This is a genomic window from Streptomyces sp. HP-A2021, assembly GCF_022807935.1.
Taxonomy (GTDB): Bacteria; Actinomycetota; Actinomycetes; order Streptomycetales; family Streptomycetaceae; genus Streptomyces; species Streptomyces afghaniensis.
Map to the genome: position 1 here is coordinate 6826667 of NZ_CP094344.1, position 56288 is coordinate 6882954.

The 56288-nt window shown below is 70.9% G+C and carries 53 protein-coding genes, 1 tRNA gene and 1 pseudogene (2 of these 55 running past the window's edge); 24 read left to right on the forward strand and 31 right to left on the reverse strand.

All coding sequences use genetic code 11. The features are described 5' to 3' along the window. A protein-coding gene (locus MQE23_RS30840) for a hypothetical protein (protein WP_020270034.1) crosses the window boundary here: on the reverse strand, window positions 1-1076 show its 5' portion. Its footprint begins 157 nt before the window's first position; 1076 of the gene's 1233 nt are visible here — the first part of the coding sequence; the start codon lies at window positions 1074-1076; its stop codon lies off the left edge, out of view. 94 nt (window positions 1077-1170) lie between these two features. After that, a complete protein-coding gene (locus MQE23_RS30845) occupies window positions 1171-2109 on the reverse strand; it encodes a LysR family transcriptional regulator (protein WP_243380847.1) in 939 nt (312 codons plus the stop codon). A 50-nt stretch (window positions 2110-2159) separates the two neighbouring features. Here MQE23_RS30845 and MQE23_RS30850 point away from each other — a divergent pair, with 50 nt between their 5' ends. After that, complete coding sequence (locus tag MQE23_RS30850; RefSeq protein ID WP_243380848.1) at window positions 2160-2546, forward strand: RidA family protein; 387 nt, start codon at window positions 2160-2162, stop codon at window positions 2544-2546. 1 nt (window position 2547) lies between these two features. Here the strand turns inward: MQE23_RS30850 and MQE23_RS30855 are convergent, their stop codons facing one another. Beyond that, the gene (locus MQE23_RS30855) at window positions 2548-3132 is read right to left on the reverse strand and encodes a TetR/AcrR family transcriptional regulator (protein ID WP_020270037.1); all 585 of its coding nucleotides are present in this window, start codon (window positions 3130-3132) and stop codon (window positions 2548-2550) included. Between the two features lie 64 nt (window positions 3133-3196). On the opposite strand from MQE23_RS30855, the gene MQE23_RS30860 reads away from it, so the two are divergent. Further along, window positions 3197-5677, forward strand: coding sequence for a glycoside hydrolase family 3 C-terminal domain-containing protein (locus MQE23_RS30860; RefSeq protein ID WP_243380849.1), 2481 nt, complete (start codon window positions 3197-3199; stop codon window positions 5675-5677). A gap of 86 nt (window positions 5678-5763) precedes the next feature. Here MQE23_RS30860 and MQE23_RS30865 read toward each other — a convergent pair whose 3' ends face one another. Both MQE23_RS30865 and MQE23_RS30870 read right to left on the reverse strand, forming a co-directional pair. Continuing rightward, window positions 5764-6735, reverse strand: coding sequence for an aldose epimerase family protein (locus MQE23_RS30865; RefSeq protein WP_243380850.1), 972 nt, complete (start codon window positions 6733-6735; stop codon window positions 5764-5766). 27 nt (window positions 6736-6762) lie between these two features. Then, a complete protein-coding gene (locus tag MQE23_RS30870; RefSeq protein WP_037666978.1) occupies window positions 6763-7650 on the reverse strand; it encodes an SGNH/GDSL hydrolase family protein in 888 nt (295 codons plus the stop codon). A 259-nt stretch (window positions 7651-7909) separates the two neighbouring features. Here MQE23_RS30870 and MQE23_RS30875 point away from each other — a divergent pair, with 259 nt between their 5' ends. Next, the gene (locus MQE23_RS30875) at window positions 7910-8404 is read left to right on the forward strand and encodes a DUF3145 domain-containing protein (protein WP_020270041.1); all 495 of its coding nucleotides are present in this window, start codon (window positions 7910-7912) and stop codon (window positions 8402-8404) included. Window positions 8405-8515: 111 nt separating this feature from the next. Here MQE23_RS30875 and fabF read toward each other — a convergent pair whose 3' ends face one another. The 5 genes from fabF to fasR all read right to left on the reverse strand — a co-directional run bounded on the left by fabF (window position 8516) and on the right by fasR (window position 13451). Beyond that, on the reverse strand, window positions 8516-9787 hold the full coding sequence (fabF, locus tag MQE23_RS30880; protein WP_037666980.1) for a beta-ketoacyl-ACP synthase II: 1272 nt from the start codon (window positions 9785-9787) through the stop codon (window positions 8516-8518). Between the two features lie 86 nt (window positions 9788-9873). Continuing rightward, complete coding sequence (locus MQE23_RS30885) at window positions 9874-10122, reverse strand: acyl carrier protein (RefSeq protein ID WP_003989952.1); 249 nt, start codon at window positions 10120-10122, stop codon at window positions 9874-9876. 81 nt (window positions 10123-10203) lie between these two features. Further along, window positions 10204-11205 (reverse strand): ketoacyl-ACP synthase III, encoded by a 1002-nt coding sequence (locus tag MQE23_RS30890; RefSeq protein ID WP_020270043.1) that lies wholly within the window; start codon window positions 11203-11205, stop codon window positions 10204-10206. Between the two features lie 15 nt (window positions 11206-11220). Beyond that, on the reverse strand, window positions 11221-12156 hold the full coding sequence (locus MQE23_RS30895; RefSeq protein ID WP_020270044.1) for an ACP S-malonyltransferase: 936 nt from the start codon (window positions 12154-12156) through the stop codon (window positions 11221-11223). 89 nt (window positions 12157-12245) lie between these two features. Next, complete coding sequence (gene fasR / locus MQE23_RS30900; RefSeq protein WP_243380851.1) at window positions 12246-13451, reverse strand: fatty acid biosynthesis transcriptional regulator FasR; 1206 nt, start codon at window positions 13449-13451, stop codon at window positions 12246-12248. A 61-nt stretch (window positions 13452-13512) separates the two neighbouring features. Between fasR and MQE23_RS30905 the strand changes: the two genes are divergently transcribed. Next, window positions 13513-14163, forward strand: a complete 651-nt coding sequence (locus tag MQE23_RS30905) for a pirin family protein (RefSeq protein WP_037668304.1) — start codon at window positions 13513-13515, stop codon at window positions 14161-14163. Window positions 14164-14166: 3 nt separating this feature from the next. On the opposite strand, the gene MQE23_RS30910 is transcribed toward MQE23_RS30905, so the two are convergent. Next, entirely contained in the window at window positions 14167-14982 is an 816-nt protein-coding gene (locus MQE23_RS30910) for a serine hydrolase domain-containing protein (protein WP_020271717.1), read from the reverse strand. 18 nt (window positions 14983-15000) lie between these two features. Beyond that, window positions 15001-15468 carry a GNAT family N-acetyltransferase gene (locus tag MQE23_RS30915; protein ID WP_020271716.1) on the reverse strand — a complete coding sequence of 156 codons (468 nt, stop codon included), beginning with the start codon at window positions 15466-15468 and terminating at the stop codon, window positions 15001-15003. Between the two features lie 98 nt (window positions 15469-15566). Between MQE23_RS30915 and MQE23_RS30920 the strand changes: the two genes are divergently transcribed. Continuing rightward, the gene (locus MQE23_RS30920) at window positions 15567-16031 is read left to right on the forward strand and encodes a MerR family transcriptional regulator (protein WP_020271715.1); all 465 of its coding nucleotides are present in this window, start codon (window positions 15567-15569) and stop codon (window positions 16029-16031) included. After that, window positions 16028-17041 carry an aldo/keto reductase gene (locus MQE23_RS30925; RefSeq protein ID WP_020271714.1) on the forward strand — a complete coding sequence of 338 codons (1014 nt, stop codon included), beginning with the start codon at window positions 16028-16030 and terminating at the stop codon, window positions 17039-17041. The genes MQE23_RS30920 and MQE23_RS30925 overlap by 4 nt, the downstream gene beginning before the upstream one ends. Window positions 17042-17119: 78 nt before the next feature. On the opposite strand, the gene MQE23_RS30930 is transcribed toward MQE23_RS30925, so the two are convergent. From MQE23_RS30930 to MQE23_RS30940, 3 genes are all read right to left on the reverse strand, one after another. Continuing rightward, window positions 17120-17983 (reverse strand): DUF4429 domain-containing protein, encoded by an 864-nt coding sequence (locus tag MQE23_RS30930; protein WP_020271713.1) that lies wholly within the window; start codon window positions 17981-17983, stop codon window positions 17120-17122. A gap of 66 nt (window positions 17984-18049) precedes the next feature. Next, entirely contained in the window at window positions 18050-19258 is a 1209-nt protein-coding gene (locus MQE23_RS30935) for an alpha/beta hydrolase (RefSeq protein WP_020271712.1), read from the reverse strand. A gap of 73 nt (window positions 19259-19331) precedes the next feature. After that, window positions 19332-19964 (reverse strand): TetR family transcriptional regulator, encoded by a 633-nt coding sequence (locus tag MQE23_RS30940; protein ID WP_243380852.1) that lies wholly within the window; start codon window positions 19962-19964, stop codon window positions 19332-19334. A 114-nt stretch (window positions 19965-20078) separates the two neighbouring features. On the opposite strand from MQE23_RS30940, the gene MQE23_RS30945 reads away from it, so the two are divergent. Next, a complete protein-coding gene (locus MQE23_RS30945) occupies window positions 20079-21698 on the forward strand; it encodes an MFS transporter (RefSeq protein ID WP_020271710.1) in 1620 nt (539 codons plus the stop codon). A gap of 235 nt (window positions 21699-21933) precedes the next feature. Continuing rightward, window positions 21934-22245 (forward strand): hypothetical protein, encoded by a 312-nt coding sequence (locus MQE23_RS30950; RefSeq protein ID WP_020271709.1) that lies wholly within the window; start codon window positions 21934-21936, stop codon window positions 22243-22245. A 64-nt stretch (window positions 22246-22309) separates the two neighbouring features. On the opposite strand, the gene MQE23_RS30955 is transcribed toward MQE23_RS30950, so the two are convergent. Continuing rightward, a complete protein-coding gene (locus tag MQE23_RS30955; RefSeq protein ID WP_020271708.1) occupies window positions 22310-23044 on the reverse strand; it encodes a potassium channel family protein in 735 nt (244 codons plus the stop codon). Between the two features lie 83 nt (window positions 23045-23127). Next, window positions 23128-25875, reverse strand: coding sequence for a pyruvate dehydrogenase (acetyl-transferring), homodimeric type (gene aceE / locus MQE23_RS30960; protein ID WP_020271707.1), 2748 nt, complete (start codon window positions 25873-25875; stop codon window positions 23128-23130). A gap of 447 nt (window positions 25876-26322) precedes the next feature. Between aceE and MQE23_RS30965 the strand changes: the two genes are divergently transcribed. The 6 genes from MQE23_RS30965 to MQE23_RS30990 all read left to right on the forward strand — a co-directional run bounded on the left by MQE23_RS30965 (window position 26323) and on the right by MQE23_RS30990 (window position 30909). Continuing rightward, window positions 26323-26760, forward strand: a complete 438-nt coding sequence (locus tag MQE23_RS30965) for a DUF3052 domain-containing protein (RefSeq protein WP_010048512.1) — start codon at window positions 26323-26325, stop codon at window positions 26758-26760. 132 nt (window positions 26761-26892) lie between these two features. Beyond that, on the forward strand, window positions 26893-27351 hold the full coding sequence (locus tag MQE23_RS30970) for a peroxiredoxin (protein WP_010048511.1): 459 nt from the start codon (window positions 26893-26895) through the stop codon (window positions 27349-27351). Window positions 27352-27498: 147 nt separating this feature from the next. After that, window positions 27499-28074, forward strand: a complete 576-nt coding sequence (locus MQE23_RS30975; protein ID WP_020271706.1) for a TerD family protein — start codon at window positions 27499-27501, stop codon at window positions 28072-28074. A gap of 121 nt (window positions 28075-28195) precedes the next feature. Further along, window positions 28196-28771 carry a TerD family protein gene (locus tag MQE23_RS30980; protein WP_020271705.1) on the forward strand — a complete coding sequence of 192 codons (576 nt, stop codon included), beginning with the start codon at window positions 28196-28198 and terminating at the stop codon, window positions 28769-28771. A gap of 125 nt (window positions 28772-28896) precedes the next feature. Beyond that, window positions 28897-30042 carry a DUF475 domain-containing protein gene (locus MQE23_RS30985; protein ID WP_020271704.1) on the forward strand — a complete coding sequence of 382 codons (1146 nt, stop codon included), beginning with the start codon at window positions 28897-28899 and terminating at the stop codon, window positions 30040-30042. Between the two features lie 129 nt (window positions 30043-30171). Next, window positions 30172-30909 carry a Tellurium resistance gene (locus MQE23_RS30990; protein WP_243380853.1) on the forward strand — a complete coding sequence of 246 codons (738 nt, stop codon included), beginning with the start codon at window positions 30172-30174 and terminating at the stop codon, window positions 30907-30909. Window positions 30910-30937: 28 nt separating this feature from the next. Here MQE23_RS30990 and MQE23_RS30995 read toward each other — a convergent pair whose 3' ends face one another. Further along, window positions 30938-31879 carry a TerD family protein gene (locus MQE23_RS30995; RefSeq protein WP_243380854.1) on the reverse strand — a complete coding sequence of 314 codons (942 nt, stop codon included), beginning with the start codon at window positions 31877-31879 and terminating at the stop codon, window positions 30938-30940. Between the two features lie 230 nt (window positions 31880-32109). On the opposite strand from MQE23_RS30995, the gene MQE23_RS31000 reads away from it, so the two are divergent. The 3 genes from MQE23_RS31000 to MQE23_RS31010 all read left to right on the forward strand — a co-directional run bounded on the left by MQE23_RS31000 (window position 32110) and on the right by MQE23_RS31010 (window position 36826). Next, window positions 32110-33282, forward strand: coding sequence for an HpcH/HpaI aldolase/citrate lyase family protein (locus tag MQE23_RS31000; RefSeq protein ID WP_020271053.1), 1173 nt, complete (start codon window positions 32110-32112; stop codon window positions 33280-33282). 71 nt (window positions 33283-33353) lie between these two features. Beyond that, window positions 33354-36002 carry a phosphoribosyltransferase gene (locus MQE23_RS31005; protein ID WP_243380855.1) on the forward strand — a complete coding sequence of 883 codons (2649 nt, stop codon included), beginning with the start codon at window positions 33354-33356 and terminating at the stop codon, window positions 36000-36002. Next, the gene (locus tag MQE23_RS31010; RefSeq protein WP_243380856.1) at window positions 36002-36826 is read left to right on the forward strand and encodes an HAD family hydrolase; all 825 of its coding nucleotides are present in this window, start codon (window positions 36002-36004) and stop codon (window positions 36824-36826) included. Before MQE23_RS31005 ends, MQE23_RS31010 begins: the two co-directional genes overlap by 1 nt. Here MQE23_RS31010 and MQE23_RS31015 read toward each other — a convergent pair. Further along, window positions 36823-37566, reverse strand: coding sequence for a DedA family protein (locus MQE23_RS31015; protein WP_243380857.1), 744 nt, complete (start codon window positions 37564-37566; stop codon window positions 36823-36825). The two genes, MQE23_RS31010 and MQE23_RS31015, sit on opposite strands and share 4 nt — an antisense overlap. Before the next feature lie 132 nt (window positions 37567-37698). Between MQE23_RS31015 and MQE23_RS31020 the strand changes: the two genes are divergently transcribed. After that, complete coding sequence (locus MQE23_RS31020; protein ID WP_243380858.1) at window positions 37699-38838, forward strand: sensor histidine kinase; 1140 nt, start codon at window positions 37699-37701, stop codon at window positions 38836-38838. Further along, window positions 38829-39473 carry a response regulator transcription factor gene (locus MQE23_RS31025; RefSeq protein WP_037667875.1) on the forward strand — a complete coding sequence of 215 codons (645 nt, stop codon included), beginning with the start codon at window positions 38829-38831 and terminating at the stop codon, window positions 39471-39473. Before MQE23_RS31020 ends, MQE23_RS31025 begins: the two co-directional genes overlap by 10 nt. Before the next feature lie 11 nt (window positions 39474-39484). On the opposite strand, the gene MQE23_RS31030 is transcribed toward MQE23_RS31025, so the two are convergent. Then, a complete protein-coding gene (locus MQE23_RS31030) occupies window positions 39485-39712 on the reverse strand; it encodes a zinc ribbon domain-containing protein (protein WP_082319785.1) in 228 nt (75 codons plus the stop codon). A gap of 248 nt (window positions 39713-39960) precedes the next feature. On the opposite strand from MQE23_RS31030, the gene MQE23_RS31035 reads away from it, so the two are divergent. From MQE23_RS31035 to MQE23_RS31045, 3 genes are read left to right on the forward strand one after another with little or no spacing between them, the layout of a single operon-like run. Next, the gene (locus MQE23_RS31035) at window positions 39961-42117 is read left to right on the forward strand and encodes a transglycosylase domain-containing protein (RefSeq protein ID WP_243382824.1); all 2157 of its coding nucleotides are present in this window, start codon (window positions 39961-39963) and stop codon (window positions 42115-42117) included. A gap of 53 nt (window positions 42118-42170) precedes the next feature. Then, window positions 42171-43439 (forward strand): hypothetical protein, encoded by a 1269-nt coding sequence (locus MQE23_RS31040; protein WP_243380859.1) that lies wholly within the window; start codon window positions 42171-42173, stop codon window positions 43437-43439. 53 nt (window positions 43440-43492) lie between these two features. Beyond that, complete coding sequence (locus tag MQE23_RS31045) at window positions 43493-44647, forward strand: amidase domain-containing protein (RefSeq protein WP_020271064.1); 1155 nt, start codon at window positions 43493-43495, stop codon at window positions 44645-44647. A 19-nt stretch (window positions 44648-44666) separates the two neighbouring features. Here the strand turns inward: MQE23_RS31045 and MQE23_RS31050 are convergent, their stop codons facing one another. Both MQE23_RS31050 and MQE23_RS31055 read right to left on the reverse strand, forming a co-directional pair. Further along, window positions 44667-46067 carry a hypothetical protein gene (locus tag MQE23_RS31050; protein ID WP_243380860.1) on the reverse strand — a complete coding sequence of 467 codons (1401 nt, stop codon included), beginning with the start codon at window positions 46065-46067 and terminating at the stop codon, window positions 44667-44669. Between the two features lie 74 nt (window positions 46068-46141). Further along, window positions 46142-46939: a DUF4097 family beta strand repeat-containing protein gene (locus MQE23_RS31055; RefSeq protein WP_243380861.1), complete on the reverse strand. Its 798-nt coding sequence runs from the start codon at window positions 46937-46939 to the stop codon at window positions 46142-46144. 199 nt (window positions 46940-47138) lie between these two features. On the opposite strand from MQE23_RS31055, the gene MQE23_RS31060 reads away from it, so the two are divergent. Next, window positions 47139-47210 (forward strand) — tRNA-Val (locus MQE23_RS31060). A 127-nt stretch (window positions 47211-47337) separates the two neighbouring features. Here the strand turns inward: MQE23_RS31060 and MQE23_RS31065 are convergent. The 5 genes and pseudogenes from MQE23_RS31065 to MQE23_RS31085 form a co-directional block, all read right to left on the reverse strand. Further along, window positions 47338-47499, reverse strand: coding sequence for a hypothetical protein (locus MQE23_RS31065; protein WP_243383006.1), 162 nt, complete (start codon window positions 47497-47499; stop codon window positions 47338-47340). Window positions 47500-47575: 76 nt separating this feature from the next. Then, a complete protein-coding gene (locus tag MQE23_RS31070) occupies window positions 47576-47929 on the reverse strand; it encodes a hypothetical protein (RefSeq protein WP_020271068.1) in 354 nt (117 codons plus the stop codon). Between the two features lie 93 nt (window positions 47930-48022). Further along, window positions 48023-48541 (reverse strand): hypothetical protein, encoded by a 519-nt coding sequence (locus MQE23_RS31075; RefSeq protein ID WP_037667879.1) that lies wholly within the window; start codon window positions 48539-48541, stop codon window positions 48023-48025. Between the two features lie 266 nt (window positions 48542-48807). Continuing rightward, a pseudogene (locus tag MQE23_RS31080) lies at window positions 48808-50523 on the reverse strand (EAL domain-containing protein); the annotation flags it as partial. A gap of 166 nt (window positions 50524-50689) precedes the next feature. Continuing rightward, window positions 50690-51610, reverse strand: coding sequence for a 2-dehydropantoate 2-reductase (locus MQE23_RS31085; RefSeq protein ID WP_243380862.1), 921 nt, complete (start codon window positions 51608-51610; stop codon window positions 50690-50692). A gap of 102 nt (window positions 51611-51712) precedes the next feature. Here MQE23_RS31085 and MQE23_RS31090 point away from each other — a divergent pair, with 102 nt between their 5' ends. Next, window positions 51713-51955, forward strand: a complete 243-nt coding sequence (locus tag MQE23_RS31090; RefSeq protein WP_020271072.1) for a DUF2277 domain-containing protein — start codon at window positions 51713-51715, stop codon at window positions 51953-51955. A 39-nt stretch (window positions 51956-51994) separates the two neighbouring features. Here the strand turns inward: MQE23_RS31090 and MQE23_RS31095 are convergent, their stop codons facing one another. The 4 genes from MQE23_RS31095 to MQE23_RS31110 all read right to left on the reverse strand — a co-directional run. Continuing rightward, complete coding sequence (locus MQE23_RS31095; protein WP_020271073.1) at window positions 51995-52600, reverse strand: VTT domain-containing protein; 606 nt, start codon at window positions 52598-52600, stop codon at window positions 51995-51997. Between the two features lie 211 nt (window positions 52601-52811). Next, complete coding sequence (locus tag MQE23_RS31100; protein ID WP_020271074.1) at window positions 52812-53264, reverse strand: DoxX family protein; 453 nt, start codon at window positions 53262-53264, stop codon at window positions 52812-52814. An 80-nt stretch (window positions 53265-53344) separates the two neighbouring features. After that, window positions 53345-55258 carry an FAD/NAD(P)-binding protein gene (locus tag MQE23_RS31105; protein WP_243380863.1) on the reverse strand — a complete coding sequence of 638 codons (1914 nt, stop codon included), beginning with the start codon at window positions 55256-55258 and terminating at the stop codon, window positions 53345-53347. 182 nt (window positions 55259-55440) lie between these two features. Next, window positions 55441-56288 carry the 3' portion of an alkaline phosphatase D family protein gene (locus MQE23_RS31110; protein ID WP_243380864.1) on the reverse strand. Its footprint extends 790 nt past the window's final position, so 848 of the gene's 1638 nt are visible here — the last part of the coding sequence; the start codon falls outside the window, past its right edge; its stop codon occupies window positions 55441-55443.

Below are 56288 nucleotides of genomic sequence, written 5' to 3' on the forward strand. Positions count from 1 at the left end.
AGCCCCAGCCGGTCCCGCAGCAGCGTCGCCCGGTAGGCGATCTCGTTGGAGAGGTAGTCACCGCCGCCGCCCGCGCGAGCGGTCGAGCCGGGCGTCGGTCCGTCCGGGCGGACGACGGGCTCCGTGCCGCCCGCCGGGATCTCGGTGACGCCGGTGTTGTCGTACACGGGGAAACGGCCGGTGTCGGCGGTGACGATCGCCCGGTAGGGCAGCGTGGTCGTCGTCCACTGCGGCTGCGAGGCCGGGTCGGTGACGGGGACGGTCTCCGTACGGCCGATGTTGTCGTTGTCCGCGAAGCCGCCCCGCCAGGCCCCGTTGGTCCGCTCCACGTCGAACCGCCCGACCCGCCCCTGGCTCACGGTCGTGAACAGGTCGACCTCGGGCAGGTGCGGCCGCAGCGTGCGTTCCACCGTCCCCTCCGTGAAGTCCTGCCAGCGCACCGGGAACACGGCCGTCTCGATCCGGGCGGGGCCGTCCGCCGTCTCGATCACGGTGCCGTCGAGGGCGAGCGCGGTGGCGCCGGACGGGTTGGAGATACGGATGTCCCGGTCCAGGGTGAACGGGTCGAAGCCCGTGACCAGGATCCGCTTCAGGCCTTTGCCGTGCGGGTAGCCGATGGCCGTCCGGCCGCGTGAGGTGCGCTCCAGTTCGCCCAGCAGCGCGGTCCGCTGCCCGTCCGTCAGGCCGAACTCCGGCTCCCAGGTGCGTACTTCACGCGTCAGGGCGAGCCGTGCCCAGTACAGCGGCCGGTCGTCGTCCCGGCTGAGGTCTCCGTCGGCGGGACCGCGCCCCTGCGCCCGGTCGACGGCCCGCCGCCACAACTGAGTTCCCTCACGTACGACCGCCCGGCGGGCCTGCGCGTAGGAACGGGCCTCGTCGAGCGCCCGGGCGAACCTCGGGGCGACGGTGTCGAATCCGGAACGCCGCAGGATCTCCTGCGGGACGGCTCTGTCGAGCCGCCGCTCCTCGACGGTGGGGGAGGGGGCCGCCTCGGTGGCGCTCGCGGCCGTCGGGGTGCTGAAGCCGGTCAGCAGGGCCAGGCCGAGGACGCCGAGGCGAACGCGTATGGAATTCAAGGGGGTTCAGGCCTTCCGTCACGGTGGGGGTGGTGCGTGGTGCCGGACGGCGGCAGTATCGCGTGACCGCTGGTGGCCACGCCATGGGCGGGGCTCAGGCGGGGACCTTCGCCGCCGCCTCCCGCAGTGCGTCGATGAAGGCCACGGCCGCAGGGGTCGGGGACCGCTCTCGCACGGTCGCCGCGTACACCGCCCGGGCCGGGGCGCCCTCGTCGAGCACCCGCAGCAGCCTGACGTCCGGGCGGACGGCCTCGGCGGCGAGCGCCGGCACGAGCGTCACACCGAGCCCGGCGGCGACATAGCCCTGCTTGGCGGTCCACTCGCCGACGACGTGGGCCACACGTGGGCGAAAGCCCTGGCGCAGGGCCGCGTCCAGCAGCGTGCCTTCGGGCCGCGCGCTGCCGCAGATCCAGTCGGCGTCGGCGAACCGGCCGAGCGGCACCGGGCCTACGTGACCGGCGAGCGGATGCCCGGCGGGGACGGCGACGTACAGCGGCTCGTCGAGGAGGTGGTGCAGTGCGTACGCCTCCAGCGGGGCGCGACCGGTCGTCGACACGATCGCCAGGTCCAGGTGACCGGCCGTCAGCCGGTCCAGGAGAGCGGGGGTGAAGCCCTCCTCGCGGGTGACGCGGGCCCGGGGGTGGCGGGCGCGGAAGAGGGCCAGGGCGTGCGGCACCAGGGCCGCGTCGGCGGTGGCGAAGGCGCCGAACCGGAGCCGTCCGCCGGCCGCCTCGCGCAGGGCGTCGAGGTCGCGCCGGGCTTCGTGCAGCGCGGCGGCGACGGTCTCGGCGTGCGGCACCAGGAGCCGCCCCGCCTCCGTCAGCCGCACCCCGCGGGGCAGCCGGTCGAAGAGCGGGCCGCCGCCCAAGGCGGCCTCCAGCGAGGCGACTTGGCGGGACACCGCCGACTGAGTCCAGCCGAGCGTCCGGGCGGCCCCGGTGAACGAGCCGTGCCGGGCGACCTCCAGGAAGGCCCGCAGCCAGACGGTGGAGAGGTCGGGTATCTCGCCATGCGTGTACGGCATGTCTGCCATGCTAGACATTCGCTTGTCGCATCACCGGCACCCCGCCTAGCGTCGACGGCATGCAGATCACGCTGGACAACCCCGCCTCCGCACCCCAGCCCCTCAGCCCGTACTACTCCCAGGTCGCCCGCGTCGAACACGCCGACGGCAGCGCCCTGTTGTTCGTCTCCGGCCAGATCGCCGAGGGCGACACCCTCACCGAGCAGACCCGGGGCGTCTTCGAGACCCTCGCCGCACTGCTGGAGGCACACGGCGCCACCCTGGCCGACGTGGTCAGCATCCGCACGTACCTGACCGACATCGCGAAGCTGGAGGAGTACGGCACCGTGCGACGGCGGTTCCTCACCGGCACCCCGCCGACCAGCATGACCTTCGAGGTCTCCCGGCTCTTCCGCCCGGAGGCCCTCGTCGAGGTCGAGGTCGTGGCCGCCGTCCCCGTCCGCTAGGTCAGTCTGGTCGGTTTTCGCCCAGCAGCGTCAGGAAGTCCCGGAACGCGGACGGCATGTCCACGGACTCCGGGTCCAGCAGCCACTGGTACTGAAGGCCGTCCAGTACCGCCACGAGGAGGGGCGCGGCACGCTCGGGGGTGAGGCCGCTCGGCAGGCGGTCGCCGTACTCGGCGCGCAGCACCTCGGCCATGCCCTCGCGCACCCCGGTGTAGCGCTCCGTGAAGTACGTGCGCGCCGGATGGTCCTCCGTGACGCTCTCGCCGAGCAGCGCCGAGAAGGTCTGGATGATGGCGGGACGCATCGCGTTGTACTCGACGAGCGAGGCCAGCAGGTCCAGCCGCAGCCGGCCGGCGGGCATCGCGTCCCAGCGGTCCCGCTCCTGGAGCACCGCGACCAGCAGCCCCTCCTTGGTCGGGAAGTGGTGCAGCAGCCCCTGCTGGGTGAGCCCGACCCGTTCGGCGACCGCGGCCAGGCTGGCTCCCCGGTAGCCGCGCTCGGCGATCACCTCCAGCGCGGCCCGCACGATCTCCGCGCGCCGTTCCTCGCTCCTGGTCCTGGCCCTCATGGCGTCACCGTACGACATGCCGAACCGCTCATTATTACGAGAACATAACGAAACCTACCGCGTCACAGGTGGTCCGGGCACGATGGTGACGTCCAGCGGCTTTCGACGTGGAGGTGCCGACGTGGCGGAGACAGCAGAGGTACGGCGCGAGGCGGCGGTCGAGGCCGCCCTCGGCAAGCTCGACCTGGACGCCAAGGCACGGCTGCTGGCCGGCCAGGACATGTGGAGCCTGCCCGCCCTGCCGGAGGCCGGACTGGCCTCCCTGGTCATGTCCGACGGCCCGATCGGCGTCCGCGGGGTGCACTGGAGCGCCGACGACCCGTCCGTCGCCCTGCCCTCACCGACCGCCCTCGCCGCCACCTGGGACCCGGGGCTCGCCCACCGGGCCGGCGTGCTGCTGGCCCAGGAGGCCCGCCGCAAGGGAGTCCACGTCCTGCTCGCCCCCACGGTCAACCTGCACCGCTCCCCGCTCGGCGGCCGCCACTTCGAGGCCTACAGCGAGGACCCGTACCTCACGGGGCGGATCGGCGCCGCGTACGTCCGCGGCGTCCAGTCCGGCGGCGTCGGCACCACCGTCAAGCACTTCGTCGCCAACGACGCCGAGACCGACCGCCTCACGGTGAACAACCTCGTCGGCGAACGCGCCCTGCGCGAGCTGTACCTGGCCCCCTTCGAGGCGATCGTCGAGAACGCCCACCCCTGGGGCATCATGACCGCCTACAACACGGTCAACGGCACGACGATGACCGAGCACCACCACCTGGTCAACGAGGTCCTGCGCGGCGAGTGGGGCTTCGACGGGATCAACGTCTCCGACTGGACCGCCGCCCGCTCCACCACCGGCGCCCTCGCCGGCGGCCTCGACATCGCCATGCCCGGCCCGCAGACCGTCTACGGTGAGGCCCTCGCCCAGGCCGTACGGGACGGCCGGGCCGACGAGGCCCAGGTCGACGAGGCCGTCCGCCGCGTACTGCGCCTCGCCGCCCGCGTCGGCATCCTGGAGGGCGCCGAACCGGCCGTCACCGACCTGCCCGAGCCCGTCCACGGCGAGTCGCTCGCCCGCGAGATCGCCCGCCGCTCCTTCGTCCTCGTCCGCAACGAGAACGGCGCCCTGCCGCTGAAGCCCGGCCGGATCGCGCTGATCGGCGCCGCCGCCCGCGACGCCCGTGTCCTCGGCGGCGGCTCCGCCACCGTCTTCCCCGCCCGGACCGTCTCCCCGCTCGACGGCCTCACCGCCGCCCTCCCCGACGGCAGCCTCACCTACGCCCTCGGCGCCGACCCGAACACCGAACTCCCCGTCGCCGACCAGGGCTTCGACCTGCGGGCCGTCTGCCGCGACGGCGAGGGCACCGTCATCGGCACCCGCTCGGCCGCCGGCGGCCACATCCAGTGGATGGGCGACGACCTCCCGGACGGCGTCACCCACGACACCCTGGCGACCGTCGAGCTGACGGGCACCTTCACCCCGCGCGAGACCGGCACGCACACCTTCGGCATCAAAGGCCTCGGCCCCTTCAGGCTGGCCGTCGCGGGCACCACGTACTTCGACGACGTCCAGCGCCCCGCCGAGGACGGCGACCCCTTCGCGGCGTTCTTCGGATCCCCGGTGCCCCACGCCCGGGTCGACCTGACCACGGGCGAACCGGTCGAGGTCTCCCTGACCTACACCGTCCCGCCGCCCAGCGACCACCCCATGCGGACCATCGGCTTCACCCTCGCCCACCAGGATCCGCAGCGCGATCCCGACGAGCTGATCGCCGAGGCCGCAGCGGCCGCGCGGGCCGCCGACACGGCCGTCGTCGTGGTCGCCACCACCGACCGCGTCGAGTCGGAGGGCTTCGATCGCACGGACCTGCGCCTGCCCGGACGCCAGGACGACCTGGTCCGCGCCGTCGCCGCCGCCAACCCGGACACCGTCGTGGTCGTCAACGCCGGCTCCCCGGTGGAGATGCCGTGGCGCGACGACGTCGCCGCCGTGCTCCTCACCTGGTTTCCCGGCCAGGAGGGCGGCGCGGCCCTCGCGGACGTGCTCACCGGCGCCCACGAGCCCGGCGGACGGCTGCCCACCACCTGGGGCTCCCTCACCGACGCCCCGGTCACCCGGGTCGTGCCGACGGACGGCGAACTCCCCTACGACGAGGACGTCTTCATCGGCTACCGCGCCTGGGAGAAGCAGGGCCGCACCCCCGCCTACCCCTTCGGCCACGGCCTCGGCTACACCGACTGGACCTACGAGTCGGTCGAGGTCGAAGGGGCCGCCGACCGGGCCACCGCGAAGGTCCGCCTGCGCAACACCGGCGACCGCCCCGGCCACGAGGTCGTCCAGCTCTACCTCGCCCCGAGCGAGCCCGACCCCGCCCGCCCGGCCCGTTGGCTGGCCGGTTTCGCGGGCGTGGACGCCGGACCCGGCGAGAGCGTCGAGGCGACCGTCGAACTGCCGCGCCGGGCCTTCGAGATCTGGGACGAGACGACCATGTCGTGGTCGTTTGTGAAGGGTTCGTACGAGATCCAGGTCGGGCGCTCGATCACGGACCGCAGGATCACCGCGACGATTAACGTCTGATCCGGGACAAGTTCCCCACCGAGCAGCCCCGGTCCGGGACCTGACCCCTGGACCGGGGCTCGTGGTCTCTCAGGCCCCGACACCCTCTAGCGGATGCCGAACCCGTACACCGTCTCCGAGCGGTACACCCCGCCCTGCCGCAGCACCGTGTCCGGGAACTCCGGCCGGTTCGGGGAGTCGGGGAAGTGCTGGGTCTCCAGCGCGATGCCGTCGCCGGGCGCGAAGGGCTCGCCCAGATGGTCGGCGGTGTACAGCTGGAGTCCGGGCTCGGTGGTCGCCACCGTCAGCACCCGCCCGGACGCCGGGTCGTGCAGCTCCGCGACCTGTTCCGGAACGTCCGTCACACCCTTGTCGAGCACGAAGTTGTGGTCGTAGCCGGCGCCGACCTTACGGGCCTCGCGGAAGTCGAAGCGCGTGCCGGTCACGTCGTCCAGGCCGCCGGTCGGGATCAGATCCGCGTCCACCGGCGTGTACCGGGAGGCGGCCAGCCGCAGCTCGTGACCGCCCGCGTCGCCGGAACCGGCCAGGTTGAAGTAGCTGTGGTTCGTCAGGTTCACCACGGTCGGCGCGTCCGTCACCGCCTCGTAGGCGATCCGCAGCGCACCGCTCTCCTGGAGCGTGTACGTCGCCGAGACCTCCAGGCGCCCCGGGAAGCCCTCCTCCCCGTGCGGACTGACCCGCGCGAGCCGCACACCGTGCTCGACGGGCGTCCCCTCCCACACCCGCTTGTCGAAACCGCGTACTCCACCGTGCAGCGCGTTCGGCCCGTTGTTCGGTTCGAGTGCGTACGTCCGCCCGTCCAGCGGGAACCGGGCACCGGCGATCCGGTTGGCGTACCGCCCGACCAGGGCCCCGAGGTACGGCTCCGGATGCGTGAGATAACCGTCGAGGCCGGGGAACCCCAGCACCACGTTCCCGGCCCGGCCGACCCGGTCCGGCACCTCGACGGACTGCACGATTCCGCCGTACGACAGGATCCGCACCCGGACGCCCGATCGCTCCAGGGTCCAGCGGTGCACCGGCGTGCCGTCGGAAAGTGTGCCGAAGAGTTCGTTCATGTGCGGAACTCTAAGTCAGGCCCTGGGTCAGGGCCGCTGCGCCGTGACGGTCCGGTAGGCGATCTCCGCCAACCGGGCCTGTCCGTTCACGCTCGGGTGGAAGTAGTCCCAGCGGCTCAACTGGGCGGTGCCGAAGCGGTAGTCGTACACCGCGCCGCCGTCGTAGCGGCACCGCTCGTCCTTGGCGCAGACCTCCTTCAGGACCTTGTTGTAGTCCTCCACCCGCTTCTGCACCGTGTTCCGCCGCAGGTTCGCCGTCGCGTCCACGGCGTCCGCGTCACCCAGCATCGACGGGCAGATGCCCAGCTGCCAGACCTGCTTGCCCAGCGGGCTGGTGCGCCCCTGCGACCACAGCCGCTTCAGGTTCGGCACGCTCGCCACGAACACCTGGGCCTTGGGCAGCGCCTTGCGCAGGGAGCGCAGGGAGTCCTCGAAGTCGGCGCGGAACTCCGTCACCGGAGTCATCGCCGAGGGGGTGGCCCGGCAGGCGTCGTTGGCCCCCACCATCACCGTCACCAGCTGGGGCTTGCGCCGCACCGCCTGGGCGACCTGCCCGGGCAGGTCCGCCATCCGCGCCCCGGTCACGGCGTAGTTCCAGCTCCGCTCCGCGGCCCCGGCCCGCCCCAGCAGCCGCACGGCCAGGGAGTCGACCTCGGGGCTCGCCCCGGTCGCCCAGGACGCCTCCGGGCAGTCCGACAGCACGTCACAGGCGTCGAAACCCCGTGTGATGGAGTCGCCCACGGCCGCGACGGAACTCGGGCTGCGGTCCCAGAGGGGCGTGGGCCTGGGGGACGGCTTGGCGGTGGCGGACGGGGCCGGGGAGTCGCCCCCGACGGCGTCACACCCGGCGGCACCCAGGGCCGCCGCCACGGCCACGGCAAGAACGACGCGCGGGCGGTGGCTTCGCTTCCGCATCCCTGGTCCATCCCCTCGCCGCACCGTGCCTGTCTCCCCAACCAATAACAACGCACGAGGGTTCCCGACCGATCAGATGCAACGGCTCACACCCGTACAAGCGTCCCCCTGGGTGAATGGCGGGCGTTTCCCGGCACCGGGACCGACCGTACGTCACACTCCTTGCGTCACCGCACGGTAGCCTCGCCATCAACGTGACCCTCCCGGTCACAGCCGTTCCGCCCGTTTCCAAGATGTCCCGCTCTGCCCGGAGGTTCCGGTGACGACACGTGGAGTTCTGTACGTGCACTCGGCGCCGCGCGCGCTGTGCCCGCACGTCGAGTGGGCCGTCGCCGGGGTGCTCGGTACGCGCGTCAGCCTGGACTGGATCCGTCAGCCCGCCGCCCCGGGCACCTGGCGCTCGGAGTTCTCCTGGCAGGGCCAGGCCGGCACGGCGTCCAAGCTCGCCTCCGCACTCCGCGGCTGGCACCTCCTCCGCTTCGAGGTCACCGCGGAACCCTGCCCCACCGCCGAGGGCGAACGCTACAGCTGCACTCCCGACCTGGGCATCTTCCACGCGGTCACCGGCATCCACGGCGACATCCTCATCCCCGAGGACCGCCTGCGCGCGGCCCTGCAGCGTTCCCAGCAGGGTGAGACCAACCTGGAAGCAGAGCTCAACAAACTCCTGGGCAAGCCCTGGGACGACGAGCTGGAACCCTTCCGCTACGCGGGCGAGGGCGCCCCGGTCCGCTGGCTCCACCAGGTGGTGTAGGGCCTCCAGGGGCGCACTGCGCGACCAGCCCCTACCCGGCACACAACACGACACAAAACGGCGAGTGGCCCGAACTCACGAAGAGTCCGGGCCACTCGCCGTAAGGCAGGATCAAACCGTCCGGAACGCCAGCACCACGTTGTGCCCACCGAACCCGAACGAGTCGTTCAACGCGGCGATACGCCCGTCCACCGGCAGCTTCCGGGCCTCACCCCGCACCACGTCCGCGTTCGCCTCGGCCTCGGGGTCGAGGTTCTCCACGTTGATCGTCGGCGGAGCCACCCGGTGGTACAGCGCGAGCACGGTCGCCACCGTCTCGACACCGCCCGCACCACCCAGCAGATGCCCGGTCATCGACTTCGTCGCGGACACCGCGATGTGGTCGGTGTCGTCACCGAACACCTTCCGCAGCGCCTTCAACTCGGCGATGTCACCGGCCGGCGTCGACGTCGCGTGCGCGTTGACGTGCACGATCTCCGCCGGGTCCAGGTCGGTCCGCTCCAGCAGGTTCTGCAGGGCCTGCGAGATGCCCCGTCCCTCCGGCTCCGGCTGCACGATGTCGTGGCTGTCGGCGGAGATGCCCTGCCCGACCGCCTCGGCGTACACCCGGGCCCCGCGCTTGGCGGCGTGCTCGGCGGACTCCAGGACGACGACACCGGCGCCCTCGCCGAGGACGAAGCCGTCGCGGGCCACGTCGTAGGGACGCGACGCACCCTGCGGGTCGTCGTTGTTCTTGGACATCGCCATCATGTTGCCGAACGCGGCGATGGGCAGCGGGTGGATCGCCGCCTCCGTGCCACCCGCGACGACGATGTCGGCACGGCCGGTGCGGATCATCTCGATGGCGTAGCCGATGGCCTCGGCGCCCGAGGCGCAGGCGGAGACCGGCGTGTGCACGCCCGCCCGAGCACCCACGGCCAACCCCACGTTGGCCGACGGGCTGTTGGGCATCAGCATGGGAACGGTGTGCGGGGAGACGCGGCGGACGCCCTTCTCCTTGAGCACGTCGTACTGGTCGAGCAGCGTCGTCACGCCGCCGATGCCGGAGGCGATGACCGCGCCGAGCCGGTCCGGGTCGACGGCCGGGTCCTCGCCGGCCTTCGCCTCGAAACCGGCGTCGGCCCAGGCCTCCTTGGCCGCCACCAGCGCGAACTGCGCCGAGCGGTCGAGGCGGCGGGCCTGCGGCCGCGGGATGACCTCGGTCGGTTCCACGGCGACGGGCGCCGCGATACGGACCGCCTGCTCGGCGGCCCACTCCTGCTCCAGGGGCTTGACGCCGGAACGTCCGGCGACCAGGCCCTCCCAGGTAGAGGCTACGTCGCCACCCAGCGGTGTGGTTGCGCCGATACCGGTGACGACCACGGTGCGATTGGTCGGGCTCACGGGAATTCTTTCTCCAACGGATACGAGGATTAAGCGGCGCCACCGCCGGGTGGCGGGGCAGTCAGCCCAAGGGCCTGATCGACCGATCAGCCCTGGTGCTTGAGGATGTAGTCGGTCGCGTCGCCGACGGTCTTGAGGTTCTTGACGTCCTCGTCCGGGATCTTGACGTCGAAGCGCTCTTCGGCGGCGACGACGACCTCGACCATGGACAGCGAGTCGACGTCCAGGTCGTCGGTGAAGGACTTGTCCAGCTGGACGTCCTCAACCGGGATGCCGGCGATCTCGTTCACGATCTCGGCGAGACCGGCGACGATCTCTTCCTGAGTGGCGGCCATGTCGGCGCTCCTTCGTAGATGTTCCAGAGGGTGTGGCAGGTGTTTCTCCCGTGCCGGACCGCATGATCCGGCACGGAGTGCCTAGGGGAGGGTAACGACAGTCGCGGCGTAGACGAGACCCGCCCCGAAGCCGATGACGAGCGCGGTGTCGCCGCTCTTCGCCTCGCCGGTCGCCAGGAGCCGCTCCATCGCGAGCGGGATCGAGGCGGCCGAGGTGTTGCCGGTGGTGCGGATGTCACGGGCGACCGTGACGTGCTCCGGCAGTTTCAGCGTCTTCACCATCGAGTCGATGATCCGCACGTTGGCCTGGTGCGGGATGAAGACGTCCAGGTCGTCCGCGGTGATCCCGGCCGCGTCCAGCGCCTGCTGGGCGACCTTCGCCATCTCGAACACGGCCCAGCGGAACACCGCCTGGCCTTCCTGGGTGATCGCGGGGAACTTCTCGACCGTCCCGTCGCGGTAGTCCGTCCACGGCACGGTCTGCTTGATGGTCTCGGACTTGTCGCCCTCCGAGCCCCACACGGTCGGGCCGATCGCGGGCTCCTGGGCCGGGCCGACCACGACCGCGCCGGCGCCGTCGCCGAACAGGAAGGCCGTCGCGCGGTCCTCCAGGTCGGTCAGGTCGCTCAGCCGCTCCACGCCGATCACCAGGACGTACTCCGCCGAGCCCTCGACGATCATGCCCTTGGCGAGCGTGAGGCCGTAGCCGAAGCCCGCGCAGCCCGCCGAGATGTCGAAGGCGGCGGCCTTGTCGGTGCCCAGCTTGTCGGCGATCTCGGTGGCGACGGCCGGGGTCTGCTTGAAGTGTGAGACCGTCGAGACGATCACGCCGCCGATCTGCTCGACGGAGATGCCCGCGTCCGCGATGGCCTTGCCGGAGGCCTCCAGCGACATCGCGGCGACGGTCTCCTCGTCGGAGGCCCAGTGCCGCGTCTCGATGCCGGAGCGCGAGCGGATCCACTCGTCGGACGACTCGATCGTCTCCAGGATCACCTCGTTCGGCACGACCCGGGTCGGGCGGTAGCCGCCCACGCCGAGGATGCGCGCGTACGGGGCGCCCTTGCTGGGCTTGATCTTCGCCATGCTCTCGGGCTCCTTCTAAGCACTCTGCTCGGCGATGAGCTCGCGAGCCGCGTCGAGGTCGGCGGGGGACTTCAGAGCCAGCGTCTTCACCCCGGGCAGGGCACGCTTGGCGAGGCCGGTGAGGGTCCCGCCGGGGCACACCTCGATCAGGGCCGTCACACCGAGCTCCTTGAAGGTCTCCATGCACAGGTCCCAGCGGACCGGGTTGGCGACCTGGCCGACCAGACGCTCCAGCACCTCGGTGCCGGCGGCGACGGCCTGCCCGTCCTTGTTCGAGACGTAGGTGATCTTCGGGTCACCGGTGCCCCGAGCCTCGGCGGCGGCCTTCGCCAGCGATTCGACCGCGGGGGCCATGTGGTGCGTGTGGAACGCGCCGGCCACCTTCAGCGCGACGACCTTGCGCACGCCCTCGGGCTTGTCCGCCTCCAGCGCGGCGAGCTGCTCCTTGGTGCCGGCCGCGACGATCTGGCCCGCGCCGTTGATGTTCGCCGGGGTCAGGCCGAGCTTCTCCAGGTGCGCGACCGTCACGTCGGGGTCGCCGCCGAGAAGCGCCGCCATGCCGGTCTCGGTGACGGCGGCGGCCTCGGCCATGGCGAGCCCGCGGGTGCGGACCAGGCGGAGCGCCTCCTCGTGGGGGAGCACCCCGGCGAGCGAGGCCGCGGTGAACTCACCGACGCTGTGCCCGGCGACGGCGCCGACCTTCCGTGGGAGGTCGGCCGGGTCGTCGAACAGCATCGAAGCGGACGCCATTCCGGCCGCGACCAGCAGCGGCTGCGCCACCGCGGTGTCGCGGATCTCCTCCGCGCCTGCCTCGGTGCCGTAACGGATCAGGTCGAGACCCGCGGCGTCCGACCAGGCCTCGAGGGCACCGCGGACACCGGGGAAGTCGAGCCATTCAGTCAGGAAGCCGGGCGTCTGGGCGCCCTGGCCGGGAGCGACGAGTACGAGCACTCTCACACTCTCTCTTGGGGACGGGCACGGCCGCCCGTGGGGACAGGGACGAAGAACACGAGGGGGTTTTGTCGAGCCCCGACAAAACCTTAGGGCTGGAGATCTCCATCGACCAGACGCCCCAGGATCAGCGCGATCCGCAGTGTGAACGCAGAGCGTACATCGGAGGGTGACCAGCCGGTGACGTCAGTCACACGTCGAAGCCGGTAGCGGACGGTGTTGGGATGCACGAACAGCATCCGGGCGGCGCCTTCGAGGCTGCTCGCCTGTTCGAGATAGACGCTGAGGGTCTCCAGGAGCGCGGCCCCGGCCTCCTCCAGCGGTCTGTAGATCTCCTCCACCAGTTGCTCGCGGGCCGAGGGGTCACCGGCCATGGCCCGCTCCGGGAGCAGGTCGTCCGCCAGCACCGGGCGCGGGGCGTCCTGCCAGGCCGAACACGCCTTGAGGCCCGCCGCCGCGGCCTGCGCGGACCGGGTCGCGGCCTGCAGATCCGGCACCACCGGGCCCGCCACGACCGGCCCGGCGGCGAACGGGCCGATGAGCGACTTGGCGACGGCGAGCGGGTTGTCGCTGCCGCCCGCGATGACGACCAGCCGGTCGCCGAGCACCCCGGTGAGCACCTGGAGCTTGGCGTGCCGCGCCGCGCGCCGTATGGCCTCGACGGTCAGCTCGCTGTCCCCGTCGGGCGCGGTGCCGAGCACGACACACACGTGCTCGGGCGAGTTCCACCCGAGGGCGGCGGCCCGCGACACGGCGCCCTCGTCGGCCTCGCCGCTGAGCACGGCGTTCACGACCAGGGACTCCAGGCGGGCGTCCCAGGCCCCGCGTGCCTCGGCGGCCTGCGCGTACACCTGGGCGGTGGCGAAGGCGATCTCCCGGGCGTACACGAGCAGGGCCTCGCGCAGCACCCCCTCGTCTCCCGGGGCCGCGACCTCGTCGATCGCGGACTCCATGACCTCGATGGTGGTGCGCACCATCTCCACGGTCTGGCGCAGCGTGATCGCCCGGGTCAGTTCGCGCGGCGCGGTTCCGAACACGTCGGTGGAGATGGCCTGCGGGGCCTCCGGATGCCGGAACCACTCGGTGAAGGCGGCGATACCCGCCTGCGCGACCAGACCGATCCAGGAACGGTTCTCCGGGGGCATGGCCCGGTACCAGGGCAGCGTCTCGTCCATCCGCGCGATGGCCTGCGCGGCGAGCGATCCGGACGACTTCTCCAGCCGCTTCAGCGTCGCGGCATGCGGATGGACTTCGTGGGCTGCGGCCTGGTTCTTGCTGGTTTCGGGTTCGGGCACGGGACAAGACTGCCTTATCCGGACGGGAAGGTGCGTCGCCGGGTCTACGGTGGACTCCGTGATGGACATTCGGCGCGCCGAAGAGCGCTACCAGGGCGGTGACCCGGCGGCCGGAATCGAGAGCCGGCACGCCTTTTCCTTCGGGCCTCACTACGACCCGGACAACCTCCGTTTCGGCGCGGTGATCGCCTGCAACGAGGAGCACCTGGCGCCCGGCGCCGGCTTCGACGAGCATCCGCACAGCCACACCGAGATCGTGACGTGGGTGGTCGAGGGAGAGCTGACCCACCGGGACTCCACCGGGCACGAGTCGGTGGTGCGCCACGGAGACGTCCAGCGGCTGAGCTCGGCGGGCGGCGTGCGGCACGTGGAGCGCAACGACGGCCCCGGCCCCCTCACCTTCGTCCAGATGTGGCTGGCCCCGCTCCGGCCCGGCGGCGACCCGTACTACGAGGTCGTCCACGGCATCGCCGACTCGACGCCCTACGCCGTCCCGGAGGCCGGCGCGATGCTGCACGTACGGCGCCTGGGGGCGGGGGAGCGGACGGCGGTACCGGACGCGGCGTTCGCGTACGTGCACGTCGTGCACGGGGAGGTACGCCTGGACGGCGAGACGCTGGGCGCCGGCGACGCGGCCCGGATCACCGACGCGAAGGCCCTGGAAGCCGAGGGCGTGACGGAGGCGGAGCTGCTCGTCTGGGAGATGAACTAGGGCCTAGAGCTCGGCCAGCACCGCGTCCGTGAACGGCGGCCACGCCTCGATCGCCCACGGCCCGAACGCCCGGTCCGTCAGCGCGACGCACGCGGCCCGGGCGTCGGGGTCGATCCACAGGAACGTCCCGGACTGCCCGAAGTGCCCGAACGTGCGCGGCGAGGACGAGGAGCCCGTCCAGTGCGGCGACTTGGAGTCGCGGATCTCGAAGCCGAGCCCCCAGTCGTTGGGGTTCTGGTGGCCGTACCCCGGCAGGACGCCCTTCGTGCCCGGGTAGTGCACGGTCATCGCCTCGGCGACCGTACGGGGGTCCAGCAGGCGCGGGGCCTGCACCTCGGCTGCGAACCGCAGCAGGTCCTCGACCGTGGACACGCCGTCCTTGGCCGGAGAGCCGTCCAGGGTCGTCGACGTCATGCCCAGCGGTTCCAGCACGGCCTGCCGCAGGTACTCCCCGAACGGGATGTCGGTCGCCTTCGCGATGTGGTCGCCGAGCTGCTCGAAACCGGCGTTGGAGTACAGCCGCCGCTCCCCGGGCGGGGCCGTGACCTTGTGCTCGTCGAAGGCGAGGCCCGAGGTGTGGGCGAGCAGGTGCCGGACCGTCGACCCGGCCGGACCGGCGGGCTCGTCGAGCTCGACGGCCCCCTCCTCGTAGGCGACGAGCACCGCGTAGGCGGCGAGCGGCTTGGTCACCGACGCGAGCGGGAACCGCTGTCCGGCCGGTCCATGGGTGCCCAGGACGGTGCCGTCCGCCCGTACGACACCCGCCGCGGCGGTGGGAACCGGCCAGTTCTCGATCAGCGCGAGGCTCTTCAGCGACATGCGTTCGAGCCTATGCGCTCAGAGCGTCAGCTCCAGCAAGGGGTCGGGCTTGGGCCGGAAACCGAGGGAGACGTACAGCGGCTCGGCCTCGGGCGAGGCGGTGAGCTGCACACGCCGGGCGCCGCGCTCCCGGAACCATCCCAGCAGCGTCGTCATGCACGCGCGCGCATACCCACGGCGCCGCGCGGACGGGTCGGTGGCGACACTGAAGACGAAGCCCACCATGCCCCGCGGGTCGCCCGACTTCCCGATGCGGTAGTCGATCGTCCCGGCCACCAGCGACGCCAACGCCCCCGGCCGCTCCGGGTGGTCCACGACGAACGCCGTGAAGTCCCCGTCCGGCTCGCCCAGTTTGGCCCTCAAAGTGGGGAGCGACTCCCCGTGCCACACGGCGGAGGGGTCCCCGAACAACGAGTCGATCATGATCTGGCGCAGGCGGAGGACTTCCTCGGCGTCCTCGGGCAGGGCGCGGCGTACGGCACTCATGACGCCCTACGCTAACCAGCCGGATCAAGAGCCGTCCTGCCGATTTCTTACCGTCCGCGCTTGCTTGGAGTGCACTCCAAGGTTCTAGCGTTGGGGTCATGACGGTGATGGAGACCACGGGTACCAGGACCGACACCTGCGCCGGCCCGCCCCAGCAGAACCGGCGTCCGGACGGCGAGGACCGCTACACGATCAGCGAGGTCGTCGCCCTGACCGGCCTGACGGCGCACACCCTGCGCTGGTACGAGCGCATCGGCCTGATGCCGCACATCGACCGGTCCCACACCGGCCAGCGACGCTACACCAACCGCGACCTCGACTGGCTCGACCTCGTCGGCAAGCTCCGCCTGACGGGCATGCCGGTCGCCGACATGGTCAGGTACGCGGAACTCGTGCGTGAGGGCGATCACACCTACGGCGAGCGCTTCGAGCTGCTGAAGACGACCCGCGAGGACGTGCTGGCCAGGATCGACGAACTCCGGGGCACGCTCGCCGTGCTCGACCGGAAGATCAGTTTCTACGCGGACGCCGGGCGGGCCCTGGCGTCGGAGAGGTCCCGATGACGGACGGCAGGATCACGACGGCGAAGCTCGGCGACAACGGCCCGGAGGTGGGCGTCCAGGGCCTCGGCTGCATGGGCATGAGCTTCGGCTACGGCCCCTCGGACGCGGACGCGTCCCGGGCCACCCTGGAACGCGCCCTCGAACTTGGCGTCACCCTCTACGACACGGCCGACGCCTACGGCGCCGGCGAGAACGAGCGGTTCCTGGCGCCGTTCCTCAGGGCGCACCGCGACGAGGTCGTCATCGCGACCAAGTTCGCCCTGTCGATCCCCCCGGACGACCCGACGCGCCGCATCGTCCGCAACGACCCGCCCTACATCCGCCAGGCCGTCGAGGAGAGCCTGAAGCGCCTCGACGTCGACGTCATCGACCTCTACTACATGCACCGGCGCGATGTGAACGTGCCGATCGAGGAGAGCGTCGGCACCATGGCCGACCTGGTCCGCGAGGGCAAGGTCAAGCACCTGGGCCTGAGCGAGGTGACGGCGGACGAACTGCGCGCCGCCCACGCGGTGCACCCGATCGCGGCCGTGCAGTCGGAGTGGTCGCTGTTCAGCCGTGACATCGAGCCGAAGGTCGTCCCCGCGGCCCGCGACCTGGGCGTGGCCCTGGTCCCCTACTCCCCGCTCGGCCGCGGCTTCCTCACGGGTTCCTTCGCCAAGGCCGAGGACCTGACCTCCGGCGACTTCCGCCGCCAGCAGCCCCGTTTCACGGGGGACAACGCGGCGGCCAACGCCTCCCTGCTGGATCTGATCCGCTCGGTGGCCGACTCCCACGGCGCGTCGCTCGGCCAGATCGCCCTGGCCTGGGTCCAGCAGCAGGCGACGATCCACGACCTCCCGGTGATCCCGATCCCCGGCACCCGCAAGCCGTCCAGGGTGGAGGAGAACACGGCAGCGACCAGCATCGTCCTGACGGACGAACAACTGGACCTGCTGAACGGGATAGCGGCCCAGGTGGCAGGCAACCGCTATGCGGACATGGCGTTCACTTCAGCAGGCCGTGAGTAAAGGCTTTCAGGGGCGCGGGGAACTGCGCGACCGGCCACGAAGCACCCGCACCCGCCGGCGCGCAGCACCCCGCAGACGCTAAAGCTCCGCCAACAATTCCGCCTTTTTGACCGAAAACTCCTCATCGGTCACCAACCCGGCCTGATGCAACTCCCCAAGGTGCCGAATCCGCTCGGCGATGTCCGCGGGATCACGCCGCGGCCCGCCCGCGGACACAGCCGCCACCGGACTCGACGTCCGCACCGCCGCCAACACCGCCGCGGCGAACGGCAGCGACTCGTGCACAGGCCCGTACCCCAGCCCGAACACCACCGCGGCCGGATCCTGGTCGGCCTGCGCAGCAGCCCCGGCCCCCGACTCGTCGCGCCGCAGCAACCGCAGATGCCCTTCGAAGACCTCGGGCGACCGCCACTCCACCCCGTTCAGCTCCCCGACGGAGAAACTCTGGTCCCCGGCCTTCCACTTCGCCGACGACGCCCCGGTCCAGAACCACCGGAAGTTCACCGTCCGCCCGTCGAACGAGGCCTTCCCGTCGTACGCCTTGAACGACAACGGCCCCTTCGGCGGCTCCACGAGGAACCGCTCCGCCGGCCCGGACTCCGTCAGCAGCGACCGCAGCTCGTCGGCGTAGTACTCCGCGAGGACCTCCCGGTCGGCGGGCAGCACCAGCCGGTAGGGATCGCCGCTGTCCTTGAGCTGTCCGGCGGCCGCCTCCATCAGCGGATCCGCACCGGGCCGCGGCTCGACGCGCAGCACCACCGTGCCCCGCTTCCCGCGGGTCAGTGTCACCCCGGCGATCGCGTCCAGGGGCACACGCCGTTCCCCGAGTGCCTGGAAGAGCTTGGGTGTTCGAATCCCCCGTTCGTAACGGATGAGCATGGAGTCGGACTCGAACTCCCAGGCGGCATGAAATCCGGCCAGTACGTCACCCATGCGGCTCATCGTATGCGGCACGCGCTCCTCCGTCCCCCTCCCGAGCAGACCGCAGTTTCTTCGCCTCTACGCGCGTCAGGCCGCGGCCGTGCCGGACAAACCGGTCCGGCAGACGCCTTCTTCGTGCGCGCAGTGCACCGAGCGGTATGCGCCAACGCCGATCTCTGCGAAATTCATCAGACTTGCCGTGCCCGGCTCGAAGTAGCCGGCGTGACCCTTCGCACCCTGCGCGGACAGCACCCGCGCACCGAACCCGCTGGACACCGGGTCGGCCCCGTGGCCCAGCCCGCCGACCTCCAGGTACGGCACGTCCTGGATCCAGTCGTCGGCGTCCCGCATCGCCCACACCCGGGCGGTGGTGTGCAGCTGGGTGGCCTTCTCGACGCGCATGCCGGGGCTGCCGGCCACCGCGATGTCGGACACCCGGTCCGGCAGCGAGTGCGCGGCGACCCCGCACACCACGGAGCCGTAGCTGTGGCAGAACAGCGAGACCGGCGCACTGTTCGGCAGCGCCCGCACCAGCGCGTTCAGCCGTACCGCCCCCTCCTCGGCGCGCAACCCCGTGGCCGAGTCGATGCCGAGTCCGCTGGGTGCCGTGTAGTCGGCCCAGGCGATCACGGCCGTACGGGTCGCGGGGCTCGCTGTCCGCTCGGCCGCGTACAGGGACTCGGCCATGCCGACGGGCGCCGAGTACTTGCGCTGGGTGCGCTGGAAGGTGAGCAGGTTGGTGTCCACACCGGGTACGACGACCGAGACCCGGTCCGCCTCGCGCAGGTCGCCGAAGACCTCCGCCACCCGCCCCGAGCCCTCGGGGTCGAAGGCGAGGATGTGGCGGCCCTTCTCCATGAGGTCGTCGAAGCGGTGCATCCGGCGGGCGGCCTCGTGCTTCCCGGCCGGGGTGAGACGGCTGTCGTGCATGCGTTCCTGCTCGACCTTGCGTGCCTGGCCGAGCGCGACGCGATTGGCGCGGTAGCGCAGATCGACCGGGGCGCCGTTCATGTTGCCGACCGCGAGCGGGTACTCGCGGACCAGGCTCGCGCGGTCCCGCTCGGTGAGCGAGGCGAAGAAACGGGCCAGCTTCGTCGGCTGGGACTGCGGGTCCGGCAGCCGGTGACCGCCGATCCGGCCGTGCTCCCAGGCGGAGAGCGAGGCCTGGAGCGGCGTGTCGCCCCGCTGGTTGCGCAGGGCCGTCCAGCCGGTGGTCGCCAGCATCACGAACACGACGGCCAGAGCGAGCAGTGCGCGCCAGACGTTCAGTTGCGGGGTGGTGTCGAAGGAAGTCACTGAAAGGACACACTAGGAGAACGAAGGGGTCTCGCGTTAACCAAGTGACCGGGATCACGTTTCGGTGAATGGGCTAAGGGGACTGCTCCGTACGCCAGTTCCCGGCCAGGGCGGGACCCACCTGATCCAGGTAGGTGGCGGTGAGTTGGCGCATTCCTTCGAGCGTGAGGTCGTCCCCCGCGGACCACAGCCGCTCGGTGACACGAATCACTCCGCCGAAAAGGGCCACGACGATTCTGGGCCGCGGATCGGCGTCCACGTCGAGCCCCTCGCGTTCGGCGATGATGCGCGCGAGCTCCTCCTCCACTTCCGCCGCCCGCCGCAGATGGGCGGCGAGCAGTGCGGGCGTCGACTCGATCACCCGGTAGACGCGCATGTGGAGCTCGACCGGCACGATCTCCTCGATCGTCTCGTTGATCCTGTCCCAGCTCTCCAGCACGGCCCGGCGCAGCGCCTCCAGCGGGGCCTCGCCCGGCGGCCGGGCCCGTACGGCCTCGACGACCTGCGTCTCCGCGAGCCGCGGCACGTAGAACGCCGTCTCCTCCTTGCCGGCGAAGTAGCGGAAGAAGGTGCGCTGCGAGACGTCGACGGCGGCGGCGATGTCGTCGACGGTCGTCTCCTCGTACCCGCGCGTGGCGAACAGTTCCAGGGCGGCCCGCAGTAGCGCGTCCCGGGTGCGCCGTTTCTTGCGTTCGCGCAGGTTCAAGAGGTGCCTTTCTCTGAAGGGTTTGCCCAGTTCAGGCTATACGGGAGTGTCGTGTCAGTTACCGACTTGTGAATTGGTTTGTCAATTGTCAGTGACTGTCATTAGCCTCGAAGCATGACTAGTCAGACCACCATCGACACGACGGGGTCCGGGGGCGGGGCACCGGCGACGCCGTCGGACGCGACGCCGGGCAAGGGGCTGCGAGGGCACCCCTGGCTCACCCTCATCACCGTCGCAGTGGGGGTCATGATGGTGGCCCTCGACGGCACCATCGTGGCCATAGCCAACCCCGCGATACAGAAGGACCTCGGCGCCACCTTCGCCCAGGTCCAGTGGATCACCAACGGATACTTCCTCGCCCTCGCGGTCTCCCTGATCACCGCGGGCAAGCTCGGCGACCGCTTCGGTCACCGGCAGACCTTCCTCATCGGCGTCGTCGGCTTCGCCGCCGCCTCGGGGGCCATCGGTCTGTCCGACAGCATCGCGCTGGTCGTCACCTTCCGCGTCCTGCAGGGCCTCTTCGGCGCGCTGCTGATGCCGGCCGCGCTCGGCCTGCTGCGGGCCACCTTCCCGGCCGAGAAGCTCAACATGGCGATCGGCATCTGGGGCATGGTCATCGGCGCGTCCACCGCCGGCGGCCCGATCCTCGGCGGCGTGCTCGTCGAGCACGTCAACTGGCAGTCGGTGTTCTTCATCAACGTGCCGGTCGGTGTCCTCGCCGTCGTCCTCGGCGTCTGGATCCTGCTCGACCACCGCGCCGAGAACGCCCCGCGCTCCTTCGACCTCCTGGGCATCGCCCTGCTGTCCGCCGCGATGTTCTGCCTGGTCTGGGCCTTGATCAAGGCTCCGGAGTGGGGCTGGGGCGACGGCAGGACGTGGGCGTTCATCATCGCGTCGGTCGTGGGCTTCGCGTTGTTCGCCTTCTGGGAGACGAAGGTCAGGGAGCCGCTGATCCCGCTGGCGCTGTTCCGTTCCGTCCCGCTGTCCGCGGGCGTCGTGCTGATGATCCTGATGGCCATCGCCTTCATGGGCGGGCTGTTCTTCGTGACGTTCTACCTCCAGAACGTGCACGGCATGAGCCCGATCGACGCCGGACTGCACCTGCTCCCGCTCACCGGCATGATGATCGTCGGCTCGCCGCTCGCCGGCGCGATGATCACCAAGGCCGGCCCGCGGATCCCGCTCGCGGGCGGTATGGCGCTCACCGCGATCGCCATGTACGGGATGTCGACGCTGGAGACGGACACCGGCAGCGGCATCATGTCGGTCTGGTTCGCCCTGCTCGGCCTCGGCCTCGCGCCGGTCATGGTCGGCGCGACCGAAGTCATCGTCGGCAACGCCCCGATGGAGCTGTCGGGCGTGGCGGGCGGTCTCCAGCAGGCCGCCATGCAGATCGGCGGCAGCCTCGGCACGGCCGTGCTGGGCGCCGTGATGGCCTCCAAGGTCGACAGCGACCTCGCGGGCAACTGGACGAAGGCCGGGCTTCCTCCGCTGACGCCGGAGCAGGAGCACCAGGCGTCCGAGGCGGTCCAGGTCGGTGTCCCGCCGGTGGCGCCGGGCACGCCGGACGCGATCGCCGCGAAGATCACGGGCGTCGCGCACGACACGTTCATCTCCGGCATGAGCGCGGCGTCCCTCGTGGCCGCCGGCGTCGCCGTGGTGGCGGTGCTGGTGGCGTTCCTCACCAAGCGCGGTGAGAACGCGGGCGCCGGTGCGGGCGCGGCGCACATCTGACGGTCTTTTTCCGGGCGTTCGCCTATCAGGGTGAACAAGACCGCCGACCACTCCCCTCCGGCGGGCATCGCAGGTCACAGTGGGTCAAGTCCTCCGCAGGGCATGGAGGACGGACGCTGCGGCGCGCTGCCGGAGGGGGGCAGCGCGCAAGCAGCGGGATTGAGGCCCGCTGTGGGGGTACTCGCCATGTCGTACCCGAACGGAACCCCAACCGACTGAGGGTTTACGGGAGTTGATGATGGCGAGCTTCGGACACGGTACGCGCAGGCACCCCCGCTCACGTGGCCGGACGTGGTCACGGACCGGGCCGGATCGCGCGACGCTCGGAATCATCGGAGTCATCTGCGCGGTCGCCGGATTCTTCGTGCTGGGGATCATCCTCGGCCCTGTGGCGATCGTCTGCGGCTGGCTCGCCATGGGCCGCACGTGGGCGGGCTCCCGCCCGGCCACGGCCGTGGTCGCCCTCGTACTGGGCGCCATCGACACGCTCCTGGCCGTCATCTGGCTGTCCGGAGCGACAACCCCGGGCAACGGCATGCTGTTCTGACCCGGGGAAGTGAGGGAAGGACCCCTGGCCACCAGGCCGGGGGCCCACCTTTGTGCGCCGAGACTTACTCGACGGACGTCCCCTTCAACGCCGCCACCTCCCCCCGCAGCCGCCGCACCTCCTCCGTCAACTCCCGTATCGCCTCCGTCTGCCGCCGCTCCTCCACATCGTCCTTCTCGAACCGCGCGATGAACCACGCCGCGATGTTCGCCGTCACCACACCCAGCAGGGCGATCCCGGACAGCATCAGCCCGACCGCCAGCATCCGCCCCAGCCCGGTCGTCGGCGCGTGATCCCCGTACCCCACGGTCGTCATCGTCGTGAACGACCACCACACCGCGTCACCCAGCGTCCTGATGTTCCCGTCCGGCGAGTCCCGCTCCACCGACAGCACCGCCAGCGACCCGAACATCAGCAGCCCGACCACCGCACCGGCGACATACGTCGTGAGCCTTATCTGCGAGGCCATCCGCGCCCGCTGCCCCACCAGCAGCAGCGTCGACACCAGCCGCAGCAACCGCATCGGCTGAAGCATCGGCAGCAACACCGCGCCCAGGTCGAGCCAGTGCGTCCGTACGAACACCAGCCGCTGCTCGGCGAGCGCGAGCCGTATGACGTAGTCGAGCGCGAACGCGCCCCACACCACCCACTCGACGGCCGTGCACACGTCCACCACGTCCCGGCTCGCGTCGGGCCGGACGATCGGCACGGCATAGGCGACGGCGAAGGCCAGGGCCAGGCCGAAGAGGGGCCGCTGCGTGTGCTGTTCCCAACGGAGTCGGGCCGACTTCTGCTGCATGGCCGAATCGTAGAAAAGGTGAAGGGGTGGTGTGCCCACGGTGTACCCGTGAGGCTCACCACCCCTTGACAGCGCCTGACGCGTTACGCGTCGCCGCCCGCGACCCCCGGGTCGGCCGCCGACACGTCGAGCAGCTGGTACCGGTCGATGGCCTGCTTGAGCACCGACCGGTCGACCTTGCCCTCACGGGCCAGCTCGGTCAGCACCCCCACCACGATCGACTGCGCGTCGATGTGGAAGAAGCGGCGGGCAGCGCCCCGCGTGTCCGCGAAGCCGAAGCCGTCCGCGCCGAGCGACTGGTACGTCTGCGGCACCCAGCGCGCGATCTGGTCCGGAACCGATCGCATCCAGTCGGACACGGCCACGACCGGGCCCTCCGCGCCCGCCAGCTTCCGCGTCACGTACGGCACCCGCTGCTCCTCCTCCGGGTGCAGCAGGTTGTGCTCCTCGCAGGCCACAGCCTCGCGCCGCAGCTCGTTCCAGGAGGTCGCCGACCAGACGTCGGCCTTGACGTTCCACTCCTCGGCCAGGATCTTCTGCGCCTCGACCGCCCACGGCACCGCGACACCCGACGCCATGATCTGCGCCGGGATCGAGCCGCCGGTGCCCTCGCTGAAGCGGTAGACGCCCTTGAGGATGCCCTCGACGTCCACGTTCTCGGGCTCGGCCGGGTGCTGGATCGGCTCGTTGTAGACGGTCAGGTAGTAGAAGACGTCCTCGCCGTGCGGGTGCTCCTCGGAGCCGCCGTACATCCGGCGCAGGCCGTCCTTCACGATGTGGGCGATCTCGAAACCGAACGCCGGGTCGTACGCCACGCAGCCGGGGTTGGTGGAGGCCAGCAGCTGCGAGTGGCCGTCGGCGTGCTGGAGGCCCTCGCCGGTCAGCGTCGTCCGGCCGGCGGTCGCGCCCAGGACGAAGCCGCGCGCCAGCTGGTCGGACATCTGCCAGAACTGGTCGCCGGTGCGCTGGAAGCCGAACATCGAGTAGAAGACGTAGACCGGGATCAGCGGCTCGCCGTGGGTCGCGTAGGCCGAGCCGGCGGCGATCAGGGACGCGGTGCAGCCCGCCTCCGAGATGCCGTCGTGCAGCATCTGGCCGTTCGGCGCCTCCTTGTAGGCGAGCAGCAGGTCACGGTCGACCGACTCGTACTGCTGGCCGAGCGGGTTGTAGATCTTCGCGCTCGGGAAGAACGAGTCCATGCCGAACGTGCGGTACTCGTCCGGCGCGATCAGCACGAACCGCTTGCCGATCTCCTTGTCCCGCATGAGGTCCTTGAGCAGGCGTACGAAGGCCATCGTCGTGGCGATCGACTGCTGGCCCGAGCCCTTCTTCACGGTCGCGTACGTCTTGTCCTCGGGCAGCGGCAGCGGCTTGGACCGTACGACGCGTGTGGGGACGTAACCGCCGAGACCCCTGCGGCGGTCGTGCATGTACTGGATCTCCTCCGAGTCCGGGCCCGGGTGGTAGTACGGCGGGACGCCGGACTCCAGCTCCTTGTCGGAGATCGGCAGGTGCAGGCGGTCGCGGAAGCGCTTGAGGTCGTCGACCGTCAGCTTCTTCATCTGGTGCGTGGCGTTGCGGCCCTCGAAGTTCGGGCCCAGCGTCCAGCCCTTGATCGTCTTGGCGAGGATCACCGTCGGCTGGCCCTTGTGCTCCACGGCCGCCTTGTACGCCGCGAAGATCTTCTTGTGGTCGTGACCGCCGCGCCCCAGGTGCAGGATCTGGTCGTCGGTCATGCCCTCGACCATCGCGCGCAGGCGGTGGTCGTCACCGAAGAAGTGGTCGCGGATGTACGCGCCGGTCTCCGTGGCGTACGTCTGGAACTGTCCGTCCGGCGTGGTGTTCATCTTGTTGACCAGCACGCCGTCGCGGTCCTGGGCGAGCAGCGGGTCCCAGGTGCGGTCCCAGACCAGCTTGATCACGTTCCAGCCGGCGCCGCGGAAGATCGACTCCAGCTCCTGGATGATCTTGCCGTTGCCGCGCACCGGGCCGTCGAGGCGCTGCAGGTTGCAGTTGACGACGAACGTGAGGTTGTCCAGGCCCTCGCGGGCGGCGATGGACAGCTGGCCCAGCGACTCGGGCTCGTCCATCTCGCCGTCGCCGAGGAACGCCCACACGTGCGACTTCGAGGTGTCGGCGATCCCGCGCGCGTGCATGTAGCGGTTCATCCGCGCCTGGTAGATCGCGCCGATCGGGCCGAGGCCCATCGACACCGTCGGGAACTCCCAGAAGTCCGGCATGAGGCGCGGGTGCGGGTACGACGACAGGCCGTAGGGCGCCTTCGACTTCTCCTGGCGGAAGCCGTCCAGGTGCTGCTCGCTGAGCCGGTCCAGCAGGAAGGCGCGGGCGTAGATGCCCGGCGAGGCGTGCCCCTGGAAGAAGACCTGGTCGCCGCCGTCGCCCTCGTCCTTGCCGCGGAAGAAGTGGTTGAAGCCGACGTCGTAGAGGGAGGCGGAGGACGCGAACGTGGCGATGTGGCCGCCGACGCCGATGCCGGGGCGCTGGGCCCGGGAGACCATCACCGCCGCGTTCCAGCGGGTCGCGTTGAGGATCTTCCGCTCGATCTCCTCGTTGCCCGGGAAGAACGGCTCGCTCTTGGTGGGGATGGTGTTGACGTAGTCCGTGCTGCGCATCTCCGGCACGGCCACGCGCTTCTCGCGAGCCCGCTCGATCAGCCGCAGCATCAGATAGCGGGCGCGCTCGCGGCCGCGCTCGTCGACGGCGGCGTCGAGGGAGTCGAGCCATTCCTGCGTCTCTTCGGGATCGAAGTCAGGAACCTGACTCGGAAGGCCGCCAATGATGATCGGGTTGCGATCGGATGCGGAAGCCACGCTGTTCCTTACCTGTCAGAGGGCCTGCGAGGGCCGCTGTTTCGCTGGGGTCGCCGGTCGTTGTCGCTCTGGCCGCGCCGCTCCCCATGGTCCACCTCGGGGCCGTAAACGTCATCTCTACCCAGCGGTAACCCGGGCGTGGGACCGGCTCCGTGACGTATGGGGCGAATACCTTCGAGTCTCGTACCCGCAGACGATTCCCAAACGCCCAAACAGGGCAGAAAGGTGTGGTGTGCATCACCTCGGGCCATGATGGTGTGCCTGGAGTTGCGGTGACACCGCCAGGATCGTCACCGTTTCGGCGGTCTGAACGGCCGGGTACTTGCGCGATCCGCCCCGCCCGTGTGGACTACGGCCAATGCTTCGCGCACGCGCGTGGCTGAGATTCCCTCGAGCTCACAGGAGCAGGGGGTACCGACATCCCAAGAAATGATCAGGAGGCAACCCGTGAGCGCGACCGCGGACCACGCGGAGGAGCGGACGAACCCTGCCGCCAGGCTGGGGTTCCAGCCCGGGCAGGTGGTCCAGGAGATCGGCTACGACGACGACGTGGACCAGGAACTCCGCGAGGCCATTGAAGGCATCGTCGAGGGCGACCTGGTGGACGAGGACTACGACGACGTGGCCGACGCCGTTGTGCTGTGGTTCCGTGACGACGACGGCGACCTGACGGATGCGCTGGTCGATGCCACCACGTACATCGAAGAGGGCGGCGCGATCCTGCTCCTCACGCCGAAGACCGGCCGTTCGGGCTATGTGGAGCCGAGCGACATCTCGGAAGCCGCCACCACGGCGGGTCTGACGGCGTCCAAGAGCGTCAGCGTCGGCAAGGACTGGAGCGGCAGCCGGCTGGCGACGCCGAAAGCCGCCAAGTCGAAGCGTTAGCCGTACGGCACGTCCACACGTCAGCCGCACGGACGGGGCGGGCCGGCATCGTCGGCCCGCCCACCGGTCTGCGCCGGTCCCTGCGTAGGGTGGGGCCCATTCCAGAAGCCCCATGAAGGGACACCCACAACGATGGCGATCCAGGTCGGCGAGAAGGCCCCCGACTTCGAGCTCAAGGACAACCACGGCGCGAGCGTGAAGCTGTCCGACTTCCGCGGTCGGAAGAACGTGGTGCTGCTCTTCTACCCCTTCGCCTTCACCGGCGTGTGCACGGGCGAGCTGTGCGAGCTGCGGGACAACCTGCCGCAGTTCTCCGACCGCGACACCCAGCTGCTCGCCGTCTCCAACGACTCCATCCACACGCTGCGCGTCTTCGCCGAGCAGGAGGGCCTGGAGTACCCGCTGCTGTCGGACTTCTGGCCGCACGGCAACGTCTCGCGCGCCTACGGCGTCTTCGACGAGGACAAGGGCTGCGCCGTGCGCGGCACCTTCGTCATCGACAAGGAGGGCGTCGTGCGCTGGACCGTCGTCAACGGCCTGCCGGACGCGCGCGACCTCAACGACTACGTGAAGGCGCTCGACACCCTGTGACGCCGGTCGGGCGTCATGCGCTCGACACCCGCTGAATTGTCGGCTTCAGGGCCTGCGTGGGGCGGGAACCCGTCACTAGGATCGACTCGTTGATCCGACATCCGAGCACAACGGGGCTTCCCGCCCCTGGACACCAATGGAGGACTCGTGGGAGTCAGCCTCAGCAAGGGCGGCAACGTATCGCTGAGCAAGGAGGCGCCGGGCCTGACCGCGGTCATCATCGGTCTGGGGTGGGACGTCCGCACCACGACCGGCACGGACTTCGACCTGGACGCCAGCGCGCTGCTGCTGAACAACTCCGGCAAGGTCGGCAACGACCAGCACTTCATCTTCTTCAACAACCTCAAGAGCCCGGACGGCTCCGTCGAGCACACCGGCGACAACCTCACCGGTGAGGGCGAGGGCGACGACGAGCAGATCAAGGTCAACCTCGCCACGGTCCCGGCCGACGTCGAGAAGATCGTCTTCCCGGTCTCCATCTACGACGCCGAGACCCGCCAGCAGTCCTTCGGCCAGGTGCGCAACGCGTTCATCCGCGTCGTGAACCAGGCTGGCGGCGCGGAGATCGCCCGCTACGACCTGAGCGAGGACGCCTCCACCGAGACCGCCATGGTCTTCGGTGAGCTCTACCGGCACGGCGCGGAGTGGAAGTTCCGCGCCATCGGCCAGGGCTACGCCTCGGGCCTGCGCGGCATCGCGCAGGACTTCGGTGTGAACGTCTGAGCCATCTGAAGGGCCCTGGCGACAGGGCCCCCAGGTCTTCCTGTCCGGCGCCGCACGGTTTACGTGCGGCGCCGGACGTGCAGGACCACCTGAGAGACACCACCCGGGGAGGGACAGCATCATGGGCGTCACGCTCGCCAAAGGGGGCAACGTCTCCTTGTCCAAGGCCGCACCGAACCTCACGCAGGTGATGGTCGGGCTCGGCTGGGACGCGCGCTCCACCACCGGAGCCCCGTTCGACCTCGACGCCAGCGCGCTGATGTGCAGCGGCGGACGCGTGCTCGGGGACGAGTGGTTCGTGTTCTACAACCAGCTCAAGAGCCCGGACGGTTCCGTGGAGCACACCGGTGACAACCTCACCGGTGAGGGCGACGGCGACGACGAGTCGCTCCTGATCGACCTCTCCAAGGTGCCGCCCCAGTGCGACAAGATCGTCTTTCCCGTCTCCATCCACATGGCCGATGAGCGAAACCAGACCTTCGGACAGGTCAGCAACGCCTTCATCCGCGTGGTGAACCAGGCGGACGGCCAGGAGCTCGCCCGGTACGACCTCAGCGAGGACGCCTCCACGGAGACCGCGATGATCTTCGGCGAGCTCTATCGCTACCAGGGTGAATGGAAGTTCAGGGCCGTCGGACAGGGGTACGCGTCGGGGCTGCGGGGGATCGCACTGGACTTCGGGGTCAACGTCTCATAACGCGTTATGAGCAAAATCCGGGGCCCGGTGGGGTGCTGAGGGGGGCCGACTAGACTTCGGCTTCAAGAGTTCGCAAAGCCGGGTACGGCACGGGAGAGACCCGTACACACACGATTGGGTAGCCAGTGCTTCTGAAAACCTTCGGGTGGTCGTTCGCGGTCACCGCGCTCGGCCTGGTCGCAGCGGTCCTCTACGGAGGGTGGGCCGCCCTCGGGCTCGTAGCGATCCTGTCCGTCCTCGAGATCTCGCTGTCCTTCGACAACGCGGTGGTCAACGCCGGAATCCTGAAGAAGATGAGTGCCTTCTGGCAGAAAATCTTCCTCACGATCGGCATCCTGATCGCCGTGTTCGGCATGCGGCTGGTCTTCCCCGTCGTGATCGTCGCTCTCAGCGCACAGCTCGGGCCGATCGAGGCCGTCGACCTCGCGCTCACCGACAAGGACCAGTACCAGCAGCTCGTGACGGACGCCCACCCGGCGATCGCCGCCTTCGGCGGTATGTTCCTGTTGATGATCTTCCTGGACTTCATCTTCGAGGACCGGGACATCAAGTGGCTCGGGTGGCTGGAGCGCCCGCTGGCCAAGCTCGGCAAGGTCGACATGCTGTCGGTCTGCATCGCGCTGATCGTCCTGCTGATCTCGGCGATGACCTTCGCGACCCACGCCCACCAGCACGGCGGCACGCACGTCGACAAGGCGGAGACGGTTCTGCTCTCCGGTATCGGCGGCCTGATCACCTACATGATCGTCGGCGGTCTCTCCGGCTACTTCGAGGACAAGCTCGAAGAGGAGGAGGAACGCGAACACGAGCAGGAGGAAGAGGCCGCCCGCTCCGGCAAGCCGCGCTCCGCGGTCGTCGTTGCCGGTAAAGCCGCGTTCTTCATGTTCCTCTACCTGGAGGTCCTGGACGCGTCCTTCTCCTTCGACGGTGTCATCGGCGCCTTCGCCATCACCAACGACATCGTCCTGATGGCCCTCGGCCTCGGCATCGGCGCCATGTACGTCCGGTCGCTCACGGTCTACCTGGTCCGCGAGGGCACCCTCGACGACTACGTCTACCTGGAGCACGGCGCGCACTACGCGATCGGCGCGCTCGCCATGATCCTGCTCGTCACCATCCGGTACGAGATCAACGAGTTCATCACCGGCTCGGTCGGCGTCATCCTGATCGCCTGGTCCTTCTGGTCCTCCGTCCGCCGCAACAAGGCACTGGCGGCGGCCGAGGGAAAAGCCGGCTCGGACGAGAAGACTGAGGTCTCGTCCGGGGTGTGACACCCCTCCGGGTGAGGAACGCTCTGTGCGGGGCGGCCACCGAGGTGACTCCTCGGGGCCGCCCCGTCGGTCGTCAAGGGCCGCGGGTACGGCGAGGACCCGTGGTCACCAAGGGAACGTGGGGGCGGAATGGGCCTGTTCGACGGACTCCGGCGCGGGCGCGATGTGCAGTTCGACTCGGGTCACGCGGCAACCAACGCGATCGAACTGACCAAGCGGCGCGCGCAGATATCACTCACCAAACAGGGCGCGGCCACCGGCCATCTCCGGGTCAACCTGAGCTGGCGGATGCGCACCTCCGACATCGGCGGCCCGCAGCGCGAGAGCCTGCTGCGGCACCCCTTCAGGGCCCTCAAACCGCCCGAGGTCATCGGCCACAGCCAGAGCGTGGTCAACGTCGACCTCGACCTGGGCTGTCTGTACGAACTCCAGGACGGCAGCAAGGGCGTCGTCCAGCCCCTCGGCGGCTACTTCGGCGACGTCAACGCCCCGCCGTACGTCAAGCTCAGCGGCGACGACCGCTTCGGCTCCGCGTCCGGCGAGACGATGTACATCAACCTCGACCACCGCGACAGCATCAAGCGGCTCCTGGTCTTCGTCTACATCTACGACGCGACACCCGCCTTCGACCGCGCCCACGCCATCGTCACCCTCTACCCGAGCAACGGCCCCCGCATCGAGATCCACCTCGACGAACGCCAGCCGCAGGCCCGCTCCTGCGCCGTCGTCATGATCGAAAAGGTCAAGGACGAGATCATCGTGCGCCGCGAGGCGAAGTTCGTCTACGGGTTCCAGGCCGAGCTGGACCGGTTGTACGGGTGGGGGCTCCAGTGGGGCCGGGGCTACAAGACGAAGGTCGAGCGCTGAGGGCCAGGGCCGAGGGCCCTGGCCCTGCCTAGCGTCCGATGAACTGCGGGCCCTGCGGGGGCAGGCGGAAGTCCGGGTCGGGGGCCGCGGCCGCGACCGGCTCCGGGTAGCCGTAGCCGGACTGCGCGCCCGTGACGCCCGCGGTCGCCGGTGCCTGGGGGTAGCCGTAGGCGGGCTGGCTGGTGGGCTGCGGGTAGCCGTACGCCGGCTGGGTCGCCGGGGGCTGCTGGGGCGGATAGCCGTACGCGGGCTGCGCGGGCACCGCGGTCGGCTGCTCCGGGGGCAGCGGCCGGGACACCTCGGGGGCGGGCGGGGCCGCGGTCGCGGGCTGCTGGGTCGTGGCCGGGGGCTGCTGGGTCGTGGCGGAGGTCGTGGGCTGTGCCGGGTCGGCGGTCGCCGGCTGTCCGTCCGTCTCCTCCATCGCCTCCGACTCGTCCACGGAGATGCCGTAGTCGGTCGCGAGCCCCTGAAGCCCGTTCGAATAGCCCTCGCCCAGCGCCCGGAACTTCCAGCCCTCCCCGCGCCGGTACAGCTCGCCGCAGATCAGCGCGGTCTCCTGGCCCGTCTCCGGCTTGACGTCGAAGTACGCCAGAGCCTCCGCGCCGGTGCCCGCCGCGTCGTACAGCAGAATGCGCAGTGCCCGTACGCGGTCGAACGTGACGCCGTCCGCCGAAGCGACCAGCAGAATCCGGCTGACGCCCGACTCGACACCGGCGAGATCCGACTGGATCGTGTCGGTCAGACCCTCGGCGACCCGCTTCTTGCCGAGCCGCCACACCTTCCCGGACGGGTGCCGGGGCTGGTTGTAGAAGACGAAGTCCTCGTCGGAGCGCACATGACCGTCGGGGCCGAGGAGCAACGCGGAGGCGTCGACGTCCGGAACCCCCTGCCCGGGTGTCCAGCGCAGCACGGCGCGCACCGTGGTGGCTTCCAGCGGGACGTTCGACCCCTTCAGCATCGCGTGCGTCATGCCGTCATCCTGCCTTCTCGGTCCTGCTCACGACAACGCGGGGGCCCGCGGCGCCACGAGCGGCGCGGACGGCCCTCGCGGACTACCGTCGTCATGGCCGGGCCCGGCTGTGCTTGCCCGCGTTACCTGAAATTCATGCCTGATGGGAACCTCTGCCATGGACTTCTACGTACTATTACCGGCCAGCTTTCGACGATTCGCAGGTCGCACAACCACCACGGGGGAGTTCCATGCGTCATTTCGGGCACATCGCCCCTGAGGTGCGGAAGCGTCTCTTCTACCGCGAGCCGTGTACGTTCACCGCGGATTCGCCGGCCTGGCTGCTCTCGGCCGCCCTCGGCGCCACGCTCTACAGCCCGGCCACCCGGCCCCGCCTCGCCGACGACATCCTCAAGCAGGCCGGTCGCGGCGTGGTCTCCATGGTCCTGTGCCTGGAGGACTCCATCGACGACGCGGAGGTCGGCCCGGGCGAGGAGAACCTCGTCCGCCAGCTCACGGCGCTCGCCGACCGCCCGGGTGCGGACCTGCCGCTGCTCTTCATCCGGGTCCGCGTCCCCGAGCAGATCCCCGACCTGGTACGCCGCCTCGGGCCCGCCGTCCGGGTGCTGTCCGGATTCGTACTGCCGAAGTTCACCGAGGAACGCGGCATCCCCTTCCTGGAGGCGCTGGCGACCGCCGAGACCGGGACCGAGGGCGCCCGGCGCCTTTTCGCCATGCCGGTGCTGGAGTCGCCGGAGCTGCTCTACCGCGAGTCGCGCGTGGCGACCCTGGAGGGCATCTCCCGGGCGGTCGACAAGTACCGCGACCGCGTCCTCGCCCTGCGCCTCGGCGTGACGGACTTCTGCTCCTCGTACGGACTGCGCAGAGGCCCCGACATGACGGCCTACGACGTGCAGATCGTCGCCTCCGTGATCGCCGACGTGGTGAACATGCTGGGCCGCGCCGACGGGACCGGCTTCACCGTGACCGGGCCGGTGTGGGAGTACTTCCGGGTCCAGGAGCGCATGTTCAAGCCGCTGCTGCGGCAGAGCCCCTTCCTTGAGGTGCAGGCCGCGGAACTGCGCGAGAAGCTGATTGAGCACGCCATGGACGGCCTGCTCAGGGAGATCTCCCTGGACCAGGCCAACGGACTGCTGGGCAAGACCTGCATCCACCCCTCGCACGTGCTGCCCGTGCACGCCCTGTCGGTCGTCAGCCACGAGGAGTTCTCGGACGCCCAGGACATCCTGCGCCCCGAGCGCGGCGGCGGGGGTGTGCTGAGGTCGGCGTACACGAACAAGATGAACGAGGTGAAGCCGCATCGGGCCTGGGCCGAGCGGACCCTGCTGCGTGCCGAGGTTTTCGGCGTGGCGAACGAGGACATCGGCTTCGTGGAGCTGCTCGCGGCCGGCTTGCGCGACTGAACGCACGGCATCCGAGGAACGCAGGAACGCAGGCTCGCCGGGGAGACCGGCGACTTCGACGCAGGGAATTCATGGAGAAGGCAGTGAACGAGGGGGTGCACCACCAGGTGCGCGACGACGACGGCGACGGAGTGCGGGCCGGGAAGGCCGACGGTGCCGGCGGCGTCTGGTCGGGCAGCTGGGTCGCCGAGCGGCTCGGTGTCGAGCTCGTCGGCGACGACCGGCTCACCGGCCTGCTGGGACTGGCCCTGCGCCGCAATCCCAAGCGGGCCCACCTGCTGGTGTCGAACGTGCTCGGCAAGCACGTCCCGCAGTCGCCGTCCGTAATCTACGGCCACGGCTTCGAGCTGGGCCGCCGCGTACGTGACCTGCTGGGCGCCGACGAGGCGCGCCGCGCGGTCGTCCTCGGCTACGCCGAGACCGCGACCGGCCTCGGCCACTCCGTCGCCGACGGTCTGGGCCTCGCCCCCTACCTGCACTCCACCCGCCGCTCCGTCGCCGGTCTCGACCCGGCCGGCGGCTTCGAGGAGGCCCACTCGCACGCGACCTCGCACCTGCTGCTGCCGGAGGACCCCGCGCTGCTCACCGGCGACGGGCCGCTGGTCCTGGTCGACGACGAGTTCTCCACGGGGAACACGGTGCTGAACACCGTCCGGGATCTTCACGAGCGGTATCCGCGGCGGCGGTACGTCGTGGTGGCGCTGGTGGACATGCGGTCGGCGGCCGACGCGGGTCGCCTCGCGGAATTCGCCGGGGAGATCGGCGCGCGGGTGGATCTCGTGACAGCGGCTTCGGGGACCGTGCGGCTGCCCGAGGGGGTGCTGGAGAAGGGGCAGGAACTGGTGGCGCGGTACGAGTCAGAGAGTGCCGCGGAGGGTGGTTCGTCGTCTGCGGCATCGTCCGGGCCGGTCGCGCAGTTCCCCGCGCCCCTTGAGGACGTTGCCGCCGGCCCCCTGGGGGCGCGGGGAACTGCGCGAACAGCCCCCACCGGCCCGCAGCCGGACGACAACCTCGCCCACCCCCACGTCACCCGCATCGACCTGCGCTGGCCCGAGGGCCTGCCCGACGGCGGACGGCACGGCTTCACCCCCGCGCACCGGGAGCGCCTGGAGGCCGCCCTGCCCGCCCTGGCCGCCCGGCTCGCCGAGGCACTGCCCGCCGGCGCCCGCCGCGTGCTCGTCCTCGGCTTCGAGGAGCTGATGTACGCCCCGCTGCGGCTCGCGGAAGCCCTGGAGCTGGCCACGGACGTCGAGGTGCGCTACTCGACCACCACCCGCTCGCCCGTCCTCGCCGTCGACGACCCCGGCTACGCGATACGCACCCGCCTGCGCTTCCCCGCCCACGACAACCCCGCGGACGGCCCCGGCGAGCGGTACGCCTACAACGTCGCGGGGGCCGGGTTCGACGCCGTCGTCGCCGTCGTCGACTCGGCCGCGGACACGCCCCCGCTGCACGCGCCCGACGGCCTGCTGGCCCAGCTCGCCGCGCACACCCCCGAGGTCCTCCTCGCCGTCGTACCGTCGTACGTCCCCGAGGCCCCGCACGCCCCCGAAAGGCCCTCCATGCTGCCCGAGCCCCTCCGCGGCCCCGCCTTCTCCTCGTACGCGCCCGAGGAGGTCGGCTGGCTGCTCCAGGACCTCTCGGACGTGACGCTGGAGGCGCCGACCGAGGAGCGCGAGGAGGCGATCCAGAGCGGCGGCGCGCACTACGCCGAGTCGCTGCCCGTGGAGTACCAGCCCAGCGAGCAGTACCAGGAGCTGTTCCACGCCGCGCTGGAGGACTCGGCGGCCCGCATCGCCCAGGCGGTCGGCGTGGTCACCGAGACCGTCCTGGCCGAGCGGTCGCCCCGCCCGGTCCTGGTCTCCCTGGCCCGCGCGGGCACCCCGATCGGCATCCTGATGCGCCGCTGGGCCCAGCACCGGCACGGCCTCGACCTGCCGCACTACGCCGTGTCGATCGTCCGCGGCCGCGGCATCGACGCCAACGCGCTGCGCTGGCTCGCCGAGCACCACGACCCCCGGGACGTCGTCTTCGTCGACGGCTGGACCGGCAAGGGCGCCATCACCCGCGAACTCGCCCAGGCGCTGGAAGAGTTCGAGAAGTCCGACGGCATCACCGGCTTCAGCCCCGAGATCGCCGTCCTGGCCGACCCGGGCTCCTGCGTACGGACCTACGGCACCCGCGAGGACTTCCTCATCCCCTCCGCCTGCCTCAACTCGACCGTGTCCGGCCTGATCTCGCGGACCGTGCTGCGGGCGGACCTCGTCGGACCGCACGACTTCCACGGCGCCAAGTTCTACCGCGAACTCGCCGGCACCGACGTCTCGGTGACGTTCCTGGACGCCGTCTCCGCACGCTTCCCCGAGGTGGCGGACGCCGCCTGCGCCCAGGCCAAGGAACTGCTCGCCGCCGACCGCTCGCCCACCTGGGAGGGCTGGGCCGCCGTCGAGCGCATCAGCGAGGAGTACGGCATCCACGACGTGAACCTCGTCAAGCCCGGCGTCGGCGAGACCACCCGGGTGATGCTGCGCCGCGTGCCCTGGAAGGTCCTGGCACGCGCCGGGGCGGGCAGCGACCTCGACCACGTACGCCTGCTGGCCGGGCAACGCGGCGTACCCGTCGAGGAGGTGGCCGCGCTGCCGTACACCTGCGTCGGCCTGATCCACCCCAAGTACACCCGGGGCGCGACCGGCGCCGACGGCAAGGCGGTGACGGTCTGATGCCCGCACTCGTCGCCAGCGACCTCGACCGCACACTGATCTACTCCGCTGCCGCCCTGGCGCTGACCATGCCGGACGCAAGGGCGCCCCGGCTGCTGTGCGTGGAGGTGCACGAGAGCAGACCGCTGTCGTACATGACGGAGACGGCGGCCCAGCTCCTCACGGACCTGGGCGACACGGCCGTGTTCGTCCCGACGACGACACGCACGCGCAAGCAGTACCTGCGCATCAATCTGCCGGGCCCCGCGCCCACCTACGCGATCTGCGCGAACGGCGGCCACATCCTGGTGGACGGCGTGTCCGACCCCGACTGGCACGCACAGGTGTGTGCGCGGCTGGCCGACCAGTGCGCGCCCCTGGCCGAGGTGCAGGAACACCTGCTCAGGGCCGCCGACCCGGTCTGGGTGCGCAAGCACCGCGTCGCCGACGACCTCTTCGCCTACCTCGTCGTCGAGCGTGAACTGCTGGACGAGGACTGGGTGAAGGAGCTCGCGGTGTGGGCGGAGAACCGCGGCTGGACCGTGTCCCTGCAGGGCCGCAAGATCTACGCCGTGCCCAAGCCGCTCACGAAGAGCGCGGCGATGCGCGAGGTCGCCCGTAGGACCGGCGCCGATCTCACCCTCGCCGCCGGCGACTCCCTGCTCGACGCCGACCTGCTCCTCGCGGCCGACCAGGGCTGGCGCCCGGGCCACGGGGAGCTGGCCGACAGCGACTGGACGGCTCCCGCGATCAGGGCGCTTCCCGAGCGGGGCGTCCTTGCGGGGGAGCGGATCCTGCGGGAGCTTCTGCGGGCCGCTGCCGCTGGGCCTGGCCGGTTCGCCTAGGAGCTCGGAGGGGTGCGGTGTTGTGCGGGTGCGGGTGCGGGTGCGGGTGTGTTGTGGCTTGGCGCGCAGTTCCCCGCGCCCCTTTGGGGGCGTCGCAGCAGCCGTACGCCGGCGAACGCCACCACCGCCAGGGCCGCCACGATGAGGACCACCTTCGAGTAGGCGGAGACGATGTCCGTCACCTGGTGCCAGTTCGCGCCGAGGAGGTAGCCCGCGAGCACGAAAACCGTGTTCCAGATCGCGCTGCCCAGCGTGGTCAGCCCCAGGAACACCGGCAGGCGCATGCGCTCCACACCCGCCGGCACGGATATCAGGCTGCGGAAGATCGGGATCATCCGGCCGAAGAACACCGCCTTGGTGCCGTGCCGCAGGAACCATGCCTCCGTCCGCTCGATGTCGGAGACCTTCACCAACGGCAGCCGGGCTGCTATCGCCACCGTCCGGTCGCGGCCGAGCAGCGCGCCGACGCCGTACAGCGCGAGGGCGCCTATCACCGAGCCGGCCGTCGTCCACAGCAGGACGGCGAGCAGGCTCATCCGCCCGCTGCTCGCGGCGAACCCGGCCATGGGCAGGATCACCTCGCTGGGCAGCGGCGGGAACAGGTTCTCCAGGGCGATGGCGAGACCGGCACCCGGCGCGCCCAGCGCGTCCATGAGGTCGTTGACCCACTGCGGCCCGGCGTCGGCGGCCGCCCCGGCCGCGACCGCGTCCGCTGTGATCGTGTGCGCGATGGCTGTCATGCCGACCACGCTAGAAAATCGGAGCTGAAGGATCCCTGAGGAAATCCGCACGATGCCTTGCGGTTCTCCGCAGCCTCGAATTGCGGTTTTCCGCAGTGTGCGGCCCCCTCGCGCCCGGCTAGCCTCGCGATCATGCGAAACATGGCGCGGCGTGGAGTGCGGTGCGCGGTCGGTCTCATCCTGGGAGCCGCCGCGGCCGTCGTCGAGCTGGTCTTCATCGTTCTGGCCGGCCTGGCCCTGCTGCCCGTGGCGGCATGGCCGACCGGCCGTCGCGCCATACTCCGTCCCGTACTCGCGGGCGCACGAGGACTGGGGGAGTGGGAGCGAGCGCGGCTGAGGGCCTGGCTGGGCGTGCGCCTCCCGCCCACGCACGAGGACATGCGGGCCTTGCGGTACGTGGCCTGCCGCTGGCCCCTCGGACTCCTCGGCGGGGTCGTGATACTGGCGGTGGGCATCGGACTCGTCTACGGGACGTTGTGGATGTACGCGTGGCTGCTGACCGACATCCGCTTTCCCGGCTCGATCGTCAACAGCAGCCTGGCCGGGATGTTCCTGCTGTTTCTCTCGGCGCAGGGGATATTCGGAGTGGCCGGGCTGGAAGGGCAGTTGGCGCGCCGCGTCCTCGTGCCCCGCCATCAGGAGGACCTGGAGCGGCGCATCGCCGAGCTGTCCGCGAGCCGGGCCGCGGTGGTCGACGCGGTGCACGAGGAGCGGCGCCGTATCGAGCGGGACCTGCACGACGGCGTTCAGCAGCGCCTGGTCGCCCTCGGCATGCTGCTCGGCCGTGCCCGGCGCAGCCAGGACCCCGACCGCGCCGACCAGTTGCTGCGTCAGGCCCATGAGGAGAGCCGGCAGGCCCTGGACGAGTTGCGGGAGGTCGCCTGGCGGATCTACCCGACCACGCTGGACGAGGCCGGACTGCGCGCCGCGCTGGAGACGGTCGCCGAGCGGGCGTCCGTGCCGGTGAGGGTGGAGTACGGCCTCACCGAGGAACCGGAGAAGGCCGTGGCGACCGTCGCCTACTTCGTCGTCTGCGAGGCCGTCACCAACGCGGTCAAGCATGCCAAGCCGAACCGAATACGCGTCGCTGTGGGAGTGGAGGACGGCTTGTTGTACGTGTGTGTCGAGGACGACGGCTGCGGTGGCGCGAACGCGTCGGGGAGCGGGCTGTTCGGGCTGGCCCGGCGGGTGAACGCCCTTGACGGATCCCTCAATGTGGTCAGCCCGCCGGGCGGCCCCACCTTCGTGACCGCGGAGCTGCCGTGCGAGTGATCCTGGCCGAGGACTCCACCCTGCTGAGAGAGGGGCTGGTACGGCTCCTCGCGGAGGAGGGGCATGAGGTGCTCGCCGCCGTCGGCAACGCACAACTGCTGCTGAAGGCCGTTGCCGAGGACCCGCCGGACGTCGTCATCGCCGACGTGCGGATGCCGCCCACCCACAGCGACGAGGGCCTGCGCGCGGCCCTGGAGATCCGCGAGAGGTGGCCGGAGGTCGGGGTGCTGGTGCTCTCACAGTACGTGGAGAAGCGGTACGCGACGGAGCTGCTGACCGGCGACTCGGAAGGAGTCGGATATCTGCTCAAGGACCGTGTGGTCCAGGTCGACGAGTTCCTGGACGCGTTGGAGCGGGTGGCCCGCGGCCGTGCCGCGTTCGACCCGGAGGTCGTGCGGCAGCTGCTCGGCCGCACGACCCACACCGACCTGCTCGGCCGGCTCAGCGCACGCGAGCGGGACGTGCTCGCCGAGATGGCTCAGGGGCATACCAACGCGGCCATCGCTCAGCGGCTCCACATCTCCCAGAGCGGGGTGGAGAAGCACATCAACGCGATCTTCGACAAGCTGGAGCTGGCAGGGGGTGAGGGATACTCACGCAGGGTGCTGGCAGTGCTCCGCTACCTGGGGAGCTGAACCGGGGTAAGTCAGCCGCAGCAGCCGCCTCCGCAGCAGCCGCCACCGCCACCGCCGCCACCTGAGCGGGGTGCCGGTGCCGGGGCAGAGGCAGAGCCGCCGACCGCGACCGTGGAGAGGAGCTTCACCGTGTCGTCATGACCCGAGGGGCATGCCGCCGGAGCGGAGGACTGAGCCATGGGACGGCTGAGTTCGAAGGTGTCGCCGCAGGTCCGGCAGCGGTACTCGTAGCGAGGCATGCGCACAGACTAATCCGCGCCGGCAAAAATACCGCCCTTCGGGATTCCTTTTGATCACTCTTGCCATACCGGTGTGGAGAAACTGTAAAGGCCGCTGATAGCTTTCGATCGCCACGAGGGGCCGCAAGGCGGGGGACATGAGGGCTCGTTGCCGTCGACCACGGCAGCCATGCCCTTCCGTGCGAGCACCACCGTGAGCGGGAGGGAGACAAGCCGTGTACAAGGCTGGGCGGGAACCGGACGAGACCATGCAGTTGAAGGTCCCCGCTTCCATGAACGCGGACGAGACCGTGCTCTTACGCACCGTCGACGTGGCCGCCACCGACAACGCGAACCCATCCTCCGCCACAGCCCCGGACGGCAGCGCACCCGGCAGGTCGCGCCACCGGCGCCGGGTCCCCCGGACTGCCCGCCCGTCCCGGATCCCAGTCGCGGGCCCCAGGCTGAACCGGCTCGTCACCCGCGTCGGGTCGCACGCCCACCGCCTCCGCCCCCGTTACCCGCACGCCGACCGCACCGGCTGGCGCCGCTGGATGCCTTCCTGGCGGCAGTGGCTCGGTGCCGCGCTGACGTTCACCGGCCTGATCGTCGTCCTCCTGGGCTCCGCATACGCCGCCACCGACATTCCGGAGAACCTCAACTCGTACGCCACCCAGCAGGACAACGTCTACTTCTGGTCCGACGGGACGCCCATGGCCCGCACCGGCTGGGTGCGGCGGCAGGACATGCCGCTGAAGGACATCCCCGAGGACGTCCGGGGCGCGGTGCTGGCGGCGGAGAACGCGAGCTTCTACAGCGACCCCGGCATATCCTTCAGCGGCCTCACCCGCGCCCTGTGGCGCACCCTCGGCCAGGGGGACACCCAGGGCGGCTCCACCATCACCCAGCAGTACGTCAAGAACGTCTACCTCAACCAGGACCGCTCGGTGGGCCGCAAGTTCACCGAGGCGATGCTCGCCCTCAAGCTCGACAACGGGATGAGCAAGGACGACATCCTCGAGGGTTACCTCAACACGAGCTGGTTCGGCCGCGGCACCTACGGCATCCAGCGCGCCGCCCAGGCCTACTACGGCAAGGACGTCGGCGAACTCGACGCCGGCGAGGCCGCGTTCCTCGCCTCCCTCCTCAAGGGCGCCGGGCTCTACGACCCGGCCCTGAGCAAGGCCAACCACGACCGGGCGGTGGAGCGCTGGTCCTGGATCCTCGACCGCATGGTCGACACCGGGGCGCTGTCGAAGTCCGAGCGGGCCCGGTACAAGGAGTTCCCCGAGCCGTTGAAGCGGGCGCCCGGGTACGACACCGGCAAGCAGAGCGACTACCTCGTCGAACTGGCAGCCCAGTACGCCAAGAAGGCGGCGCACCTCTCGGCCAGGGAGTTCGACCTCGGCGGCTACCAGATCTACACGACCTTCGACAGCAAGCAGGAGACCGCGCTCACCGACGCCGTGGACAAGGCCCGCAAGCAGGCGCGGAAGGGCGACCCGGCCAAGGCGAAGTCCCTGCACTTCGGCGCCGCCTCGGTGGCCACCGACGGGCGCATCCTCGCCGTCCACGGCGGCCCCGACCACCGCGAACAGGGCTACAACGAGTCCAACGCCACCACCGTCCCCGCCGGTTCTGCCTTCCTGCCGTTCGTCTACGCCGCCGCCCTGGAGAACGGCGTGCACAAGACTCGTGAGGGCCCCGCGACCGAGGTGACCCCGCAGACGCTGTACGACGGGGACGACGGCATCGCCGTCACCACACCCGAGGGCCCCTACTGGGACCGCGGCGGCAAGAAGGTCACCTCCCACAACGACGGCGGGAAGTCCTACGGGCGCATCAGCCTGAGCCGGGCGCTCGCCCTGTCGGTGAACACGCCGTTCATGCAGCTCGGCATGGACACCGGCCTGGACACGGTGCGGGAAACCGCCCAGCGGGCGGGCCTGCTCTCCTCCAGCTTCGGCCCGCAGGTGCCCGCGATGTCCCTGGGCAGTGCCACGCCCAGCGCGATCCGCATGGCGAGCGGATACACCACGTTCGCCGCCGCCGGCCGGCACGTCGAGCCGTACTCGGTGGCCCGGATCACCCGCAACGGCTCCGAGGTCCCGCTGACGAAGCCCGCGTCCCGCCGTGCGGTGAAGGCGGCCGTGGCCGAGGCGGTCCAGTCCGCCCTCACCGACGCCTTCCGCACCGCCCGCCCGGGGGCGGCGACCACCGCCACGGTGGCCGGGAAGGCCGGCACCACGCAGAACGACACCGCCGCCTGGTACATCGGCACGGCCAACTCCGTGTCGACGGCCGTGGTGGCCTACCGCATCGACCTCGCCAAGAGCCTCGAACCCCTGCCGTTGAAGGGGACCGCGGGCTCCCCCGGCGACAGCGTGCCGTACCGCATCTGGTCCGGTGCCCGCGGCATCGGCTGAGCCCAGCCCGGAACCGTTCCGCCCCCCACCCCCCCTCGCAGAATGAGCCGCGCATGAAACCGCCGTCCGGCCGCCGCCGCCGACCCCGCCGCACCACACCCCCGGGGGTGCTGACCCTGGCGGCCCTTCTCGTCGTCGCGTCACTGGTCGCGGGCTATCTGGTCCTGACCCGCTCGGACACCCCCACCCCGACCGCCTCCTCCGGCGCTCGCAAGAGGGCCCCCGCCAAGCCGGATCAGAAGCCCCGGTGGGACGGCAGGGCGAAGGTCCTGGGGGACGGCTCCACCTCCTACACCGGTCCGCAGCGCGGGCAGTTGAAGCCGGTTCCGCTCAAGCCGGGCGAGAAGCCGCCCCAGTTCGTGGTCTTCTCCTGGGACGGCGCGCTGCAGGGCGACGACGGGCTCTTCTCGCACTACCGGGAGCTGGCCAGGGAGTACGACGCCCACATGACCTTCTTCCTCACGGGCATCTACCTGCTGCCCAGGGACAAGAAGGAGCTCTACTCCCCGCCTCAGCACGCCAGGGGCTCGGCGGCGATCAGCTTCGCCACCGACGAGCACATCCGCACCACGCTGGACCAACTCGGCAAGGCATGGCAGGACGGGAACGAGATCGGCACCCACTTCAACGGTCACTTCTGCGGCAAGAAGGGCGGCGGCGACTGGAGCGTCGCCGAGTGGAAGAGCGAGATCGACCAGTTCTACGACTTCGCCGAGAACTGGAAGACCAACACCGGCTTCCAGGACGTCGACCCCCTGCCGTTCGACGTCAGGAAGGAGGTCACCGGCGGCCGCGCGCCCTGCCTGGAGGGCCAGAAGAACCTGCTGAAAGCCGCCGAGGGGTACCACTGGCGCTATGACGCCAGCTCCGCGGGCGACTTCCAGATATGGCCCGGCAAGAAGAACGGCATGTGGGACTTCCCGCTGCAGATGCTCCCTTACGAGGGCGGCACGTACCAGGGCCTGTCGATGGATTTCAACTTCCTCTACAACCAGTCCGAGGGTGAGACCGAGGGTGACCCGGCGAACTACCCCCAGTGGGAAGAGCAGACCGTCGCCTCCTACATGTCCGGCTTCAACCGCGTGTACTACGGCAGCCGCGCCCCGCTGTTCATCGGGAACCACTTCGAGGACTGGAACGGCGGCATCTACATGCGGGCCGTCGACCGGGTCGTCAAGGCCATGTGCACGAAGAAGGACGTCAAGTGCGTGTCCTTCAGGGAACTGGCCGACTGGCTCGACGTGCAGAAGCCCGGGACCTTGCAGCGGTTCCGCGGTCTGGACCCGGCGCAGTCACCCGACTGGTCGACGGTCGTGAAGTGACCAGGTTCGAAGTAACAGAGGCAAGAGGGGAAACACCAGTGAAAGCAAGAAAATTGAGCGGGACGCGCCGTCGCGTCACGATAGTCGGGGCGGCGGCGACCTCGGTCGTCGCCGGACTCGCCCTGCTGCCCAACTGGAGCGCCGGTGCGGCGGTCAGCGACGACCCGACGGTGGACGCGCGCACCAAGGCCACCTTCCAGCGGCTGGCGGACGCGGTCTTCACCGACCGCACCGACGCTCTGGTCGACGGCGGGCGGACCGGCGCGGACAAGCCGCTGGCCGACGGCTTCTCCGGCGACGTCACGCTGTCCTCCGGCACGGCCCGCACCGAGGACGCCACCCGGTCCGCGCTGGGGCAGCGCAAGGAGAAGCTGGCGGAGGCCGGCGAGACGTACGGCAAGGCCGGCACCACCGTCACCCTGAACGCCACACGGGTGACGGGCCGTACGGCCAAGGCGGAGGTCACCGAGACCACGACCCTGACCTACGCCCGGCCCCGTGGCGACGCGCCGAAGACCACCGCATTCCAGGCGCGGCACGAGCTGACCTTCAAGGCCGACCGGCACGGCGACTGGCAGCTGACCGGCATCCGCGACGCCGACCAGGGCGGTCTCGCCGTGAACACGCTCTCCAAGCCGGCCCCCGTCAAGGCGACCGCTGCCGACAACAGCATGCCGAACGCCCCGCGCGCGGCGATCACCCGCAACCCGGCCGCCGCCCCGAAGACCGGCACGACGTACGACTACAAGGCCATGGCGGCCTATGCCGAGAAGTACTGGAACGTCTACAACAAGGACTACCCGGACTTCAGCGGCCACGGTGCCGGCGGCGACTGCACCAACTTCGTCAGCCAGTCCCTGAAGGCGGGCGGCTGGAAGCACGCCCCCGGCTACGTGTACGACTACACCAAGTGGTTCGGCAATGCCGACATCCAGTCGGACTCCTTCGTCGGCGTCAACGAGTGGTCCTGGTTCGCCCAGAACTCCAAGCGGACCAAGCCGCTCGCCAACGTCTTCCAGCTCGAGGTCGGTGACGTCCTCCAGATGGACTTCGACAGGGACGGGTCCAAGGACCACACCATGATCGTCACGTACAGGAGCGGCGGTGTGCCGTACGTGACCTACCACTCCAACAACACCCTCCGCAGGTCGGTGGCGAGCCTGGTCGCGTCGTATCCGAACGCGTACTACTACGCCTACCGCACCTGAGACCGGACGGGGGCCGGGCTCAGTGTCCGGCCCCGCGTTCCTCGCGGATCTCGGACACCACGCGGGACACGGCCCGGCGTACCGCTTCGGTTTCCGTGAGGAAGTGCCAGTAGTCCGGGTGGCGGCCGTCGAGGGTGGCGATGGCGCGTTCCAGGCGGGACACCGCGTCGTCCAGCGGGCGGGCGTGGCGCGGGTCGGGGGTGTTGCGGCCGGCCATGGCCAGGCGCTGGGCGTCGCGGATGGCGAAGCGGGTGCGGTCGATCTCCTGCTGGGGGTCCTTCTGCACGGTGTTCAGGCGGTGCAGGCGGTCGCCGGCGGCCGAGACGGCCTCGTCGGTGGTGTTCAGCAGGGCTCGTACGGTCGACAGCAGGGCCGTGGCGTCGGCCCAGCGCTGCTCGTCGCGGGCGGACTGGGCCTCGGCCAGTTTCGTCTCCGCCTGGCGTACGTTCTCGGCGGCGACATCGGGGACGCGTTGCAGGTCCTGCCAGCAGGCCACGGTGAAGCGGCGGCGCAGTTCGCTCAGGATCGGCTCGACCTGCTCGGAACGGGTGGTGAGGGCCTGGGCACGGGTGCGCAGGGAGACCAGCCGGTGATCGATCTCGGCGGCGCGCTCCGGCAGCCGCTCGGCCTCCACACGGACCGCTTCGGCCCCGCGGGTGACCCGCTCGGCCCGCTCCAGGGTCTGCGGTACGCCGTGCTGCCCGGCGCCCTGGTTCAGCTTGGTGAGCTCGGGGGACAGGGCGGCGAGACGGGCGGCGAGGTCGTCGGCCTTCAGCCCTGTCGCCCGTACGGAGTCGAGCGCGTTGGAGGCGGCGAGCAGGGCCTGGCGGGCGCGCTCGACCGCGGGGGCGAGGCGGGCCAGCTGGGTCTCGGCCTTGCCGAGCAGCGGGCCGAGGCCCTCGGTGAACCGGTCCAGCTCCTGCTTGACCCGGCCGAGCTCCTCCTTGGCGGCGGTCAGCTCGCTGCGGGCGCGGGAGGCGGCCGAGGCCTCCAAGTCGTCACGGTCGAGGTCGTGGGCGTCGACGGCGTTGATGTACTGGTGGCTGGCCTCGTCGATGCGCCGGCCGAGCGCGTCGAAGTCGGCGACGGCGCGCCGGGCGGCGGGGGAGGCGTCGACGGCGGTGATCGTCTCGATGGAGATGCGCAGGTCGCGCTGCGCGGTGTCGAGCTCGTAGAAGGCGGCCGCGGCGGCGTCCTTCGCGGCCTGCGCCTCGGCTCGCTGGCTCTCGGCCCGGCCGCCGAACCAGCGCCGGGTGCCGCCGCCCGCGAAGGCGGCGGGCAGCGCCAGCGCGGCCAGCAGGGGCAGCCCCATCAGGGTGAGCGCGTCACGGACCGGGCCCGGAGTGCGGGGGAGGCGGCGGCGCGGGCGGTGTGCGCGCGGCAGCGACGGCGAGTACGGCTGCGCTGGAGTCGCCGTCACATCCCTCTCCCGTGCTGTGGTCCACCCTGCCCGGTGTCATTCTCCCACCGGTTAAGGACGAACACACGGGCCGGTTAGTTCGCTGTTCGGACCGTCACTTTGCCGTCGCCGGTGTGGGCGGACACCACATGAGAGCTGCTCTCGTCGCGGGGGACGGACACATTCACGCCGCCGTCACCGGTCTCGGTGGTCACGCGGTAGGTGGCCTTGGGCAGTGCGATGGTCACGGAACCGTCGCCGCTGCGGGACTCGACGCGGTCCGGTACGGCGCCGAGTTCCAGGCGGACCGAGCCGTCGCCGGTGCGGGTGCGGACGTCACGGGAGGAGACGTCGGCCCGGATGGATCCGTCGCCGGTGCGCATCCGAAGGGGGCCGGTGGTGTCGGTGACGCGGACGGAACCGTCGCCCGTGCGGATGTTCAGGGGGTCCCGGAAGCCGTGGGCGCGCACGCTGCCATCGTCGTCCTGGACCTTCACGGTGACGCCCCGCGGTACCTCGATGCGGTGCTTGGCCGAGCAGTCGACGACGAAGCCGGAGCACTTCAGCCGCAGCACCAGCCGGTCGTCCCGCATGGACCAGGTGGCCCTGGGCTCCTTGCCGACGACGACCGAGCCCTGGAACCACCGGGTGACCTCGATCTTGCCCGCCGGGTTCTTGTCGGCGGCGACGATCTCGAGGGCCGAGTCGTCGGAGTCGATGGTGAGCGTGCGGCTCTGGAGGCCGAAGGACCGGTGGTCGGGGTCGGTGTCGTCCCCCGCGGACGCGCCGCAGGCGCTGAGACCGGCGACGAGCACCACGACGGCACCGGCGGCGGCGACCGCGCGGGCCGAGACAGTGCGGGTGGTGCCGGCGGTGCGAGTGGTGCGGGCCATGACGATCTCCCCCTGGACGGACGACGAGCGCTGTCGAGCGCTCTACGACCGTATGGATTCATGGCCCGCCGGGGGATCCGGACCGCTCCCGGATCGACGGTGGGGTTAACCCCCGGGCCGACCCACGGATCTGGTTTGCGGGACCGCGCCCCGGGCAATGTAGGCTGTCGACTCGTCCTGGGCACATGGCCCGGGAGCCGGGTGCGTAGCTCAGGGGTAGAGCGCCTGCCTTACAAGCAGGATGTCGGCGGTTCGAAACCGTCCGCGCCCACCGGTACCGAGCAGCAGGCCAGAGGCCTTTCGGACAGATCTCCGGAAGGCCTCTTTCTGCGTCCGCCCGGAATTCCAGGAGGCCGTAGCCCTGCCGGCACGGGCGGGCAGGGCCTTGGCGGTGGGGATCAGTAGTTCGCGTTGGCGAGCAGCTCGCCGTCCTTGTCGTACACGGTCACGAGACCGTTCTTGGACTCGTAGCGCGACGTGAACGCGGAAGCGATGAGCTTGCCCTCGCCCTGGTGCGGGCCACGTCTGACGGGGCCCGCGTGTCCGTACGGAGGCGGCATGGATCACTCGGCCTCGGGTCACTCCGGGATGCCCGGGGTCGGGCCGCTACGGCCCTGCCAAGGCCACGTTCAGCCGCTACGGGGCTCCGTCGGTCTCCTCCGGCGGAGCCTCGTGCGCGTGCTTCAGTTCCGAGCGCGCCGCCACCCGCTCGGGGCCGGTGAGTTCGGACCAGTAGCGGTGGGTGCTGATGAACACCGCCAGCTCGTGTTCCCGCCGCCGGAGCTTCTCCACTTCGGCCTGTTCGTCGGCTGTCCAGCCGGGGGAGGCGGGGCGCTCCACCTTGCGCCAGCCGTTGTCGTCGCTGAAGCCGTCCAGTGGTTCGACCGACCAGGGGAGCCGCTTCAGCAGGGCCGACAGCTCGGCCCGGACCTGATGGAGTTCCTCCTGACCGGCGAGGAGGTCACTCGGAAAGTCATAGGTCGTTGCCACGGCCCAATGATACGCCTGTTCGAATTGGCCAGGCGAGTTCCTTCCCGTGGCGAGAGGTACACCACCACCCTCGGCCTGCCCTGAACAGGGTGTTCACGGAAGGGGCGGAGGCTGCGCCTGACCGGCGGCGTTCGTCGTGTCCCGGGCGCTCCGGGCCACTGCCTTCATGTCCTCACTGTCGCTGCGCCGCAGCACGTAGAGCTTGCCCATGGCGATCAGGCTGGGACCGCAGAGCATGATCGCGAGCCACCACACGTCCCTGGCGACGTAGATACCGGCGCCGAGCATGGCGATGCTGATCACGGCGCCCACGTACAGACCCGTCATCCAGAGCGCGTGCTGGCGCTTCTCTCTCGCCAGCCGTGCCTCGCGTTCCGCGGCGGCCTTGGCGTTCTCGTCCTTGCGCTCGGCCGCCTCCCGCTGCATGTCCAGGTGCCTGAGCCGGACCTGGTGATCCCGCTTCAGCTGTGGTTCCAGGGCGGCTAACGCAATCTTGAGCTGCTCCGGTCCGCCGAGGGCGGCACCCCACTTCATGGCGATCTCCAGACCCACCGAGACGACGAGGTCGTCCGGCGGAAGGGGTGGAGCGCCGCTGCTTTCTTCCACACTCACTGCCGCGCGCCTCCGTCACCGCTGCCTGCGGGGTCGTACACGGGTGCTGTCGGTTCGGGAGGCGGTCCGAGACGTGCGAAGAGCCGGGCGAGGGCGTGCTCGAGTTCACCCGCTGCCCTGGCTACCGTTTCGGCCTCGTCCTGGCTGTGCGGCACGTACTCGCGCAGCAACTCAGCCGCTGCGAGCCCCGGTTCGGCAAAGGCGTCGCCGCTGGATGCGGCGCCCCGGACGTCGCTGCCCTCGAAGGTGGTTCCGGGCCGACTGCGCGGTACCGGGTAGTAAGCCGAGGACAGCGCTCTGCGTAGCCGGTACTCGTCCAGTGGCCCGGAGAACGCCATGCCCTGGCCGTGGGTGCAGCCCATCGCGCGCAGGGCGACGACCTGCTCGGGCAGGTCCACCCCGTCGGCCATGGACTGCAGCCCGAGGTCGCCGGCGATGCGCAGCAGCCCACTGGTGGTCTTCTGCAGCCGCGGGGACTCGACGATTCCCTCGACGAGGCTGCGGTCGAGCTTGAGGATGTCGACGGGGAGCCGCCTGAGGGCCGTGAGCGCCCCGTGGCCACTGCCGAACCCGTCGAGGGCGATCCGGACCCCGATACGTCTGAGGGCACCCAGACGGCGTTCCAGCTCGTCCAGGGAGAGACTCGGGTCGGCGTCGGACAGCTCGATGATCAGCGACCCGGACGGCAGTCCGTGCCGGGTGAGCAGCGCCTCGATGGTGCCGAGCGGCATCGACCGGTCCAGTGGCCGGCGGGCGCTCACCCGGACGACGACCGGCGCGGACAGGCCCGTAGCATGCCGTTCGGCGGCCTGCTCGACAGCCTGCTCCAGCATCCAGCGGCCCAGCTCGGCGGTCTTGTCGCTGTCCTCGGCCACGCGCAGGAACTCCGCCGGGGTGAACAGCACGCCCTGCGAGGAGCGCCAGCGCGCGTGCGCGGACACCGACGTGATCCGGCCGTCCTCCAGGGACACCACCGGCTGGTGCAGCAGGGTGAACTCACTGTCGTGCAGTGCGGCCCGCAGGCGCGTGGCCAGCTCCGCCTTCCGTACGACGTCCTGCTGCATCTGCGGCTTGTACAGCTCGACGCGGCCCTTGCCGCCGGCCTTGGCGCGGTACATCGCGAGGTCGGCGTTGCGCAGCAGCTCGCCCGCGCCGAGGCCGGCCTCCGCGAAGGCCACACCGATGGAGGCGTTGGCACGGACATCGTTGCCGTCGATGAGGTAGGGCTGGGACAGCGTCGTCCTGAGCCGGTCGGCGAGCTCCAGGATGTGCCGTTCCCGGGCGGCCCGGTCGCGGGTGTTGTCTCCGACGATCAGGGCCGCGAACTCGTCACTCCCCAGCCGGGAGGCGGTGTCGCCGTGCCGGACGGAGTCCTGGAGGCGGCGGGCGGCCTGGACGAGCAGCTCGTCCCCGGCCTGGTGCCCGAAGGTGTCGTTGACGGCCTTGAAGCCGTCCAGATCGATGAACAGCACGGCCGTGTTCCGCAGGGGCACGTCTGAGGCGGAGGCGCGGCGGGACAGGGCGTGCTGGACGCGCTTGGTGAACAGGGCCCGGTTGGGCAGGTCCGTGAGCGCGTCGTGCTCTGCGTAGTGCTGCAACTGGGCCTGGAGCCGCACCCTTTCGGTCACGTCCCTGCTGTTGAAGACGAGGCCGCCGTAATGCCGGCTGACGGTCGACTCGACATGGAGCCAGCTTCCGTCGCCGGACCGGAAACGGCACTCGATGCGCGTGGTGGGTTCCTCGACCGGGTCGGCGGCGAGGAAACGCCGCACCTCGTGCACGACGCCGCCCAGATCCTCCGGATGGATGAGGTTGGCCAGTTCCGTGCCCACCAGCTCCTCCGCCGGCCGGCCGAACACACCGGCGGCGGCCGGGGAGACGTACCTCAGGACACCGCTGGGTGCGGCGATCATGATGACGTCGCTGGAGCTCTCTACGAGGGAGCGGAAGTGGTTCTCCTTCTGGGCCAGTTCCCGGGTGAGTCTGAAGCGCTTGTGAGCTGCCCTGAGTAACGACGACAAGAATTTGCGCATGCCCATCCCCCTTCGCGCCGCTTGCACCATATCGAGACTCCGGCAGTACTGTCAGTTAGACAAGATGACTGCTCGTGGTCACTGTCGTGGTCGGCGTACGCGGCGCCACGCCGGATCAGCGCTTCCCCGAGGCCTCCGCCCCCGGGCCGGCGGCCAGCTCGCGCACCACCCGGGCCGTCACCGGAGCCGGTACGCCGTGTCGCTCGGCCGCGCGGAGCAACGCGCCGCCGATGGCGTCCAGTTCGAGCGGCCGGCCCGCTTCGGCGTCGCGCTGCATCGAGGACTTCATCGACGGCGGGAAGGCGTCGTAGCGGGCGAGGGACTGCGCCGGGTCCGCCGGGCCGCCGCACGCCCGGCTGATCGCGGCCGTCTCCTCGACCAGTGCGGTCAGTTCGTCGCGGTGACGGGTGCGGACCTCTCCGAGAGGGACGCCGTAACGGGTGGTCAGCAGGGCCATGGGGGCCAGGAACGACATCTTCGCCCACAGGGCCGCCGTCTCGTCGTCCTGGACCCGGGTGGCCGGGCCGGCGGCGGTGAGGGTCTCGGCGAGGGTGTCGAGGCGGGCCCGGGGCACCTCGGCGCCGGTCAGGTCGATCTCCGCGAAGGGGCTGCCGTGTTCGATGACGCCCGGGGCGACGCGGGTCGACTCGACGCGGATGACGGCGGGGGCGACGTGGTCGGGTCGGTAGCGGGCGCGCAGGGTCGCCGGGTGTTCGACGCCGTTCAGGAACGGCACGAGGAGTCCGTCGGCCAGTACGGGTGCGGGGACGCGCGCCAGGGCGGCGTCGAGGGCGGTGTGCTTGACAGCCACCAGGCACGCGTCGACGGGTTCGCGCAGCTGTGTGTCCGCCTCGACCCGGGCCGTGAAGTCGCCGAAGTGTGCGCTGCGGATCCGGATGCCGTCCGTGCGCAGGGTGCGGGCCGTCTCCTCGCCGGACAGGCAGATCACCCGGTGTCCGGCGCGGGAGAGCAGCGCGGCGAGCAGTCCGCCCACACCGCCGGGACCCAGGACGGCCACGGTGAGTTCGTTCCCCATGTCGGGTTCCTCTCGTCGGTCGGCCCCACGGTGGTGGCCGCCTCGCCGAGATCATCGCAGTCGTCGCTGTCGTACGCAGGCCGAAAGGGTGAGACTGGGGGCATGTGCCGGAGTATCAAGACCCTGCGCCCGCCCGCCCTGCCCGAAGAGGCCACGGAAGCGGACATTCGGGCTGCCGCGTTGCAGTACGTGCGGAAGGTGTCGGGTTTCCGCGCCCCCGCCGCTCACAACCAGGAGGTGTTCGACCGCGCCGTGGAGGCCGTCGCGCAGGCCACGGCCGAGTTGCTGGACGGACTGGAGATCCGCGGCGCCGGGGCCCGGCGGACATCCCCTGACGCCGCCTGACGACCAGGACCGGCCGGGACGCCTCCGAACGCCCTGGTGCTACGACACCCCGGACGCCCGCGGTTCCCTGCGCATCAGGTACGCCGCCCCCGCCCCGGCCCCGAACAGCGCCGCCACCGACACCGCCGTCCCCAGCCAGCTCGCGCCCAGCCAGTGGGCGCCGAAGTAGCCGAGGGCGACGCTGTACACGGCCCAGGTGAGACCCGCCAGGGCCGACCAGGGGAGGAAGTCGCGGGCGCGGCGGTGGGCGGCGCCCGCGCCCAGGGAGACGACCGAGCGGCCGGCGGGCGCGAAGCGGGCGAGGACGACGAGGGCGCCGCCGCCCCGTGCGAGGGCCGTGCCGAGACGTTCCTGCGCGGTGGTCAGGCGCCGGGAGCGGGAGATCGCCCGGTCCAGCCGGTCGCCGCCGCGCCAGGCGAGGCGGTAGGCGGCCAGGTCGCCCAGGACGGAGGCGGTGGCCGCGCAGAGGGTCAGCACCAGGATGTCGGGCACGTCGGCCGCCGAACCCGCGGCCGCCGCCGTCGCCGCCGTGATCACCAGGACGCCGCTGGGCAGTACCGGCAGGAACACGTCGAGCAGGACGGACAGCGCCACCACCGCGTAGATCCATGGGCTGCCGAACAGCGACCCGACATGCTCCAGCACCGCAACTCCCTGTGGTCCCCCGTGGGCCAGACCGTGCCGCGATGGCGCGGCGGAGCGGCAGGAGTGGCCGATGACAGCCATACAGCGTACGCCTGGGCGTGACGGGCAGTTCACGGGGGTTCGGCACGGAAACTCTCCGCATGCAGCAAGCAGAACGGCGCCTCCCCTCACACAAGGGGAGGCGCCGCCGGAGCGCGGTCCGAGCCGCGGCTCAGGCCGCCACCGGCGTCTGGTCCGTGGCCTGCCGGCCCTGCGCCGAGGTGCGCTTGGCCAGCAGCCGGTCCACGCCGAAGGCGCCGGAGCCGGTGAAGATCAGCAGGAACATCGACCAGCAGTACATGGCCGCGCCCTCGCCGCTGTTCTCGATCGGCCACAGGCCCTGCGGCTGGTGGACCTTGAAGTAGGCGTACGCCATCGCGCCGGAGGCGACGAACGCCGCGATTCGGGTGCCCAGGCCCAGCAGCACCAGGGTGCCGCCGACGAGTTCGATGACGGCCGCGTACCAGTTCGGCCAGGCACCGGTCGCCGCGGTGCCGCCCTTGCCGTCCACACCTCCGAGGACACCGAAGAGCGCTACGGCGCCGTGGCAGGCGAAGAGCAGGCCGATGACGATCCGGAACAGCCCGAGGGCGTACGGCTGCGCGCCATTGAGGCGTGCGGTCATGTGGGGGTCTCCTTCGGTCGGCCGGCCTGGGGACGGCCGGTCGGGGGACAGAACCGATGAGTAACCCACGTTAGGTGTGCCTAATTGATGCTTGCAAGTTCAACATTTGGCCACTGGTTCACCTGTGGTTGGGGGTCGCTTTGCGTCGCAACCGCACGTAGAGCGGCTCTCGCCACCGCGTCCGCATCCGAAAGCATGACCGAATCCACACCCGGACGAGCCCCCGCCGCCGTCACCCAGTGCACGCCCTCCGTCGGTACCCCGAAGGCAAACCGCCTGGTATGCGCGGCTCCTTGACGGTCTATCAGATGATAGGGGCGTGGCGTCACATCCAACCCGCCTGTCTCATAACCGTCGACGGTGTGCGGACGGCACCGTCCGGTCCGCAGCAGCTCCGCAAGGAGCCCGTCGGCCGATTTCCGCAGGTCGGGTTCCGGCAGACGGGCCTCTATGAGGGTTCTCACACGGACGGCCGACCCCGGCACGTCGGGTGAGTGCGCCGCCCAGGCACCGTCCGCCTCCGTCACCTTCAGGCGGGGCCCGAGCACCCGCACCACCCCCGCCTCCACCAGGGCCGCCAGTTCCTCGATGCGGCGCCGGGGCGGGCCGATGGACAGGTAGGCGTTGAGCGGGGTGTACCAGCGGTCCAGGTGGTCCCGGCGGGAGGCGCCCGCGAGGCCGCCGTGGTCGACGATCAGCCGGAGTTCGTTGCGCAGGTCGCGCAGCACGTCCAGGGCCGCCTTCAGCGGGCCGCGCACATTGCCCAGGGCGGCCTGCGCAGCGTCCTCGCGCAGGTACGACAGCAGCCAGTCACGCCACTCGCCGGGGTGCGCGAAGTCCCGTCCGGCATACGGCCGGGAGATCCGCTCCCAGCACCAGCGGTCGGCCTCCGCCACGCCGAACTCGCCCAGCAGTACGGCCTCTTGGGGATCACCGTGCGGTACGGACAGGAAGTGACCGGTGAACTCCCGGCACTGCCGTGCGGAGGCCCCCGCCCCCCGGAGCAGCGCGGTGCAGTACACCGTCTCCACCTCCTTCGCGACCAACGGCCATATCTCCGCCAGGAAGTCGGGCGCCTCCCCGGAGTCGGCGCGCTTGCGGAAGCCGGCGATCACCTCCGGTGTGAGGACCAGCGGGACGTGCCGGCCGTACGCCCCCTTCGCGTTGTCGCCGCGCGCCTGGTACGGGATACCGCGCCGCGAACCGGCGTACAGCCGGGGTTCGCGGCCGGAGGGGAGATAGCGCAGGCCCCGGGCGTCCCGGACGAAACGGCCACCGCGGCCGGTCGTCAGCAGGGCCGTGTGGTCGAAGAAGTTGAGGCCGAGGCCGCGCAGCAGGACGGGCTCGCCGGGCGGTATCGAGGACAGGTCGACGTCGGCCGGGTTGGCGGGCGGGACGTGCCGCAGGCCGTGGTGTGCGGCGTGGGCCGCCAGGCGCCGCTGCACGGGGTCCGCGGCCGTCGGCAGGTGCCCCTGGGCCAGGACCACGGCGGACAGACCGGTCAGGGTGCGGCCGTCGTCGAGGGTGAGGGCCTGGTGGCCGCCGGGGGTGTCGTCGAGCCGTACCGCGCGGGCCCGGTGCGTCTCGACGCGTACGCTCGCCGGCGCGTCCCGCACGACGCGCGCGAACACCCACTCCAGGTAACGGCCGTACTCCGCCCTGGTCGGGTATTCGTCCGGGCCGAGCGTGCCGCGCGCCCACTCGTGCAGGCTCGGGCCCGGACGGATCGGGCCCGAGCAGTCCACGCTGTCGTCGGTGAACAGGGTCACCTGGCAGGCCACGGTGTTCATCAGCAGCTCGGGCGACTGGTCGGTGCGCCAGACGCGGCCCGGGCCCGGCGGGTCCGGGTCGATCACGTGGACGGTCAGCCGGGCTCCGGGAGGGAGGAGCTCAGGGGCGGAGGCGCAGAGGCGTTCCAGGACGCTGGTACCACGCGGGCCGGCACCGACCAGCGCGACGGAAAACAGTGCGGATTCTGCGGTCGGCGCAGGCAAGGGTGGGACTCCCGGGCGTGTGGGGCGCGATCGGCGGTCCGTCGGTGGGGAAGCGGACGGTCCGCCTCATCATGCCGTCGCCGGGAGCGGGAACCGAGGACCGTGGCGAAGGATTGACCTCGCTGTGGGGCGCGTCACGAGCATCACGGTCACCGGGGCAGCAAACGGGCCGAACGCATCGGTTACGGGGCAAGCTCGGAGTCCAGGAGGGTCGTCAGGCGCGGGCCCTTCCCCTCCCGCGTCCGCGCCTGCTCCAGCCGCAGCCGCGCCGAACGGCCGCGCAGGGTCAGCGTCATGAGCTGGTTGCCGAACCAGGGGCCGCCCGTCTTGCGCCAGCCGACCGGCGGCCGGGGGAGGCGTCCGTGCCGGGCGAGACCGCGGCCCAGCCCGCGCGCCACCGCGCTCCAGCCGATGCGGAAGGCCATCCGGATCGACGTGGGGACGGAGTTGTGGACGGGCGAGCAGACGAGCTGCACCACCCGGGCGTCGGGGCCCTCGCCGGGCCACGAGGGCTCGGCGATGTAGGCGTGGTGCACGTCCCCGGACAGCACGCACACCGTCGCCGGGGCGTCCCGTCCCGAGCCGGCCTCGGCGATCAGCTCCGCCAGGCCGGCGAACGACACGGGGAACGCCGACCAGTGCTCCAGGTCGGCGGCCCGCCGCACCTTCTCCCCGAACCGCGCCCAGCGCTCGCCCCGTTCGCCCCGGCACAGCGCCGCGTTCCAGCCCTCGGCGTCGTGCACCAGGTGCGGCAGCAGCCAGGGCAGCGAGGTGCCGAGGAGGAGGTGGTCGTACGACCCGGGGCTGTCCAGCACCTGCTCGCGCAGCCAGGCCTCCTCGCCCGGGTCGAGCATCGAGCGGCTGTCCTCGTCGAGGACCCGGGCCGCCCGGCTGTCCACCATCAGCAGGCGCACGCGCCCGAAGTCGCGCCGGTAGCTCCAGCGGGCCGTGGCCGCGTCGGCGTCGGCCCGCGCGGCGAAGGTGCGCAGCACGTCGGTGCCGTCGGGGACCGTGCGGACGCCCTCGTACA

Bases quoted from the DNA above. Each gene is read 5' to 3' on its own strand.
- MQE23_RS30970 (WP_010048511.1), top strand. From the start codon at position 26,893: ATGGCGATCCAGGTCGGCGAGAAGGCCCCCGACTTCGAGCTCAAGGAC.
- MQE23_RS30990 (WP_243380853.1), top strand. From the start codon at position 30,172: ATGGGCCTGTTCGACGGACTCCGGCGCGGGCGCGATGTGCAGTTCGAC.
- MQE23_RS31100 (WP_020271074.1), bottom strand. From the start codon at position 53,264: ATGACCGCACGCCTCAATGGCGCGCAGCCGTACGCCCTCGGGCTGTTC.
- MQE23_RS31035 (WP_243382824.1), top strand. From the start codon at position 39,961: ATGCAGTTGAAGGTCCCCGCTTCCATGAACGCGGACGAGACCGTGCTC.
- MQE23_RS30920 (WP_020271715.1), top strand. From the start codon at position 15,567: ATGACGGTGATGGAGACCACGGGTACCAGGACCGACACCTGCGCCGGC.
- MQE23_RS30980 (WP_020271705.1), top strand. From the start codon at position 28,196: ATGGGCGTCACGCTCGCCAAAGGGGGCAACGTCTCCTTGTCCAAGGCC.
- MQE23_RS31065 (WP_243383006.1), bottom strand. From the start codon at position 47,499: ATGCCGCCTCCGTACGGACACGCGGGCCCCGTCAGACGTGGCCCGCAC.
- MQE23_RS31000 (WP_020271053.1), top strand. From the start codon at position 32,110: ATGCGTCATTTCGGGCACATCGCCCCTGAGGTGCGGAAGCGTCTCTTC.
- MQE23_RS30885 (WP_003989952.1), bottom strand. From the start codon at position 10,122: ATGGCCGCCACTCAGGAAGAGATCGTCGCCGGTCTCGCCGAGATCGTG.
- MQE23_RS30855 (WP_020270037.1), bottom strand. From the start codon at position 3,132: ATGTCGTACGGTGACGCCATGAGGGCCAGGACCAGGAGCGAGGAACGG.
- MQE23_RS31085 (WP_243380862.1), bottom strand. From the start codon at position 51,610: ATGGGGAACGAACTCACCGTGGCCGTCCTGGGTCCCGGCGGTGTGGGC.
- MQE23_RS31005 (WP_243380855.1), top strand. From the start codon at position 33,354: ATGGAGAAGGCAGTGAACGAGGGGGTGCACCACCAGGTGCGCGACGAC.
- MQE23_RS30860 (WP_243380849.1), top strand. From the start codon at position 3,197: ATGGTGACGTCCAGCGGCTTTCGACGTGGAGGTGCCGACGTGGCGGAG.
- MQE23_RS30925 (WP_020271714.1), top strand. From the start codon at position 16,028: ATGACGGACGGCAGGATCACGACGGCGAAGCTCGGCGACAACGGCCCG.
- MQE23_RS30890 (WP_020270043.1), bottom strand. From the start codon at position 11,205: ATGGCGAAGATCAAGCCCAGCAAGGGCGCCCCGTACGCGCGCATCCTC.
- MQE23_RS30865 (WP_243380850.1), bottom strand. From the start codon at position 6,735: ATGAACGAACTCTTCGGCACACTTTCCGACGGCACGCCGGTGCACCGC.
- MQE23_RS31055 (WP_243380861.1), bottom strand. From the start codon at position 46,939: ATGGCCCGCACCACTCGCACCGCCGGCACCACCCGCACTGTCTCGGCC.
- MQE23_RS31015 (WP_243380857.1), bottom strand. From the start codon at position 37,566: ATGACAGCCATCGCGCACACGATCACAGCGGACGCGGTCGCGGCCGGG.
- MQE23_RS30955 (WP_020271708.1), bottom strand. From the start codon at position 23,044: ATGCAGCAGAAGTCGGCCCGACTCCGTTGGGAACAGCACACGCAGCGG.
- MQE23_RS31030 (WP_082319785.1), bottom strand. From the start codon at position 39,712: ATGCCTCGCTACGAGTACCGCTGCCGGACCTGCGGCGACACCTTCGAA.
- MQE23_RS30995 (WP_243380854.1), bottom strand. From the start codon at position 31,879: ATGACGCACGCGATGCTGAAGGGGTCGAACGTCCCGCTGGAAGCCACC.
- MQE23_RS31040 (WP_243380859.1), top strand. From the start codon at position 42,171: ATGAAACCGCCGTCCGGCCGCCGCCGCCGACCCCGCCGCACCACACCC.
- MQE23_RS30870 (WP_037666978.1), bottom strand. From the start codon at position 7,650: ATGCGGAAGCGAAGCCACCGCCCGCGCGTCGTTCTTGCCGTGGCCGTG.
- MQE23_RS30950 (WP_020271709.1), top strand. From the start codon at position 21,934: ATGATGGCGAGCTTCGGACACGGTACGCGCAGGCACCCCCGCTCACGT.
- MQE23_RS30915 (WP_020271716.1), bottom strand. From the start codon at position 15,468: ATGAGTGCCGTACGCCGCGCCCTGCCCGAGGACGCCGAGGAAGTCCTC.
- MQE23_RS30930 (WP_020271713.1), bottom strand. From the start codon at position 17,983: ATGAGCCGCATGGGTGACGTACTGGCCGGATTTCATGCCGCCTGGGAG.
- MQE23_RS31010 (WP_243380856.1), top strand. From the start codon at position 36,002: ATGCCCGCACTCGTCGCCAGCGACCTCGACCGCACACTGATCTACTCC.
- MQE23_RS30905 (WP_037668304.1), top strand. From the start codon at position 13,513: ATGGACATTCGGCGCGCCGAAGAGCGCTACCAGGGCGGTGACCCGGCG.
- MQE23_RS30945 (WP_020271710.1), top strand. From the start codon at position 20,079: ATGACTAGTCAGACCACCATCGACACGACGGGGTCCGGGGGCGGGGCA.
- MQE23_RS31020 (WP_243380858.1), top strand. From the start codon at position 37,699: ATGCGAAACATGGCGCGGCGTGGAGTGCGGTGCGCGGTCGGTCTCATC.
- MQE23_RS30910 (WP_020271717.1), bottom strand. From the start codon at position 14,982: ATGTCGCTGAAGAGCCTCGCGCTGATCGAGAACTGGCCGGTTCCCACC.
- MQE23_RS30850 (WP_243380848.1), top strand. From the start codon at position 2,160: ATGCAGATCACGCTGGACAACCCCGCCTCCGCACCCCAGCCCCTCAGC.
- MQE23_RS30845 (WP_243380847.1), bottom strand. From the start codon at position 2,109: ATGGCAGACATGCCGTACACGCATGGCGAGATACCCGACCTCTCCACC.
- MQE23_RS31090 (WP_020271072.1), top strand. From the start codon at position 51,713: ATGTGCCGGAGTATCAAGACCCTGCGCCCGCCCGCCCTGCCCGAAGAG.